The organism is Starkeya nomas, assembly GCF_902703545.1.
GTDB classification, from domain to species: domain Bacteria; phylum Pseudomonadota; class Alphaproteobacteria; order Rhizobiales; family Xanthobacteraceae; genus Ancylobacter; species Ancylobacter moscoviensis.
Genome location: NZ_CACSAS010000001.1, coordinates 3,654,110 through 3,710,257 on the forward strand (window position 1 = coordinate 3,654,110; position 56,148 = coordinate 3,710,257).

The window sequence follows — 56,148 nt, forward strand, 5'->3', positions numbered from 1 at the left end:
GGCACGCTGATCGACAGCGAGCCCCTGCACCACCGCGCGCTCGTCGCCGCCTGCCGGGCGCTGGGCTCGGACATCTCCGACCTGCCCGACCAGGCGTTTCGCGGCATCCATATGGGCGATGTATGGAAGCAGATCGCGCCGCGCCTGCCGGCGGATGTGGCGCAGGCCGAGTGGCTGGCGCGCATCAACGACCACTATGTGGCCCATCGCGACAGCCTGATCGCGCTTCCCGGCGCCGTGGCCACCATCCGCGCGCTGGCGAGGCTCGGCGTGCCGCAGGTCTGCGTCTCCAATTCCAGCCGCAGCGTGGTGGACGCCAATATCGACGCCCTCGGCATCGCCGACGCCCTCGCCTTCTCGCTCAGCCTCGACGACGTGACGAACGGCAAGCCCGATCCCGAGCCTTACCGGTGCGCCTGCGCGCGGCTCGGGCTGCCCCCGCAGGAGGTCGCGGCGATCGAGGACAGCCGCTCGGGCGCGCTGTCGGCGCGGGCGGCGAGTCTCTACGTCGTCGGCTACACGCCGAGCGGCGGCGGCTTCGACAGCGTCGATCTGGAGATCGACCGGCTGGAGAACATCCTGCCGCTCTTCTCCTGAGGCGCGCTCAACTCGCCCCTTGAGCTTCCCGCCTATTTCGGCCGCCGGCGCGTCGCCAGCACGTTGCGGATCGAAAAGCTGGAATGGATGCGCAGCACTCCCGGCAGCGTCGACAGGATGTCGGTGTGGATACGCTCGAACTCGGCGGCGTTCTCCACCTCGACCCGCAGCAGGTAATCCGCGCCGCCGGTCATCAGGTAGCACTCCTGAATCTCCGGATGCCGGCGCACCGCCGCCTCGAAGCGCGTGAGATAATCCTCGGTCTGGCGCTCCAGCGTGATGTTGATGATCACCGCCATCGCCGCGTCGCGCGCGGAATGATCGACCAGCGCCGTGTAGCCCCGGATGACGCCGCTGTGCTCCATCAGCCTGATGCGACGCAGGCAGGTCGAGGCGGAAAGCCCCACCTCCTCGGCGATCTTCGCCGTCGGCATGCGCGCGTCGAGGCGCAGCAGCCGCAGGATGTTGCGATCGATGGCGTCGAGCGCGCTCACGGGAGCCTCTGACGGATTCAACGAAAAGATCGTCGATCCTTGCATAGAAAAGTATTCATTGAAACAAACATGCACGCATCGACCGCCCTTTGCGCGATCCTTGCACTACAATCTCCCTCCGTTCGGCAAGGGGCGTCGGCTGGCGACGCCGGCCGGGATGTCGGCAGGACGGGGACGGGGATGTTCGGCGAGATTTCGGAACGGCAGGCGACCGACACGGCGCCGGGCATCCTGACCATCGATCTCGGCGCGCTCGTCGCCAATTACCGCGCCCTGCAGCAGCGCGCCGCGCCGGCCCGGGTCGCCGGCGTAGTCAAGGCCGACGCCTACGGTCTCGGCGCCCTTCGCGTGGCCCCGGCCCTCCATGCCGCCGGCTGCCGCGATTTCTTCGTCGTCCAGCTTTCCGAAGCGCTGGCGCTGAAGCCCGCCCTTGGCGCGGACGCCCGTGTTTATGTGCTCAGCGGCCTTCAGCCCGGCGCCGAGCGCGCCTGTGCTGAAGCCGGCATCGTCCCGGTGCTGAACAGCCTCGACCAGATCGACGATTGGTCGCGCCTCGCCCGCACGCAGGGCGCCGAACTTCCCGCGCTGCTGCAGTTCGATACCGGCATGTCGCGGTTCGGCCTGTCGCCGGAGGAGGCGGAAGCCCTCGCCGCCGATCCGGCGCGCCTCGCGGGCGTGCGCGTGCTTTACCTCATGAGCCATCTCGCCTGCGCCGACGAGCCCGGCCACGCGCAGAACGCCGACCAGCTCGCCGCCATGCAGCGCGTGGCGGCCGCCTTCCCCGGCGTCGCGCTGAGCTTCGCCAATTCCGGCGGCATCTTCCTCGGCAACGACTATCACGGCGCGCTCGCGCGTCCGGGCATCGCGCTGTATGGCGGCGCCCTGACTGGCGGAACCGCCAACCCGATGACGCCGGTGGTGCGCCTCGACGTGCGGGTGATCCAGACCCGTACCGTCCCCGCCGGCGCGCGAGTCGGCTATGGCGCCACCCATGTCACCGCCGGCGAGACGCGCCTCGCAACCATCGCGGCCGGCTATGCCGACGGCCTGCCCCGTTCGTTGAGCGATCGCGGCGCGGCCTATCTGGGCGACGTGCGCCTGCCCATCGCCGGGCGCGTCTCCATGGACAGCCTGACGCTCGATGTCACCGCCCTGCCGCCGGGCACGCTTCGGGGCGGCAGCCTCGTCGAGCTGATCGGCCCGCACCAGACGCTGGAGGCCCTCGCGGCCGATGCCGGCACCATCTCCTACGAAATCCTCACCGGCCTCGGGACGCGCTACCACCGCGTCTACCGCTGAGCCGCACCAAAGAACCAGCCAGAGGCCATCATGAAGATCGTCGTTCTCGGAGCCGGCGTCATCGGCGTCACCTCCGCCTATTACCTCGCCAAGGCGGGACACGAGGTGACGGTGCTGGACCGCCAGACCGGCCCGGCGCTGGAGACCAGCTTCGCCAATGCCGGCGAGGTCTCGCCCGGCTATGCCTCGCCCTGGGCCGCACCCGGCATCCCGGTGAAGGCGGTCAAATGGCTGTTCATGAAGCACGCCCCGCTGGTCATCCGTCCGATGGCGGACCTCGCGACCTGGCGCTGGATGCTGGCGATGCTCGGCAACTGCACCGCCGCCCGCTACGCACTGAACAAGGGCCGTATGGTGCGGATCGCCGAATACAGCCGCGATTGCCTGATGGCGCTGCGGGCGGAGACCGGCATTGCCTATGACGAGCGCATGCAGGGCACGCTGCAGGTGTTCCGCACCCAGAAACAGCTCGACGGCATCGGCAAGGACATCGAGGTGCTCAAGGCCGACGGCGTGCCCTTCGAGGTGCTCGACCGCGCCGGCTGCGTCGCCGCCGAGCCCGGTCTCGCTCCCGCGGCCTCGAAGATCGTCGGCGGCCTGCGCCTGCCGGACGACGAGACCGGCGACTGCTTCAAGTTCACCAACGCGCTGGCCAAGCTCTGCGAGGGGCTGGGCGTCACCTTCCGCTACGGCGTCGATATCCGCCGGCTGAAGGTCGCGGATGGCCGGCTGACCGGCGTCGAAACGGCGACCGGCGAGGTCGGCGCCGATCTCTACGTCCTCGCCCTCGGCAGCTACGCTCCCGCTCTGGTGCGGCCGCTCGGCCTCGACCTGCCGGTCTATCCGGTGAAGGGCTACTCGCTCACCGTGCCGATCGTCGACGCCGCCCGCGCCCCGGTCTCCACCGTCATGGACGAGACCTACAAGGTCGCCATCACCCGGCTGGGAGACCGCATCCGCATCGGTGGCATGGCGGAGATCGCCGGCTTCAACCTCGACCTGCCGCCGGCGCGGCGCGCGACGCTGGAGCACTCGGCCGAAGACCTGTTCGGTGGCGCCGGCGACCAGAGCCGGGCGACCTTCTGGTGCGGCCTGCGCCCGATGACACCGGATGGCACGCCGGTCATCGGCCCGACGCGCTACCCCAACCTGTTCCTCAATGCCGGCCACGGCACGCTGGGCTGGACCATGTCCTGCGGCTCGGGCCGCGTGCTCGCCGATCTGGTCAGCGGCCGCAAGCCCGACATCGAGGCGACCGACCTCTCGCTCGCCCGCTACGCCTAAAGTCGAAGCTCCATTTGCATGCAAGCGGCCCTCCGGCCGCTTGCCCCTCTTGATTGCAGCGCTCAACCTCTCCACAACGCTCGCGCGATGACTCGGCCCGCCCTGCGGCGCCGGCCTCTCAGGTGGAACGAGGGCGCTGTCGTGACCCAAGGACTCATCCCCGGCAGCGGCGACGTGCTGCTGGTGGTCGACATCCAGAACGATTTCTGCCCTGGCGGCCGGCTCGCCGTGCCCCGGGGAGACGAGGTCGTGCCGGTGATCAACCGGCTCGCCGCCCGCTTCGCGCATGTCGTGCTCACGCAGGACTGGCACCCGCCGGGCCACCTCTCCTTCGCGTCCTCCCATCCCGACGCCCGGCCGTTCGAGACCATCGACGTCGAGTACGGCGCGCAGATCCTCTGGCCGGACCATTGCGTGCAGGGCACGCGCGGCGCCGCCTTCCGCGACGATCTCGACATCCCCCATGCCCAGCTCGTGCTGCGCAAGGGCTATCATCCCACCATCGATTCCTATTCCGCCTTCTACGAGAACGACCGGCGCACCCCCACCGGCCTCGCCAGCTACCTGCGCGAGCGCGGCATGCGCCGCGTCTTCCTCGCCGGCCTCGCCTTCGATTTCTGCGTCCGCTATTCGGCCGAGGATGCCCGGCGGGTGGGTTTTGAGACCGTGGTGATCGAGGATGCCTGCCGCAGCATCGACGTCGACGGCTCGGCGCAGGCCGCGCGCGCCCGCTTCGACGAGCTCGGCATCGCCTGCCTGCCGGCCGCCGCGATTGGCGATCCTCGCCACCGCCCATAGCCGACGATCGCGGAACAACCTCCGCCGACCATCCGTTGCCAGTCCGCACGGCGGATTGCGGGAGCGGAAGATCGGTGTGGGGGATCCGGCCGAGGATTGACTTGCCTCATGGCCGGCCTTTGGCGATCGTCCTCCAGCTCTACGGAAGAGCCTCCCGGATCAGGAGACGGAGCATGCAGGCGAAATCGACGCAGGACGACGGCAACGACGATTCCCCGCTCACCATCTCTCCGGAGAAGGTCTGCTTCATCATCGTCAAGGCGAAGGAGTTCGACGCCAAGGACGAGGTGACCGAACCCGATCCGGCCTCCAACCCGTCCGATGACGACGACATCGAGGTGCTGGAGGATCACGGCGACGATCCCGTCGTCGAGGAGTTGACCGGCTTCATCAACGCGCTGAGCGAGGACGAGCAGATCGACCTCGTCGCCCTCGCCTGGCTCGGCCGCGACGATTACGACGCGAGCGACTGGGACAGCGTGCGCGAGGAGGCGACACAGGCCCACAACGCCCGCACCGCAAGCTATCTCCTCGGCATGCCGCTGCTCGGCGATTTCCTCGAGGAGGGGCTGTCGTTGCTCGGCTATTCCTGCGGGGAGTTCGAGGAAGGCCGGCTGTGACGCCCCTTCCGTCGACCGACTCCCGAGCGGCCTGATGGCGCACGTCCTCATCGCCGGCAGCATCAATGTCGATCGCCTCTGGCGGCTCGCCGGCCCGCTTGCCGCCGGCGGACGCGTCACTCATGGCGGCACGGAGCTGCGCATCGGTGGCGGAGGCTTCGGCACCGGCGCCACGCTGCTGGCGCTGGGACATCACGTGACCCTCGTCACCACGCTCTCAACCGACGATGCCGGCCGCGCCTGCCTCGAAGCGTTGTCGCGGCTCCGTTTCGACGTACGGCATGTGCGCCTCACCGAGGCGCCGACCGTCCCGCTGGAGATCTTCATCGACCCTTCCGGCGAACGGACCATCCTCGCGCCGGCAACCACCGAGGCCCGCCGCCTCACCGCGCTGCCACCGGCGACGGTGGACATGGCCTATGTGAACGTCCGCCGGGCGGAGCCGGGCCTGCTGGCGGAGCTGGCGGGGCGCACGCGCGTCGTCGCACAGGTGCCGCTGGAGGCCGGCGAGCACCGGCCGGCCGAGATACTGGTCGCCTCCGCCTCCGACCACGCCTTCCCTTCAGGCGAGGGCGCTTTGCGGCAGGCGCGCCAGATCGGCAGCCCGGCCCTGTCGGCGCTGGTGCTGACGGACGGCGCCCGGCCCGTCGAGGTCTGCGACGACGCCGGGCGCTCGGGCGTGCCGGTCGCGCCTCTCACTCGCCCCATGGATACCACCGGCGCGGGCGATGTCTTTGCCGCCGGCCTCATCGACGGCCTGCTGCGCGGCGCGCCGGCGGTGGCGGCCGTGCGACGCGGCAACGAGATCGCCGCACGATTCCTCGCCGACCGGCGCGCCTTCTGGCATGATCCCGTGCTGAGCCTGTCGCCGGTACTGCGAGCGGAGCCGCGCTGACCTGCATCAACGCTCGCGAGCGCGAAGCCCGGCACGATACCGGGACGCCGCCCGAGGGGTGCCCCGACAGCTCAGCCGAGACCTATTGCGGAGGTCCACCATGCCTTATGCGACCAATGCCGACCTGCCACCGCCGGTCCGCGCGCATCTGCCTGCCCACGCTCAGGACATCTATCGCGAAGCCTTCAACCACGCCTTCGGCACGCGTGCGGGCGAACCCGACCGCGAGGAGCGCGCCCACCGCATCGCCTGGGCCGCGGTGAAGCGCTCCTACGTCAAGGACGGCGAACGCTGGGTGCCGCTCTGATGCCCCGCCCCCCATCATCATCGCCGGTCGATCCGCGCTTCTTCGCCGGGCTGCGCGCGGCCCAGCTCTCGGCCATGGACCAGTGGCGCGGCATGCAGGCGCGCACGCTCGACCTGTTCGGCTTCGGCACGCATGAATGCGCGTTCGAGGTGGTGGCCTCCGGTCCGCACTGGCGGCTGCGGCATTATCCCGGCGAGACGGCCGGCCCCGCCCTGTTCATGGTGCCGGCGCCGATCAAGCGTCCCTACATCTGGGACCTGACGCCGACCGTCAGCACGGTGCGCTTCTGCCTCGACCGGAAGTTCGGGGTCCATCTGCTGGAATGGCTTCCGCCGGCAGATGGCGACGGCAGCGCCGGCATCGAAGCCTATGTTCGGGCCATTGCAACCGCGCGCGAGGCGATCGCGACCCGCATGGGCGCCGCCCCCTTCCTGCTCGGCCATTCGCTCGGCGGCACGCTCGCCGCCCTCGCCTGCGCGGCACATCCAGGCCTCGCGCGCGGCCTCGTGCTGCTCGGCGCGCCGCTGAGCTTCGAGCCGGGTTCCAGCCCGTTCCGCGACATGGTGGTCGCGCAGGAGCGCCGCCCCCCGAGCGACGACGCCATAGCGGGCTCGCAGCTCTCCCAGTCCTGCGCCCTGCTCTCACCCGGCACCTTCCTCTGGGCGCGCTGGATGGACGGAGCCCTCTGTCTCGGCGATCCGGCCGCGCTCGACATCCACATCCATGTCGAGCGCTGGGCGCTGGACGAGGTGGCCCTGCCCGGCCGGCTGGTCCATGAACTCGTCGAAGAACTGTACCGGGAGGACCGTTTCCGCCGGGGCGCATTCACCCTCGGCGGGCGCACGCTCGGGCCGGCAGACCTCGCGCTCCCCGTTCTCGCCGTGGTCAACGAGGCGGACGAGATCGGCCCACGCGCCAGCGTCGAACCGTTCTTCGCCCGCATGGGCGACGCCGACACGCAGGTGCTCACCCATCCCGCGGAAGTCGGCGTCGGGCTGCAGCATCTGGCCGTGCTCGCGGGCCGGCAGGCGCATGCCGAGCTATGGCCGCGCATCGCCGACTGGATCGTCGCCCGCGCCTGAACCGGTTTACGCCTCCGGCGGCAAGGCCGCGTCGAGTTCCTCGAGCCAGACCTGCGCCCCCGCATCGGACGGCGCCCGCCAGTCGCCGCGCGGCGACAGGGAGCCGCCGGCGGTGATCTTCGGGCCGTTGGGCAGCGCCGAGCGCTTGAACTGGTTGGCGAAGAAGCGCGTCAGGAACACCCGCAGCCAGTGGCGGATTTCGGCGCGGGAATAGGCCCGCCGATCCTCCGGCGGGATGTTCGTCGGCCAGCGCCCGCGCTCCACATCGCCCCAGGCCCGCTCGGCGAGGAAGGCGATGCGCGAGGGGCGGAAGCCGTAGCGCGTCAGGTAGAACAGGTTGAAGTCCTGCAGCGCATAGGGGCCGACCACCTGCTGCGTCGACTGGATCGCCGCCCCGGCCTCCGCCGGCACCAGCTCGGGCGAGATCTCGGTGGCCAGCACCGCGTCGAGCACCCCCGCCGTTTCCGGCGAGACGTCCCCGGAGGCGGCGACGAAGCGGATCAGGTGCTGGATCAGCGTCTTCGGCACCGAGGCGTTCACATTGTAATGGGACATGTGATCGCCGACGCCATAGGTGCACCAGCCGAGCCCCAGCTCGGAGAGGTCGCCGGTGCCCACCACCAGCCCGCCGGCCCGGTTGGCGAGCCGGAACAGGTAGTCCGTGCGCAGGCCCGCCTGCACGTTCTCGAAGGTCACGTCGTAGACCGGCTCGCCCCGGGCGAAGGGATGGCCGAGATCCGCCAGCATCTGCCGCGCCGCCGGCCGGATGTCGATCTCGCTCCCGGTCACGCCGAGCGCGGCGATCAGCGCCTGCGCATTCGCGCGCGTGGCGTCGGAGGTGGCGAAGCCGGGCAGCGTGTAGGCCAGCACATCCGAACGCGGCCGGCCGAGGCGATCCATCGCCCGCGTCGCGACGATCAGCGCCTGGGTGGAATCGAGCCCGCCGGAAACGCCGATCACCGCGTGCCGGACGCCCGTCGCCGCAAGCCGCTGCGCCAGCCCCTGAACCTGGATGTTGTAGGCCTCGTAGCACTCCTCGGCGAGGCGCGAGGCGTCCGCCGGCACATAGGGGAAGCGCTCGATCACCCGCTCCAGCGGAACCGCCGCCGCCGGCCGGTCGAGGACGAAATCGACGGTGCGGAAACCACCCGTTCCCTCTTCCCGCACGCAGTCGCCGAACGTGTTGGTGCGCATGCGCTCCTGACGCAAGCGTTCGAGGTCGATATCGGCGGCGACGAGGGTCGGCCCGGCCGGGAAGCGTTCGCTCTCGCCGAGCGCGTCGCCATTCTCGAAGATCGCTGCCTGACCGTCCCAGGCGAGGTCGGTCGTCGATTCCCCCGGCCCCGCGGCGGAGTATGCATAGGCGGCTATGCATCGCGCCGAATGGCTGGCGCAGAGCAGACGGCGGTGACGCGCCTTGCCGATGGTGATGTTGCTCGCCGAGAGATTGAGCAGCAGTTCCGCCCCCGCCAGCGCCGCCCGCGTGGAGGGCGGCAGCGGCACCCAGATGTCCTCGCAGACCTCCACATGGAAGGTGAAGGGCACGCTGCCCCGCGAGCGGAAGAGCAGGTCGGTCCCGAACGGCACCTCCTGCCCGGCGACCCTGATCGTCCCGCCGCGCTGGCCGAGTCCGGGGACGAAGTGCCGCCGCTCGTAGAATTCGCGGTAATTGGGCAGGTAGCTCTTCGGCACCGCTCCCAGCAGCGCGCCGCGATGGATGACGAGGGCGGTGTTGAAGAGCTGTCCCTCACGGCGCAGCGGCGCGCCGACGACGAGCACCGGATAGAGATCGCGCGAGGCCGCGACGAGATCGCCCACCGCCGTCTCCACCCGGTCGAGCAGCGCGTCCTGCAGCAGCAGGTCGTCGATGGCGTAGGAGGACAGCCCCAGCTCCGGGAACAGCATCACCCCGACATCGCGCGCATGCCCCTGCGCCGCCAGCTCCAGATGCGCGCGGGCGGCGAAGGCCGGATCGGCGACGCGTCCGCTCGGCACGCAGGAGGCGACGCGCAGGAAGCCATGGCTGTACAGGCAGTTGAAATCGGCCATCCCATCCCCGCGACCGCAAGGGCCGCCGACATCATCGCCGATCGCCCGAACGGCGCCGATCTTTACCCGCCCCGCCGCCGACGGCCAGATGAAAACCACCGCGCCCCGCGCCGCCACTCAGGCGGGCGACGGCGGACGGACGGGAAAGCGCGCCAGCGTCGCGATCACCTCCTCGTCGCCGAGCTGGCCGAAATCCCGATAGAAATGCCCGAGCGCGCCGAAACGCTCCGGCATCTCCAGGCAGACGAGATCGTCGACCTCCGGCCGCAGCTCGGCCACCGCCTCGGGCGGGGCGACCGGAACGGCCAGCACCAGCTGCGCCGGCTCGCGCCGGCGGATCGCCCGCAGCGCGGCTTTCACCGTCGCGCCGGTGGCGATGCCGTCATCGACGACGATCACCACCCGCCCGGCGATTTCCGCCCGCTCGCGGGCCCCGAGATAACGAGCCCGGCGGCGCTCGATCTCCGCCAGTTCCCGACGGCAGACGCGCTGGAACTCCGCCTCGCCCACGCCCTCATGCGCGATGATCTCCTCGTTGCGCACGATCACCGGCTCGGCGCCGTCGACCACCGCACCGATGGCGAGCTCCGGCTGCCAGGGCAGGCCGATCTTGCGCACGAGAACGAGGTCGAGCGGCGCCGCCAGCGCCCGCGCCACCTCCGCCGCCACCGGCACGCCGCCACGCGGCAGGGCGAGCACCACCGGGCGCTTCGTCCGGTAGGGCAGAAGCGCAGCCGCCAGCCGGCGCCCGGCATCGCTTCGGTCGGCGAACACCATCGCGGCCTCCCGCGCCGGGCGTCAGCGATAGACGAGGACCGGCACCGTCGAATGCGTCAGCACCTTCTGCGTCACGCTGCCCAGCACCAGCGCCGCGACGCCGCGCCGGCCGTGCGAAGCCATGGCGATCAGGTCGCAGTCGCGGGCATCGGCGGTCTCGACGATGGCGCGCCAGGGGTCGTCGCTCTCCACCTGCACCGCGTCGCAGGGCACGCCGAACTGCCGGGCGATCTGCTCGGCGGCGGAGAGGAACTCGCCCGCCGTCGCATGCGCCTGCCGTTCATAGTCGGCCCGGGTGGCTTCGATCTGCGACGAGGACCAGGTGAGGAGGCGGAATGGCTCCACCGCCGTGAACACCGTCACCTTGGCGCCGGCGTCGCGCGCCAGAGCCATGGCCGATTGCACGGCGGTGTTCGACAGCGGCGAGCCGTCGGTGGGGATGAGGATATGGGCGAACATGGTGCGTCTCCTTGCATGGACGCCACGGGGACGAGCGCCCCCGCGGCCTGGGCCATCATGCCCAACCGCCCATAGGCTCCCGGATCAGGTGATCGTTCACCGCCCGCACGCCCGGCGTCGTCTCGGCGACGACGCGCAGCGCCCGCCTCTCGGCATCCGCATTGGCGATGCCCCAGAGGTTCACCACGCCGTCATCCACGGTGACGTTCAGGCGCCACGTATTGGCCCAGGGCTGCTCGCGCAGCCGGGTCATCACCTGCTCGCGGATGGCGCTGTCGGAAAGCGGGATCTCCAGTCCCATGCTCCGGCGCGCCACCGCCTGAATGAGGTTGGAGCGGCTGACGATGCCGACCAGCTTGCCGCCTTCGACGATGGGGATGCGCTTGATGCGGTGCTCCTCCATCAGGGAGGCGATCTCGTCGAGCGGCGTGTCGGGCTTGGCCGTCACCACCGGCCGGCGCATCACATCGGCGGCGGTGCGCCCATGCGCCTTCACATATTCCGCGGCGAGCGTGCTGTCGTCGAGCAGCGCCTCCAGCCACCAGGAGCGACGCCGCTCGGTCCCCGCCTCGGCGCGGCGCAGCAGGTCGCCCTCGCTGACGATGCCCACCACCTCTCCGCCATCGTCCACGATCGGTACGGCGCTGATACGGTTGTCGAGCAGTTGCCGCGCCACGTGCACCACGAGGTCGGTGGATTTCGCCGTGATCACCGGCGACGTCATCACGTCACGTGCCTTCATGTTAACCTCCCGATTTTATTGTCTTCATTGTTTCATGATCCGACATCGACAGGATTGATGCGGATCAACCGGCAGACTACAGCTATCGACGTCTTGATGGTTCCTGAGGGACGACTTTGAATCCCGACCTCGCGAACCGTTCCCATCCGGTCCGCAAGCCTGAAATACGCCACGACAACCCGCGCGGGCGACAACACCCCGACATGATACGCTAGGGAACGGCATCGTTGCCTCCGGCAACTTCCTCCCGGCGGGTCCGCCTGTGCTCTATCAAGTGCGAAGACGCCGTTTCGTTCACATCGTGCGTCCATATCTTACCGGAAGGATCCGCCGCCGGCGCTCCGGGTGAAACCCTCACCAGGGACACACCCCGTCACCACCCTCCGAACCCTTGCGACGGACAGGTGACAGCCGGCCGGGGCCGGGTTATTCACCCGCCTGTGACGGACAGGAAAAGCGCTTGACAAAGGCGCGGCTTCACGCGAGCCTAAGAAACGAGCGGCGGGCAAGGATGCCCAATGTCGCGGCAATTTCGGTGAACATTTCCAACGACGGTGCCGATCGGCATTGCGGGTTGGTGGCAACGACGCCCACGGTCGAAAGGCCGGCGGGCGTTTTTTGTTTTGGTCGGAGCGCAGGGTGTCGAAGCACTACCGCATAGGGGTCATGTTCTCGACCACCGGACCCTACAGCGTCGTCGCCCGTTCCATGCTGAACGGGGCGCTGCTGGCGGTTGCCGAACAGGTCGCGCCCGGCATCTCCGTCGAACCCGTCGTGGTCAATCCGGGCGGCGACCTCGCCAGCTACGCCGCGCTCAGCCGCGACCTGCTGCAGTCGGGCGTGCGGCACGTGGTCGGCTGCTACACCTCCTCCAGCCGCAAGGAGGTCATCCCCTGCTTCGAGAAGCACGACGCGCTGCTCTGGTACCCCTCGCACTATGAGGGTTTCGAGAGTTCCAACAACGTCATCTACACCGGCGCCTCGCCGAACCAGCACGTCCTGCCGCTCGTCGACCACATGCTGGCCCATGTCGGGTCGAGCGCCTTCTGCATCGGCTCCAATTACATCTGGGCCTGGGAGAACACCCGCATCTTCCGTGAGGCGATGACCGCGCGCGGGGCACGGGTGCTGGCCGAACGCTACGTGCCGGTCGGCGACACCGAGATCGACCAGGTCGTCGAGGCAATCCTCGAAGCCCGGCCGAGCTTCGTCTTCAACAACCTCATCGGCACCAGCAACTACGCCTTCTTCCGCGCCTTCCGCGCTGCCTGCAATGCCCGCGGCATCGACCAGCCGCGCGTCATCCCGGTGGCGAGCTGCACGCTGTCCGAACCGGAGCTGGAAGAGATCGGCACGGATGCGGTCGACGGGCACCTGAGCTGCAGCGTCTATTTCTCCTCCCTCGCCTCGCCGACCAACGAGGCTTTCACCCGTGCCTATCGCGCGGCCTTCCCCGAGGGCCCCTCCACCTCCGCCGACGCGGAAGCCTCCTACATCGCGATGAAGCTGCTCGTCCTCGCGCTCGCCGAGGCCGGCACGGACGACGTCGAGGCGGTGAAGGAAGCCGCCACGCGCCAGCATCTCCTCGCCCCGCAGGGCGAGGTGCACATCGACCCGCAGACGCTGCACGCCCATCTGACGCCGCGAATCGGGATTTCAAACGCTGCCTCGCGCTTCGAGCTGATCGTCGAGGCGCCCGGCCCGGTCCGTCCGGACCCCTATCTCGTCCAGTCGTCGCCGCGCTATGCGGTCGCTGCCCGCAACTCTTCACTGAGAGTGGTAAAGTGATGGCTCCTCGACTGCTCCAGAACTTCAACGGCGGCCGGGCCTATATCGTCACGTCCAATCTCACGGCCGTCGAAGCGCTGCACACCACCCTCGGCAAGCTGGGCGTGAGCGCGACCTTTCCCGCGCTCGTCGACGGGCGCGCCGACATCGATCTCGGCGCCCTGCAGGCGGAGCGCGACATCCTGTTCGTCGACGGCGATCTCGACAATCCCGTCGCCCTCGACATCGATGCCGGCTCCCGCCAGCCGCCGGTGCCGGTGATCGGCCTCGTCGGCGTCGAGGCGCCGAGCCGGCTCAAGCACCTCGTCAACCTCGGCGCGACGGCCTTTCTGCGCAAGCCCGTGCAGGGTGCCGCCGTCTACACCGCGCTGTTCCTCGGCATCAACCAGTTCCTGTTGCGCGGCGACCTCCGGTCGCGGCTCGACGACATGGATCGCCGCCGGCGTGGCCGCCGCGCGGTGGTGAAGGCCATCATCGCCCGCATGAAGGACACGGGCGTCGATGACGACGAAGCCTATGAGTGGCTCCGTCGCGAAAGCATGCGCTCGCGGCTGACTCTCGAAGACTACTGCGAGGCTTTCATGAAGACGAGGGCGGAAGCCCTCGACCCACCGATGCGACCGCTCCTCGCGGAGCGCAGCTCGGAAAGACGATAACCTTTCACAGGAGAAGAAAATGACTGGGAAGACCATGCGGGGGCTGCGTGCCGCGGCCCTCACGGGGACGCTTTTGCTCGGCGCCGCCCACAGCTTCACCCCTGCTCTCGCCGCCGACCCGATCAAGCTCGGCGTGCTCGAAGACCAGTCCGGCGACTTCGCCGCCGTGACCAACGGCAAGGTGAACGCCATCCAGCTCGCCGCCGACGAGATCAACAAGGCCGGCGGCATCGCCGGCCGCCCGCTGGAACTCGTGATCTACGACACCCAGTCCGACAACACGCGCTATCAGGAGTTCATGCGCCGCGTGCTCCAGCGCGACAAGGTGGATGCCGTGTTCGCCGGCTTCTCCTCGGCCTCGCGCGAGGCCTACCGGCCGATCGTGAACCAGTTCAACGGCCTGGCCTTCTACAACAACCAGTATGAAGGCGGCGTCTGCGACGCCAACATGATCGTCACCGGCGCGGTGCCCGAGCAGCAGTTCTCCACCCTCATCCCGTGGATGATGGAGAAGTACGGCAAGAAGGTCTACACGCTCGCCGCCGACTACAATTTCGGCCAGATCTCGGCCGAGTGGGTGCGCAACATCGTCAAGGAGAACGGCGGCGAGATGGTCGGCGAGGATTTCATCCCGCTCGGCGTGTCGCAGTTCTCGCAGAACATCCAGAACATCCAGAAGGCCAAGCCCGACTTCGTGGTGACGCTGCTCGTCGGCACGGCGCAGGCCTCCTATTACGAGCAGGCCGCCGCCGCCAATGTCGGCCTGCCGATGGCCTCCTCGGTGAATGTCGGCCAAGGCTACGAGCACAAGCGCTTCAAGCCGCCATCCCTCAAGGACATGTACGTCACCACCAACTACATCGAAGAGATCGACTCGCCGGAATCGAAGGCGTTCGTCGCCAAGTTCAAGGCCAAGTACCCGAACGAGCCCTACATCAACCAGGAGATGGAGAACTCCTACCTCGCCGTCTACCTCTACAAGCAGATGGTGGAGCGGGCCGGGACGACCGACCGCGAGGCGCTGCGCAAGGAGATCGCCAAGGGCGACGTGTGCATGGACGCCCCCGAGGGCAAGGTCTGCATCGACCCGAAGAGCCAGCACATGTCCCACACCATCTATCTCGCGAAGGTGAGCGAGGACCACTCCATCTCCTTCCCGAAGGTGTGGCAGGACATCAAGCCCTACTGGCTGGGCGAGGCCGGCTGCGACCTGACCAAGAGCGACCCGAGCGCGCAGTACACGCCCTCGAACCCGCCGCCGAAGCCCTGAGCCGGCAGCCGGAACAACCCGCCGGTCGGAAAGCCTGACCGGCGGTCTCCGGTGCGGCGATCGGTCCGCCGATCGCGCTTCGACCGCTTCACGGGCTGCCGCCGACGCGGCCGTCCCGTGCGTTGCCCCGGCCGACCCCCTCAGTGCCGGGGCAACCTTTTCCTTCCAGCATAGGGCCGCTCGCCGATGGATGTCGGAACTCTCGCCTTCTCCGCCCTCTACCAGTTCGGCGACGCCTTCGCCTTCCTGGTGCTGTCCGCCTGCGGGCTCGCCGTCATCTTCGGGATGATGGGCGTGATCAACCTCGCCCACGGCGAATTCATCATGTGCGGTGCCTATGTCACCGTCTCCGCCGTCCATGCCGGCATTCCGCTGCCGGTCGCCGTCGTCATCGGCGCGCTGGTCTCGGCGGCGGTGGGCGCGCTGGTGGAGATCCTCGTCATCCGGCATCTGTACGACCGGCCCCTCGACACCATCGTCGCCACCTGGGGCCTCAGCCTCATCGGCACGCAGGGCACGCTGATCCTGCTCGGCTCGACCATGGCCGGCGTCGGCACCCCCTTCGGCAGCTTCCAGGTCGGCGACTATTCCTATTCCGTCTACCGCCTCGTCCTGTTCGGCATGGCCGTGCTCGTGCTGGCGGCGCTCTACGCCCTGTTCAACTGGACGCGCTTCGGCGTCATGGCCCGCGCCACCATCCAGGTGCCGCATATGGCGGCCGCGCTCGGCGTCGACACCCGCCTCGTCTACAGCCTGACCTTCGCCCTCGGCGCGGGTCTGGCGGGCCTCGCCGGCGGCCTCTACGCCCCGACCATGACGCTGGTGCCGACCATGGGTACCACCTTCATCATGGAAGCCTTCGTGACGGTGGTCGTCGGCGGCGCCGACGTGTTCCTGGGAACCGCCCCGGCGGCGGCGCTGCTCGCCGTGGTCAAGGCGACCATGACCTCCTGGTACGGCCAGCTCGCCGGACAGATCGGCCTGCTCATCGCCGTCATCATCGTCATCCGCGTCCTGCCGCGCGGCATCTCCGGCTTCCTCCTGCGCGAGCGCGCCTGACAGGACACGAGAAGGACACCAATGAACGCGCTCTCCCGCTTCTTCCGCCGCCTGGAAGGCCCGCAGACGCTGGGCCGCGGCCCGGCCTTCTGGGTCGGTTTCCTCGTCGTGCTGGCCGGCGCCTGCGCCTACCCGCTGTTCTCGGACGGCTACACGGTCGGCAACACCGTCTACTTCTTCACCTGGATCTTCATGGCGCTCGGCCTGTGCCTCATCTGGGGCTATGGCGGCTCGCTCAGCTTCGGGCAGACGGCCTTCTTCGGCATCGCCGGCTACAGCTACGGCATCCTCACCATCAATTTCGGCGCCGCTTACGGCTTCACCCTGGTGGCTCTGGTCTTCGCGGTGGCGATCGCGGCGCTGTTCGCGGCGCTGCTCGGCTACTTCCTGTTCTTCGGCCGCATCTCCGGCGTGTTCCTCGGCATCGTCACCCTGTCGGTGACGCTGGTGCTGGAGCGCTTCATGGCCCAGACCGCCGGCCCGGAATGGCGCATCGGCGCCGCCCGCCTCAACGGCTTCAACGGCATGAGCAACATGCCGCCGCTCACCCTTCCCTGGCCCGGCGGCGACATCGTGCTGTTCCCGGACGTCCAGCTCTACTATGTCGTGCTCGGGCTGCTGGTCGTGGTCTATCTCGGCCTGCGCATCCTGGTGAACTCGTCCTTCGGCAACATCCTCGTCGCCATCCGCGAGAATCCCGAGCGTGCCGAGATGCTCGGCTACGACATCCGCAAGTACCAGCTCGGCACCTTCGTCATCGGCGCGGCGCTGGCCGGCCTGTCGGGCGTGCTCTACACGAGCTGGGGCCAGTACATCACGCCCTCCAGCATGGGCATGACCGCCGCGGCGCTGCCCATCGTGTGGGTGGCGGTCGGCGGCCGCTCGGACCTCACGACGACGCTGATCGGCACCGTCACCGTGCTCGCCGTGTTCCAGGCGCTGACCATCCACGGCAGCCAGTACGCGCTGGTGGTCATGGGCGCGATGCTGGTGGTCACCGTGCTGCTCGCCCCGAGCGGCCTCATCTTCGCGCTCGCCAGGCTCGTCGCCCGCCCCTTCGCCAAGCGCCAGCCGGGAGACGCCTGATGCCGCTCCTCGAAACCCGTGCCCTCAACAAGCGCTTCGGCGGCCTGCACGTCACCAACAATGTCGATCTGGTGCTGGAAACCGGCGAGGTGCACTGCCTCATCGGCCCGAACGGCGCCGGCAAGTCGACCCTGTTCCGCCTGATCCTCGGCGAGCACCTGCCGAGCAGCGGCTCGATCCTGTTCGGCGGCGAGGACATCACCGCGTTCAAGTCCTTCCAGCGCATCCGCCGGGGCATGAGCGTGAAGTTCCAGGTGCCGGGCATCTTCAAGGCGCTGAGCGTGCGGCAGAACCTCGAAATCGCGATGCAGCACCATTACGAGCCGGCCACGCTGGCGGAGGAGATCGACCGGCTGCTTGCCTTCCTGAACCTCTCCGGCGATGCGCGGCGCCTCGCCGGCAATCTCAGCCACGGCCAGAAGCAGTGGCTGGAGATCGGCATGGCGATCAGCCTCAAGCCGCGCCTCCTGCTGCTCGACGAGCCGACCGCCGGCATGTCGCCGGAAGAGACCCATGCCACCGGCGAGATGATCAAGCGCCTGAACGCCGACGGCATGACGGTGCTCGCCGTCGAGCACGACATGGCCTTCGTGCGGCAGGTCGCCGACAAGGTGACGGTGCTGCATCTGGGCAAGGTGTTCGCCCAGGGCTCGATCGACGACATCGTCGCCGACGAGGAAGTCGCCGCGATCTATCTCGGGCAGACGACGGCCCATGCCACCGCCCATCAGCAGCCGGGGGGCCTCCATGCGTAAGGAAATCATGCTCTCCACCCTCGGCCTGCGGGCCGGCTACGGCGGCAAGCCTGTCCTGCAGGGCCTCGACCTCGAGGTCCGCGAGGGCGAGATCGTCGCGGTGATCGGGCGCAACGGCGTCGGCAAGTCCACGTTGATGAAAAGCCTCATCGGCCTCGTCCCGGCCATGGACGGCTCCATCGTCTACCGCGACAAGCCGGTCGAGCACATCTCCCCCCATCGCCGGGCCCGGCTCGGCATCGGTTACGTGCCGCAGGGCCGCGACGTCTTCCCGCGCCTCACCGTCGGCGAGAACATCGCCGTCGGCGGCATGCGGGCGGGCGGCGTCACCGAGGCGGACCGCCGGCGGGTGCTGGGCTATTTCCCGATCCTGGAGGAGCGCTGGTCGCAGCGCGCCGGCACCATGTCGGGCGGCCAGCAGCAGCAGCTCGCCATCGGCCGCGTGCTGGTCGCCAATCCGTCGCTGATCCTGCTCGACGAACCCTCCGAGGGCATCCAGCCCAACATCGTGCAGGACATCGCCCGCATCATGGTGCAGCTCAACAAGGACACCGGCGTCACCATCGTCCTCGTCGAGCAGAACATCGACATGATCCGGGCGATGGCCCAGCGCTGCTACGTCATGGACAAGGGCCGCATCGTCGCCGAGCTCGAACGCGAACAGCTCGCCGACGGCGAAGCGATGCGGCGCCACCTCGCCGTCTGATCGAGACAGCCTGTTTCGGGATAGCCAGCTTCAAGGAGAACATCATGTCCTGGCTCGAGAACTCCATCATGGCTCGCAAAGGCCTCGCCAAGGGCCAGGCGGGCGCCTCCCACACCATCACTGAGGCGGAGCAGGGCACGTACCACTACGTCTACGGCCCCTATGTCGATCCCGTGCTGAAGGTGGATCCCGGCGCGGTGGTGGCTGCCGAGACGCACGACGCCTTCGAGGGCAAGATCCAGCACGAGACGGACAACCCGCTCGAGATCCTGAACTTCCCCTATCTCAACCCGCAGAACGGCCCGATCTTCGTCAACGGCGCCGAGAAGGGCGACACGCTCGCCGTCTACATCAAGTCCATCGTCCCCCGCGGCCCGCAGCCGCGCGGCACCACGCTGATCATGCCGGAGTTCGGCGGTCTCGTGCCGACCAAGGACACGGCGATGCTCAACGCGCCGCTGCCGATCAAGGTGAAGAAGCTGCACGTCGACGCCGAGACCGGCACGAAGTGGAGCGACAAGCTGACCCTTCCCTATGTGCCGTTCATCGGCACCATCGGCACCTCGCCGGAGATCGAGGCGATCACCTCGCTGCAGCCCGACTATTACGGCGGCAACATGGACCTGCCGGACGTCGGCGTCGGCGCCGTCATCTACCTGCCGGTGAACACCAAGGGCGGCCTGCTCTATCTCGGCGACTGCCACGCCACCCAGGGCGATGGCGAGCTGTGCGGCGTGGCGCTGGAGCACCCCACGGTCACGACGATCCAGATCGATCTCATCAAGGGCTGGAGCGTCCACACGCCCCGCCTCGAGACCAAGGACTTCATCATGTCCATCGGCTCGACCCGCCCGATGGAGGACGCCACCCGCATGGCCTATCGCGACCTCATCCGCTGGATGGCGGCCGATTACGGCTTCGATGAAGTGGAGGCCTACATGCTGCTGACCCAGTGCGGGCGCGTGCGCCTCGGCAACATGGTGGACCCCAAATACACGATGGGCGCCTCGATCCTGAAGTCCTATCTGGGCTGACCCCAAGGCCCCAGCCCCTCTCCCCGCCGGGGAGAGGGGCACCCGCCGGGCCTCGCCCCGCAGACCGCCTGACACCCCATTCCCGGCGCGACCGCCTGACCGTGCGGGCGCCGAACGCCCCCTTCCGTCCGGAGAGAGCCGATGACGAAGCCGCTCAAGGTCGCCACCGTCCAGTTCGAGCCCACCATGTTCGAGAAGGAGCGCAACATCGCGCGCCTGATCGAGATGGTCACCGAGGCCGCGGAGGCCGGCGCGAAGCTCATCGTGACGCCGGAGATGGGCACCACCGGCTATTGCTGGGTCGACCGCGCCGAGGTCGCGCCCTTCGTCGAGCCGATCCCCGGCCCCACCACCGACCGCTTCGCCGACGTGGCGCGCGCGCATGATTGCTACATCGTCGTCGGCATGCCCGAGGTCGATCCCACGACCAACCTCTATTACAATGTCGGCGTGCTGGTCGGCCCCGAGGGCGTCGTCGGCACTCACCGCAAGACGCACCCCTACATCGCCGAGCCGAAATGGTCGGCGCCGGGCGATCTCGGCCATCAGGTGTTCGAGACGCCCATCGGCCGCATCGCCATGCTGGTGTGCATGGACATCCACTTCGTCGAAACCGCCCGCCTTGTCGGGCTGGCCGGCGCCGACATCATCTGCCACATCTCCAACTGGCTGGCCGAGCGCACCCCGGCCCCCTACTGGATCACCCGTGCCGTCGAGAACAGCTGCTACCTCATCGAGGCCAACCGCTGGGGGCTGGAGCGCACCGTGCAGTTCTCCGGCGGCAGCTGCGTCATCGGGCCGGACGGCGCCATCGAGGCGGTGATCGACGCGGGCGACGGCGTCGCCTATGCCGAGCTCGACCTCGAACGCGCCCGCGCCCGCCGCGTGCTCGGCGAGAAGGTGTTCGAGCAGCGCCGGCCGGAGCTCTACATGGAGCTGCCGACCAACACCTATCTGTGGAACCCGCTCGACTTCTTCACCCTTTACGGCCACCGCCCGCTGCCGCCGGGCCGCCGCTCGCGCATCGCCGTCGCGCAGTTCGCGCCGGGCGGCGACGTGGAGGCGAACCTCGCCCGCATCGAGGAACTCGCGGTGAAGGCCGCGCGCGAGGAGGGCGCGGAGCTCGTCGTGTTCCCCGAGCGCGCCGTCACCGGCCTCGACGCGCCGGGCGCGGTGCCGCTCGACGGCCCCGCCGTGGCGAAGCTCGTCGCCATCGCCGCCCGGCACGACCTCCACATCGCCGCCGGCCTCGCCGAGGATGACGCAGGCACGCTCTACAACAGCGCGGTGCTGGTCGGCCCACAGGGCGTCATCGGCCGCTACCGCAAGACCCACCTCGATGCGACCGATCACAACTGGGCGCAACCGGGCGACGAATGGGGTGTTTTCGACACCAAATTCGGCAGGATCGGCCTGCTGATCGGCCATGACGCCGCTTTTCCCGAATCCGGCCGCGTGCTCGCGCTGCGCGGCTGCGACCTGATTCTCGCCCCCGCCGCGCTGCGCAGCCGGCTAACAAATTCGCATGCGGGCAGCGCGGTGGCGCAGAACTACCCGATTCCGACCGGCGCCGATCCGCATCACTGGCACCTGATGCGCGCCCGTGCCGGCGAGAACAACGTGCACCTCGCCTTCGCCAACGTGCTCGATCCGGCAGCCGGCTATAGCGGCAAGAGCGGTGTCTTCGGGCCGGACACCTTCGAGTTCCCCCGCCGCGAGGCCATTCTCGGCGAGGGCGAAGGCGTCATCGCCTGCGACATCGACACCTCGAACCTCGACAGCCGCTACCCGACCAACGTGGTGCGGCGCAAGGATCTGGTGACGATGCGCCTGCCGCATCACTACCAGCCGCTGATCCGCTGACATCCTCCGGCGTTCCGTTCGCCCGGCCGCCCCGGTAGTATCCCCGGGTGATTTGCGTGGCCGGGCGGCGGATGTCCGGCAGGGGGATACGGATGAGAATTGCGGGAATGGGGCTGGCCGCCGCGCTGGGCATGCTGCCCCCGGCGGCCTTCGCCGCCGATCCCCCGTCTTCCCTGTCCCGTACCGCCGCCCGGCAGTGCCAGGCGGAAGGCCCGGGCTTCTACTACGTCCCCGGCACCGATACCTGCCTGCGCATCGGCGGCTATCTCTGGACCGAGAGCTATTACAACAGCTACACGGACTACCCGCGCCAGAACGACCGGACCTACTGGGTTTCGACCTTCGGCCTGCAGGTCGACGCACGCACCGCCACCGATTACGGCCCGCTGCGCTCGCATATGGAGGCGCGCATGATCTGGCGCTCCGCCGATCCCTGGTCGGACGGGCCGGCGGGCGCCGACTTCCAGCCGTGGGACATGCACATCGACTTCGCCGGCTTCACCTTCGGCTACCTCCAGTCCTTCTTCGACTTCTACGCCAATGCCGATGTGCTCGGCACCGACCCCGCCACCATCGGCGACGAGACGCAGATCGGCCTCGTCGGCTACACATGGAAGCTCGGCAACGGCTTCGCGGCGCAGGTCTCGCTGGAGGATTCTTCCGCGCGCGACGCCGGCCTGCTGCCCGCCAGCCCCGCATCCGCCGACCCGGAGGAAGCATACGGCGCGACGGCGCGCCTGCCGGAGATCGTGGCCACCTTCGGCCAGAGCGGCGATTGGGGCTCCTTCCTGCTATCCGGCGCGCTGCACCAGATCGGCGCGGCGAGCACGCAGGCCGGCCTCGGCCGCACGACGGACGACTGGGGTTATGCCGTGCAGGGCGGCGTGATGTTCAACCTGCCTGTCATCGCCAAAGGCGACACGCTCTATCTCCAGGCCGCCTACGCGGACGGCGCGGTGTCCTATCTCGGCCTCATCGATGCAAGCGGCGACTTCTCGGCGCCGGACGCCTTCGTCCGCGCCGACGGCGGCCTGTCGAAAGTGCGCGGCTGGAGCGCCGTCACCCAGTATCTGCACAACTGGAACGACCGGTGGAACTCCGCATTCTTCGGCGGCATGGGCCGCTTCGACATCGACGATCCCGTGGCCCGCACCGCCTATGGCGCCAGCGGGGTGACCAACGTCAATGTCGGCGCCAACCTGACCTGGACGCCAGTCGCTCCCCTCGCCGTCACCCTGCAATATGATTACAACCTCTATCGGGCGGACGACTATCGCCCGACCGGCAACGGCTTGCCCGTCGCCTCGCAGGAGGCGCATGAGGTGCTGCTGATGGTTGCCGCCACCTTCTGAGAGCGCCCGAGCCGAGTAAGGCGTTGTCTTCCGCGCGGCCCTGCGCGATCCGCCCCCGGATTCTCTCGCCCCCCCGCGCCGTCACTACTTGCGGCAGATCAATGCGCGCGAGCACAACCTGTCATTTGCTTGATGCGACCTTGCCTGACCCTGTCGTGCGGACATGGGTCATGTCGATCCCAACTCCGACAGGAGGATGCGATGCAGGAAAAGGAACTCCACCGGCGTCTCATCGAGGCGATCGAGCATGACGGCGAACGCGCCGACGTCGATATCCGCCTCTCGCCGGAAAAGCGCATCATCATGCTCACCGGCCGGGTCCGCTCGCGCTGCACGCAGATCGGGATCGAGCAGACGATCAGCCGCCTCGCCGGCGGTTTCACCGTCGTCAACCAGCTCAAGGTTGACCCTCACTTCAGCCGCCCCGTCTTCGTGCTGCATTAAAGCAGCAGCGGAAAGCGCGGGGTGCCGGTTGAGACCGGGTCCGGTATTCAGCTATATTTTCTTTGATATAACTGAGCGCCGGCGCGAAGGGGCTGCCGCATGAGCCTGATCCTCGCCTTGCAAGGTGGGCCGCGCGCCGTCATCCAGGCCGCGCTCGCGGCCTTCGCCGCCCGACGCCGCGTAGAAGGCTGTCGGATCGCCGGACTTGTGGAAGTCACCGACGCAACCGACGGCCCCAGATGTGCCGGCCATGCGCTGCAGGATCTGCGCAGCGGCCGGGGCTACCCGATCGCCCAGGACCTCGGGCGTCGTTCGGATTCCTGCCACCTCGACGGCGCCGGCGTGGCCACCGCCTGTCAGGCCGTGACCAATGCGCTGGCCGATGGCTGCGACGTTCTGGTGCTCGCCAAGTTCGGCAAACTGGAATCGACGCGCAGCGGCCTCGTCGACGCCTTCGGACGTGCCATCGAGCGTGGCATCCCCATCCTCACCGCCGTCGCGCCGATCTACACGGCCGGCTGGGTCCGGTTCGCCGGCGATCTCGCGACGTTCGCCCGGCCGGATGCGGCTGAAATCGAGGATTGGTGGCAAACCGTGAGACCGGATTTGACCTCGCCGCCTTCAGAAGGCTTGCTGGCGGGCACACTCCACGGGCCGCGACCGCCGCGCCCCGTCAACGCCACACGGGACCATGGCCTCGCTGTCGATCCGCATTGACCTCGATCCGGACGGCCGCGTCGGGCCCGGCAAGATCGCCCTGCTGGAAGCCATCGCCCGCACCGGCTCGATCTCGGCCGCGGGCCGGGCGATGGACATGTCCTACAAGCGGGCCTGGGATCTGGTGGACGAACTCGGCCGCATCTTCGATCAGCCGGTCGTCACCTCGCAGGCCGGCGGCAGGCATGGCGGCGGCGCGCGGCTGACGCCCTTCGGCGAGGAGCTGATCGCCCGCTACCGCGAGATCGAGCAGCTCGCCGCCGCTGCCGTCCGGCCGCATCTGGACGCGCTGCAGGCAAACACGCCCAGGGGATCGCTGGCCGCCCGGGAAGGCCTCCCGGTCCGCACCGGCTGAAACGGCGACAGATCGGACTTGCACCCGCAGCTATATTCGTCGCTATATATGTTTGAATATAGCGATGAGGCGACCATGCGGATGAGCGGAAGATACCGGCCCGAACGGCGGCGCTCCGTCGTCGCGATCCGCCATGTCGCCTTCGAGGATCTGGGCACGCTCGCCCGCACGCTCGACGCGCGCGGATGGGACATCGCCTATTGCGAAGCCAGCACCGACCAGCTTTCCCACCGCTCCATCCGCGACGCCGATCTCGTCATCGTGCTCGGCGGCCCGATCGGCGTCGCGGACATGACGACCTACCGCTTCCTCTCCAGCGAGATGCACCTGATCGAGCGCCGCCTCGCGCGCGGCAAGCCGGTGCTGGGGATCTGCCTCGGCGCCCAGCTCATGGCCGCGGCGCTCGGCGGACGCGTCTTCGCCGGGCATGTGAAGGAGATCGGCTGGGGCGAGGTCTCGCTCACGCCGGACGGTCTTCGTTCGCCGCTGGCCCCGCTCGACCGGCCGGGCGCGAAGGTGCTGCACTGGCACGGCGACAGCTTCGACCTGCCGCCCGGTGCGCGCCGCCTCGCCTTCAATGCGCAATATGCGAACCAGGCCTTCTCCCATGGCACGACCGGGCTGGCGCTGCAGTTTCACATCGAGGCCGACGCCCGTGGCCTCGAGGAATGGTATGTCGGCCACGCGGTGGAACTGAACGCCGCCGGCATCGATCTCAAGCGCCTGCGCCGGGACGGGCGGGCCGAGGCCGAACGGGCCCGCCAGCTCGCGGACGACATCTTCGAGGGATGGTTGGCCGAACTCTTCCCCGAAGAACAGCCAGCCGTCGCCGGCATCGGGGAAGGCCGGTCGAGCGGAATCGTGCCCCGGATGGCGGGCGCCATTCTCTCCTGAAGAAGCCGCAGAGCCTCTCCCCGGCATCGATTCCGGGCACGCGCCTCGCGCGGGCGGCACGTCGATTGCATCGATTACGAGGCCGGCTAAGTGTCGCCTGTTCACGGCGGCCTCACGCCCCCATGCCGTCCTTCCTCGAGGTCCTCCCCGTGTCTTCCCTTCCACCCGCCGCATATACACGCCTCGGCATGCTCACGCCCTCGTCGAACACGGCGCTCGAGCCGCTCACGGCGCGCATGCTTGCCCGCACTCCCGGTATCTCCGCTCACTTCTCCCGCTTCCGCGTCACCGAGATCGCGCTGTCGGAAGGTGCGCTGAACCAGTTCGATTTTTCCGCCATCCTGCCGGCCGCCGAGCTGCTGGCCGATGCCCGCATCGATGTCATCGGCTGGAACGGCACCTCCGCCGCCTGGCTCGGCTTCGAGCGCGACGAGGCCCTGTGCGCCGCCATCACGGAACGCACCGGCATCCCCGCCTGCACCGCCGTGCTCGCCTTCCGGGAGCTGTTCGAGACGCACGGCTTCCGCCGCATCGGCCTCGTCACGCCCTATCTGGCGGACGTGCAGCAGCGCATCCGCGCCAATTGGCAGGCGGCCGGCTTCGATTGCGCGACCGAGCGCCATCTCGGCCTGAAGGACAATTTCTCCTTCGCGGAGGTCGGTGAGGAAACGGTCAGCGCGATGGCGCGGCAGGTGGCCGAGGAGGGCTGCGAGGCCGTGGCGATCGTCTGCACCAATGTGAAGGGCGCGGCCATCGCCCCGGTGCTGGAACGCGAACTGGGCGTTCCCGTGCTCGATTCCATCGCGGTGACGCTATGGAAGTGCCTTGCCCTCGCGGGACGCGACCCGTCGGCGCTGCGTCCTTGGGGCGGGCCGTTCGCCCTCTGAGCGATGCGGATGAGGCCGGCGCGGGACCACGCCCGCGCCGGCTCTTCGAAGGTTAAATCCTGGCCGAATTCGCGTAGAAGGGGGTCGGTTCGGCCTCGGGCAGATAGCCCTCGTAGAACTTCTTCACATGGGGGAACACGGCGAGGCCGAGTTCCCGACGGGCAACTTCGTCGGCGCTGCGCGGCGTGGCGAGCGTATCGGCGATCTCCGCCAGCACCGCGTCGCGATCAACCTTGGTGAAGCGCCCGTCCTCGTAGACGACCTCGCCATTGATGAAGACCGCGTCGACCGCCCCGGTCTTGGCGCGCTGCACCAGCGCGTCGAGCATCGGGATATCAGGATCCTGGAAGGGATAGGTCGCCTTGGTCCAGCTGATCAGCGCCGCGTCGAAGAATCGCCCCTCGTCGAGCCGGCCGATGGAGGCGCCGAAGGCGGTGGTCATGGCGCCCGCCTCGGTCGCCATCTTCACCACCTGCGGGCAGGTCGGCACGTCCGCGTCCTCCATGCCCGGCACGCGATGTACGCGCAGCGCGAGGCGCAGTTCGGAGAGCATGTCGCGGTCGTCGTTGATGCCCGCCTCGTCGAGCCCCATGCCGACATTGATGCCCTTCGCCTCCCACCTGTTGAGCGGGGCAAGGCCCGAGCGCAGGCGGAAGTTGGAGGAGCAGTTGTGGCAGATGCAGGTGCCGGTGTCGGCGACGATGTCGATATCCTCCTCGTTCAGCCACACGCCGTGGCCGAGCGTCATGTGCGGGCCGAGCACCCCGAGATCGTGGAGATGGCGCAGCGCCGTCTTGCCGGTGCGGCGGCGGGCATATTCCTTCTGGTAGATCGTCTCCAGCAGATGCATGTGCATCGGCACGCCGGCCGCCTTCGCCTTGGCGTCGAGCGCCTGAAGCCCCTCATCCGTGCACCAGTGCAGGTTCGCCGGCGCCAGCTGGATGCGGGTGAGGCTCTGGCCGGCGTTCTCGGCCGTGAGCTGGTCGAACAGCTTGAGGAAATCGTCGAAGGGCATGGCCTGCGCCTTCAGGTGCCGGGCGAGCTTATCGCCGAGTTCCGCCGGCAGCCGGGCGCAGAAATCCTCGTCGGCCTCGTAGACGAGGCGGTTCTGCTCGCGCACCGCGTAGCAGTAGGAGGCGCGCATGCCGAGCGCGCGATAGGCGCCCAGCACCTTGCTCGCCGCGCCGTGGATCGCCTCATAGCCGCCCGGCATCCAGCCATGGATGTGCTGCACCGTGGTGATGCCGGAAGCGATCATCTCGAAGGCCGAGTAGAGCGTGTCGAGCGTCAGGTCGAGCCGCCGCGCCGGCAGGCGGCTGGCGAACCACAGTTCCAGCGCATGGTCGGGCGAGCCGAGCTGGAGGGGCGTCATGCCGACATGGTGATGGCTGTTGACGAAGCCCGGCAGCATGGCATGGTCGGGGTACTTGCGGGTCTCGGCCGTCGGGGCGAGCTTCTGCATCTCCTCCAGCGCGCCCGTCGCGACGATCACGCCGTCACGCGACAGCACCGCGCCGTCCTCGATGACGATCGGCGTAGAGCGATCCTTGATGCCGGTGACGACCCAGCGGGCCTGGACGATCAGTTCAGCCATGATGCTTCCTTGGACTGTAAGGGCAGGCGCAGGCGCCGTGCCGTGGCATTGGTCTGCCGGGCGCGGGCGATGCGCTCCGGGTCGATGGAAAGAAGGAGCGGCCGGGCGTCGCCTTGCGGCAGGCCGGCGATGAAATCCCCGTCCGGGCCGAAGGCGAGGGTCTCGCCGTCATGGTTCACCGGGCGGCCGGAAACCGTCTCGGTGCCGTAGCGCGCGGCGGCAAGCGCATAGACGGCGTTGGCGCGGGCGCTCGCCTGAAGCTCGGCGGCGAAAAGCCCCTCCGGGTCGCCCGGCGCCGGCCCTCCCACGAGAACCGCCACCAGATCCGCGCCCGAGGCGGCCGCGGCGCGCCAGCATTCGGGAAAGCGGCGGTCGTAGCAGACGAGCGTCGCCACCCGCAGCGCGCCGATCGCTACCGAGCCGATCGCTACCGAGCCGATCTCCGGCGGACCGGGCGCGAAGTGATCCGCCTCGCCGAAACGCTCGTCCGTGCCCGCGGGCGGCAGGTGGACCTTGACGGCGGCCCGTTCGATCCGGCCGTCCGCATGGGCAAGCAGCGCCGCGTTGCAGGGCAGCCCCTCGTCATGGCGGAGCGCCAGCCCGAACAGCACGGCGATGCCGTGCGTCGTCGCGACATCGCGCATCCGCGAGACCGTGGGTCCGCCCTCGGCCTCCGCCAGATCGGCCCATGCCTCCGGTGCTTCGCCGGCTACATAGGGATGGGCGAACAGCTCGGGCAGAACGGCAAGCATCGCGCCGGCACGGGCGGCGGCGGCGATGCCGGCCTCCGCCTCCCGCCATTGCGGCGCGGGATCGCGGCCGGCCGGCCCGATGGGCACGGCAGCGACGGTGAGCACGCGGTTCATGGCAGGCTACACCGCTTCCTGTTCGGCGAAGGCGCGGTCCACCTCGTCCGCGAGCAGCTCGGCGAACATGTCGCGATAGGCGTGGTAGCGCGGATCGCGGCTTTCCCGCGGGCGCGGCAGGTCGATCGGCACGATGGTCTTCACCCGGCCGGGACGGGCGGTGAACACCACCACGCGGTCGGCCAGCGAGATCGCCTCGTCGATCGAATGGGTGACGAGCAGGATCGAGGCCCCGCTGTCGCGCCAGATCTGCAGCAGGAAGTCCTGCATGCGCGCCCGCGTCTGCACGTCGAGCGCCGCGAAGGGCTCGTCCATCATCAGCACCTTCGGCCGCATGGCCAGCGCCCGGGCGCAGGCGGCGCGCTGGCGCATGCCGCCGGAGAGCTCGTCGGGCTTCTTGTCGAGCATGTCGCCCAGGCCGACGCGCTTGAGCATCTCCACCGCGATCTCCCGCCGGCGGACCGGCTGGACATGCTGGACGGAAAGCCCGAAGGCGACGTTGTCGGCGATGGTCAGCCACGGAAAGAGCGAGGCTTCCTGAAAGATGAGGCCCCGTTCGGCGGAAGGCTCGGTGACGGGCTCGCCGTCGCAGGCGATGCGTCCGCCGGAGACCTCTTCCAGTCCCGCGATCATGTAGAGCAGGGTGGACTTGCCGCAGCCCGAAGGGCCGAGCAGGACGATGAACTCGCCCGGTGCGACGTCGAAGGTGAGGTCGCTCAGGGCCTGCACGGGCGCGCGGCCTTCCGGCGTCCAGCGCTTGGAGACCGACTGGATCGAAACGGCGGGGCGGGTCATCGCGCGCCTCCCTGGTTCGGGGCGATCCACCAGAGCATCCGGCGCTGGACCTGGCGCAGCGCGAAGTCCGAGAGGAAGCCGAGCAGGCCGATGATCGCCATGGTGAAGAAGACCAGCTTGGCGTTGAAGGTCGAGCGCGCCATGGAGGTGATCTGGCCGAGGCCCGTGCCGACGCCGACCGTCTCGGCGATCAGCACCACCATCCAGGCCGCGAACAGGTTCAGCCGCAGCGTCATGAACAGGCTCGGCAGGATCGCCGGGAGGATGACCTTCCAGAAGGTCTGGCGCTGGCTCGCCCCCATGATGCGGGCGACATGGATGTAGTTCTTCGGCACGCTTTCGATCTGCGCGCCGGTCGAGAGCACGATGGCGAAGAACACCGTGATGAAGACGAGGAAGATTGCCGGCACGTCGCCGATGCCGAAGACGAAGATCGCCACCGGCAGCCAGGCCACCGGCGAGATCGGCGCCAGCAGCAGGATGGTCGGCAGCAGCAGGTTGCGCAGGAACTTCACGTAGTGGATCGTCGCGCCCACCGCGACGCCGCAGGCGAAGCCGAGCGCCAGACCGACGACCACCCGCATCGTCGTCCAGGCCATGGTGATGAGCAGCGCCCCCACCCCGCCTCCCGTCGCCACCGAGCCGACGCGGTTGGAACGGTCGAAGAACTGCAGCGTGCCGGGAATGTCGGCGAGGAAGAGATGCGGGGGCGGCAGCAGCAGCGGATCGGCATAGCCGAGCGCCCACAGCCCCTCCCAGATGCCGGCGAACAGGCCGACCGAGACCACGCCCCAGACGAGGGTGGAAAGGCGCCGGCGCCAGGCCGGCGACAGCGAGAATCCGGGCGGATCGAGCGGCGCTCCCCCGCGGGCGGGCGCGGCCTCGCCGAGGCCGGTGCGGCCGGCATCTGCGCTCATCGTCATGGCGTCCTTCCGAGGTTGCAGGCAGACGGCCGCCCGGCCGCGCACGGCACGGTCGGGCGGCGGCGATGCGTCAGACGGACTTGAGCTTCAGCCCGTCATAGAGCGCCTTGTTCTCGGCGATCACGGCCTCCATCAGGCTCCAGTCGAAGGCGCCCTGGTTGGGCAGCTTCTTGACGTAGCCGAGCTCCTTCATGGAATTGCCGCGGTCGATGATGAACTGCGTCTGGCTGCGCTGGTCGACGACGATCGGCTGCTTGCTGGACGCGTCGATGGCCGCCTCCATGCTGGTCTTGTAGTACTTGCCGACCGTGTCCTTGAGCGCGGCGCTCTTGTCCGCCTCCGCCTGCGACTGGGCGACGAACAGCGCCTTGATGACCGCCTTCACCGCCGCCGGGTTGCTCTCGAGCAGCGGCGTGCGCACGGCCAGCACGCAGTCCGAATAGCCCTTGCCGTAGACGTCCGTGCCGTTGGAGAGGACCGTCGCCCCCTTGCGGCCGAGCACGCATTGCGAGGCGTAGGGCTCGATGTGGCAGATCGCGTCGATGGCGCCCGCCATGAAGGCCTGGGCCAGCTCCGGGGAGGTGTCGAGATACTTGATCTCGACGTCCTTGAAGGAAAGCCCGGCCTTCTTCAGGTAATCATAGGGAAGAACTTCCAGCGTATCGGCCTGGAAGGTACCGAAGGTCTTGCCCTTCAGATCCGCCGCGGAATTGATTCCTTCCTTGGCGACGATGATGCAGCCCTCGACGCCGCCGCCGGCGACGATCTTCACCGGCGCGCCGGCATCGTAGAGCGTCAGGAAGTTCGAATAGGGGATCATCGACATATCGACGAGCCCGGCGCCGAACATGGTGGTGATCTCGGTGTTGGACGGGGTGACCACGAATTCCAGGTCGACGCCGTCCGCCTTGGTCAGCTCCCGCTCCTTGGCGAGGAAGATGCCCATGTTGCAGAAGCCGGAGCCGTGCGTCGCCTTGATGGTGGTGTTGGCGGCACGGGCCGCGGTCGGCGCCAGAAGGCCGGCGAGCGACGCCGGCAGCGCGATGGTCGCCGCGGCGCCGGCCACGGACGATTTCAGGAAGCTGCGGCGCGAGAAATTACGAAAGAAGGTGCCGTCACGATCACACATGATCCCCTCCGGATCTTGAGAACCGATACGACCCCATCCTGCCGGCCCGATCGTTGTCGAACCGCCGGATCAGCCGTCACGGCCTGGTGCCGCAACAGCGGGATCCGCGGACGGGATCACGATGATGGGCACGCCAACCCGAAAGAGCATTTTCGCCCTGCGCTACACCAACGGTGCGGCGAAAACAGCCGCAACTATACTCGGCAAATACGGCCTAGAAAGCGCAAATAAACGTCACGAACTCTGCCGTTTGACTAAAAAATATGCCGATGACCACCGGCCTACTTGATCTGCACCGTCACCCAACGCGACCGACGGCACGACCGGAAATGCCGCCCCCCCATTCTTCCGACAGCGCCCCGGCAAGACAAATCCCGAAGCGCCCCGACACGAGCACCCTCTTTCAAAACCTTCCAGCGGTTCGCGGGAGGGAAGTAAAAGCCGCCCCCGAAGGCCACGCAACAATTTTTTGTATGTTGAATACAATTTACTCTAATAGGCTATGATAAAGGCATAATGTGATTATAATTGCAGCGCCTGAGCCGCTATCCGCAGCCGGCGGGCATGGTAGGATCGAGCGGTGACGGAACAGTCGGACATCCCGAGAAAAAGAGGGCGCCCGCGCAAGCCCCGGCCCGCGGACGCCGCCGGCACGGAACGCCTTCCGCGCGCCGGCCTGCACGAGCGCGCCGCGCGTCAATTGCGCAGCATGATCGTCACCGGCAAGCTTCCAGGCGGCGCCCCGATAGTAGAAGCCGAGCTTTGCGAGGTTCTCGGCATTTCCCGCACGCCGCTGCGCGAGGCGGTCAAGATGCTCGCCGCGCAGGGACTGGTGGAACTGCGCCCCAACCGCAGCGCCCGCGTCGCGCCCATGGATGCGAGCCACGTCACCGATCTGTTCGAAGCACTGGGCAATGTCGAGCGGATCGCCGCCGAATACGCCGCCCTCCGGCTGACGGCGACGGAGCTCTCATCCCTGCGGCAGATGCAGGAGACCATGGAGCGCTACTACGGCGAGGGCGACCTCGCCGCCTATTTCGCGGTCAACCAGGCCATTCACAGCGCCATCCTCGCCGGCGCCCGCAACGCCACGCTGGTGGAGATGCACCGCTGGCTGTTCGCCCGCGCCGAGCGCGCGCGCTATTTCGCGCTGGGCCGGCACGCGCGCTGGGTGGAATCCATCCAGGAGCACAGGGACATCCTCGCCGCGCTGGAAGCGCGCGAACCGGAAACCGCCGGGCGGCTTCTCGCCGCCCATGTCATGCATACGGGAACGGGTGTTCTGGCGCTGCTCGCCGCAAGCGCCGTCGCCGGCGACGCCGCCTGAGGGGGCCATCTTGCGCATTCTGGTGCTCAATCCCAATACCACCGAGGCGGTGACGCAGATGCTGCTCGCCGCCGCACGTCCCGCTGTCGCGGACGGCACGGAGCTGGTCGGGCTGACGGCCCCGCGCGGCGTGCCCTACATCGCCTCGCGGGCGGAAGCGCAGCTCGGCGGCGCGATCACGCTGGAAATGCTGGCCGATCATCACCGGGACTATGATGCCGCGATCCTCGCCGCCTTCGGCGATCCCGGCCTGCTGCCGGCGCGCGAGCTGTTCGACCTGCCGGTAATCGGCATGGCCGAGGCGGCGATGCTGACCGCCTGCACCCTCGGCCAGAAATTCGGCATCGTCACCTTCACCACGACGATGGCCAACTGGTATCTCGACACGGTGGACACCTATCGGCTCGGCGCGCGCTGCGCCGGCATCCGGGCCCGCAGCCTCGCCTTCTCGGCTATCGAGAATGTGCAGGCCGAGAAGGAACAGGCCATCGCGGAGCTGGCCCGCGAGGCCGTCGAGCTGGATGGCGCGGATGTCGTCATCCTCGGCGGCGCGCCGCTGGCGGGGCTGGCGCCGCGCCTGCGCGCGCAGGTTCCCGTGCCGCTGGTCGATCCGATCGTCGCCGCGGTGAAGATGGCGGAGGCGCTGGTGACGCTGGCCCCGCGCAAGGCCGCCGCCGGCACCTTCAGCCGGCCGCCGGCCAAGGCCACCAGCGGCCTCAGCCCGGCGCTCGCGGCCCGCATCGAGCATCTCGACACGCTCGCCACCGCCGCGCAGTGACCGCAGCACAGTGACCTGCAAGGCCGCATCGGAACTCCATCTCACACGACGGTGACGATGTGGGCGGGAATGGCGACCTCCTCGCAATCCGTCGCCGTGCCGTCCTGCCAGGACTGGACGAGGAAGAGCCCGGTGCGATGCAGGCCGATGATCGGGCTGTGCCAGACGCCCCGGCCGTAGATGACGCCACTGCCCGGCGGGCAGTGGAACGCCTGCAGCGTCGCCATGTCCGGCCGCTCGTCCAAACCTGAAAGGGCGGCGAGAAAGGCGAAGGCCGCCTCTCCCAGAGGGATGATGGCCTGCCGGGAACAGGGATGGCGCTCCAGCAGGCGGACCGCGCGCGGCAGGCGCTGCGGTTCGGCCTCGAAGACCGAGACGATCAGCCGGCTGCCCCGCCGCTCGTCCGAGCCGAAATCGGCGACGTCATGCCGCCGTGCCGTGCCCGCATTGACCGGCCTCGGCGCGGCGTCACCGAGGCGGACGACATCGCCGTAAGGGCGGAAAAGCGGCGTGGAAACCGGCAATGGCGGGACTTCCGGGGCGCCCTCCCCCTTCGCTCGGATCATTGCGGTTCTCAAGCTCCAGCCGGCATCGCCCCATTCAGCGGGCGGGGCGCGGCGGCTCCCGCCGGCAGGGCGTAGGGCGAACGCTCGCGCCTGAGGAAGCCGCCATCGCCGGGCGCGCCGAGAATCCTGCCTTCTTCCGCCACCACCTTGCCGCGCAGCAGCGTCATCACCGGCCAGCCGGTCACGGCCAGCCCCTCATAGGGCGTGTAGTCGGCGCCGTGATGCAGCAGGCTCTGGCGGATCGTCTCGCGCCGGTTCGGGTCCCACAGCACCAGATCGGCGTCGAAGCCGGGCGCCACCGAGCCCTTGCGCGGATAGAGCCCGTACATCCTCGCATGGTTCGTGGATGTCAGCGCCACGAACTGGTTGAGCGTGATGCGCCCTTCGACGACCCCCTTGGAGAACAGGATGGGCAGCCGCGTCTCCACGCCGGGGATCCCGTTCGGCACCCAGCGGAAGGAGGTCCGCCCCTTCGGGTTCAGCTTGCCCGTCTCGCTCGCGTAGCGGAACGGGCAATGGTCGGAGGAGAAGGTCTGGAACACCCCGGTGCGAATGCCTTCCCAGATCGCCTCCCAGTCCGCCGGGCCCCGTGGCGGCGGCGAGCAGACATATTTTCCGCCGCTCTCATCCATGTTGAGGCCCTTCATGTCCTCCTCGGTGAGCGCCACATATTGCGGGCAGGTTTCGCCATAGACGCGCAGGCCCTTGTGCTGTGCCCAGCGGATCTGCTCCATCGGCTCGCGGCCGGAGACGTGCACGATCATGATCGGCACGTCGGTCAGCTCCGCATGGCTGATGGCCCGGTGCGTCGCCTCGCGCTCCACCGATTGCGGCCGCGACGCGCCGTGAAAGAAAGGCGCCGTCCTGCCGGCGCGCTCCAGCTTCTCGGTCATGAAGCGGATGGCGTCGTAGCCTTCGCAGTGAACCATGACGAGCGCGCCGCAGCCGCGCGCGCAGTCGAACACCTCGAGCAGCTCGCGGTCGTTCAGCACCAGGTCGTCATAGGTCATGAAGACCTTGAAGGAGGTGTAGCCATCCTCCACCAGCGCCGGCAGCTCCTGCCCCAGCACGCTGGCGGTGGGGTCGGAGATGATGAGATGGAAGCCATAGTCGCAATAGGCCCGCCCCTCGGCCTCGCGATGATAGTCCATCACGCTCTGGCGCAGGCTCGCACCGCGCGGCTGCAGGGCGAAAGGGATGACGGTGGTGTTGCCCCCGGCGATGGCCGAGCGCGTCCCGCTCTCGAACCCGTCGGCCATCACGGCCTCGCCGGACGGCTGGGCGAGATGGACATGGCTGTCGATGCCGCCCGGCATGACCAGCAGACCGGAAGCGTCGATCTGCCTGCTTCCGCCGGTCAGCGTCTGCGCCACCGCCACGATGCGCCCGTCGCGGATGCCGACATCGGCGCGCACCGTGTCGGCAGCGGTGACGACAGTGCCGCCGCGGATGACCGTATCGAATTCGCTCATGGGGGAACCTCGCATCCGGGCAGAGGAAGCGGGGAAGGAGTGCCGGCCACGCGCCATCTGGTGTTGCGGCAGGATCGTCCGCCCCCGCCGGCCCCGCAACTCCAAATTCTGGCCGCCACGCCCATGAAATAGGCAGTCCCGCCAATCGCTTGGCGAAACCGGGCGAGGGCCCGGCTCAGTCGGCGATCAGGCCCTCGGCCGGGTCGACCATGGCGCCGGGGTTCATCACGCCATGCGGATCGAACAGGCCCTTGATGCCGCGCAGCACCCGGTAGCGGCCGGGATCGGCATAGTGCTGGAGCAGGCCGCGCTTCAGGCGGCCGACCCCGTGCTCGGCGCTGAAGGTGCCGCCCATGCCGATGGCGATGTCGTAGAGCGCCGGCGCCAGTTCGCGGCCGATCCGGTCGGTGAAGGCGAGCCGGTCCTCGCCCGGCGGAACGAGCACGTTGTAGTGCAAATTGCCGTCGCCGACATGGCCGTAGACCGACAGCTCGAGCGCCGGGTCATAGGCGGCGACCGCCGCGCCGCCGGCGGCGAGGAAGTCCACCGTGCGGCCAAGCGGCACCGAGATGTCGTGCTTCACCGAACCGCCGAAGTGCTTCTCGCCCTCGGGAATGGTCTCGCGGATGCGCCACATATCGGCGCGCTGCGCTTCGGTCTGGGCGATGATGACGTCCTCCGCCCAGCCCGCCTCCACCACCTCGCCCATCACGCCTTCCAGCAGTTCCTCGATCGGCAGGTGCTGCGAGGAGGAGGAGAGCTCGACGAGGATGACGCCGCCGCTGCCGCTCTTCAGCCGGCCGTCGGCGCCGGAGACCAGCGCCAGCGAGCGCGCCGTGATGAACTCGAAGGAAGAGACGAGATCGCTGCTCTCGCGCCGCACCAGCGCCAGCATCTCGGGCAGCGGCGCCCCGGCCGTCAGCTCCACCCAGGCGGTGGCCCGCCGGTGCGGGACGGGAATGAGCTTGAGCACGGCCCCGGTGACGACCCCGAGCGTGCCTTCCGCGCCGATGAAGTTCTGCCGGATGTCGTAACCGGTGTTGTTCTTGCGCAGCTTCTTCATGTCGGAAACCAGCGTGCCGTCCGCCAGCACGACCTCCAGCCCGAGGACGAGGTCGCGCGTCATCCCGTAGCGCAGCACCGAGAGCCCGCCGGCATTGGTGCCGATGACGCCGCCGATCCGGCAGGAGCCCTCCGAACCGAGGCTGAGCGGCAGATACAGGCCCGCGGCCGCCGCCGCTTCCTGCGCACGCTGGAGGATGACGCCGGAATCGACCGAGATGGCGGCATCGAGCGGATCGACCGCGCGCACCTTGTCCAGCCGCTCGAGGCTCAGCACGAACTGCCCGCCGGAGGCGTCCGGCGTGGCGCCCGCGCAGTAGCTGGTGTTGCCGGCCTGCGGCACGATGCCGACCCGGTATTCGGCGGCAAGGCGCATGATCGCCTGCACCTGCGCGACGGAGGACGGCCGCAGCACCGCCGGCGCCTTGCCCCGCACCAGATCGCGATGGTCGACGAGATAGGGCGCCAGCCGCTCCGGATCGGTCAGCACGCCCGCCTCGCCGAGCGTTTCACGCAGGCGCTGCAGCATCGCGGTGTCAGGCATGTCACGTTTCTCCTTGGCCCGACACGCGCTTTATCACGCCCGGACGCCCCCTCACATCTCCTCGGCGGAAAACACGCCGAGGCGCCGGAGCAGCGCCTTCTCCACCTCCAGCACGATCATCAGCAGCACGCCGACGCCGACGATCATCACGCCGTCGAGGAAGGCGACGGGGCGGGTGTCGAAGATCTCCTGCATCATCGGCAGGTAGGTGAAGGCGAACTGCCCCGCGACCACCGCCGCCAGCGCCAGCAGCACCGCCGGGGTGCCCAGCGCGCCCCGCCAGGTGATGGAGCTCATGTGCAGGAAGCGCACGTTGAACAGGTAGAAGATCTCCATCACCACGATGGTGTTGACCACGATGGTGCGCGCCATCTCCACCCCCTGCCCGCGCGCCATGGACAGCGCGAACATGGCGAAGGCCGCCAGCATGAACAGCACGGAGACGAAGATCACGCGCCACAGCATGAAGCGCGACAGCAGCGCCGCCCCGGCCGCGCGCGGCGGGCGGTCCATGATGCCCGGCTCGGTCGGCTCGAAAGCCAGCGCGAGGCCGAGGGTGACGGTGAGGATGAGGTTGATCCAGAGGATCTGGGCCGGCGACATCGGCATGATGCTACCGACGATGATGGCGGCGATGACGGCCAGCACCTCGCCGCCATTGGTCGGCAGCGTCCAGGCGATCATCTTGCGGATGTTGTCGTAGACGGTGCGCCCCTCCTTCACCGCCGCGACGATGGAGGCGAAATTGTCGTCGAGCAGCACCACCTCGGCGGCCTGCTTGGCCGCCTCCGTGCCCTTGCGGCCCATGGCGATGCCGACATCGGCCTGCTTGAGCGAGGGCGCGTCGTTCACCCCGTCGCCGGTCATCGCCACCACCGCGCCGGTGGACTGCAGCGCCCGCACGATGCGGAGCTTGTTCTCCGGGCTGGTGCGGGCGAACACCGAGGTGCGGGCGGCGATGCCGACGAGGTCCTCGTCGGAGGCCGCGTCGACCTCGGCGCCGGTAACGACGACCGGCTCCTCGGCAAGGCCGAGCTGGCGGGCAATGGCGCCAGCGGTGGCGCCGTGGTCGCCGGTGATCATCTTCACGCCGATGCCGGCGGTGCGGCACTCGGCGATGGCCGCCACCGCCTCGGGGCGCGGCGGATCGATGAAGCCGACGAGGCCGAGAAAGACGAAACCTTGCCGCACATCGTCGAAGCCGAGCCGAGCCGGCGCCTCCGCGAGCCGCTTCATGGCGAAGCCGAGCACCCGCTCGCCCTCGGCGGCCGCCTGCGCGATGGCGTCGTTCCAGCCCTCGCCGGGGGCCGGGCAAAGGGCGAGCACCTCCTCCGGCGCGCCCTTCACGAAGATGACCGCTTCTCCCTGCGGCCCCTGATGCAGGCTCGCCATGAAGCGATAGGCCGCGTCGAAGGGGATCTCGTCCCGCCGCGCCCAGGCGCCGCGCTCCAGCGCCGGGCTCAGCCCCGCCTTGACCGCGAGCGACACCAGCGCCCCTTCCATCGGGTCGCCCTCGACCCGCCACACGCCGGCTTCGTTGTGGAGGTGCGCGTCGTTGCACAGCAGCCCGCAGCGCAGCAGGTCCTGCGCCGCTTCGGACGGTGCGCCGGGCCGCGGCCAGCTCAGCTCGCCCTCGGGCGAGTATCCGGTGCCCGACACCTCGATCGCGGCCGGGCCGGCGGGCATGGGAACGATCAGCCGGCGGGCCGTCATCTCGTTGCGGGTCAGCGTGCCGGTCTTGTCCGAGCAGATGACCGAGGTCGCGCCGAGCGTTTCCACCGCCGGCAGCCGGCGGATGACGGCGTTGCGCCGCGCCATGCGCCGCACGCCGATGGCCAGCGTGATGGTGATGACCGCCGGCAGTCCTTCCGGCACCACGCCGACGGCCAGCGCCACCACGGCCATCAAGGCGTCGGTCCAGCCATAGTCGCGCGCCGCCACGGCGAACAGGAACAGCACGAGCGCGCCGATGATCGCCGTCCAGGTGAAGCGGCGGGCGAAGGCGTCGACCTGGCGCAGCAACGGGGTGGCCAGCGGCTCCACTTCGGCGATGAGCCGGCCGATGCGGCCGATCTGGGTGTGCGGTCCGGTGGAAACGACGATCCCCGCCCCCTGCCCGGCCGCCACCGTGGTGCCCGAGAACGCCATGGAATGACGGTCGCCGAGCGCCGCCTCCGCCGGGGCGGGCTCCTCGCGCTTGGCCGCCGCCACCGACTCGCCGGTGAGAATGGCCTCGTCGATCAACATGCCGCGCGCGCGGATGAGCCGCGTATCCGCCGGCACGCGGTCGCCGGCCTCCAGCAGCACGATGTCCCCCGGCACCAGATCGCGTGCCTCCACGCTGATGCGCCGGCTGTCGCGCAGCACATTGGCGTGCGGCGAGATCATGTTGCGTATGGCGCGCAGCGCCTGTTCGGCCTTGCCTTCCTGCACGAAGCCGACAAGGGCGTTGATGAGCACGACGGCGATGATCACGCCCGCATCGACGCCATGGCCGAGGATGAGGGCGGCGGTCGCGCCGGCCAGCAGGAAATAAATCAGCGCGCTGTTGAACTGCGCGAGGAAGCGCAGGAGCGGATGCCGGCCGGGCGTCTCGGGCAACGCATTGGGTCCGTGCCGCTCCAGGCGGAGCTGCGCCTCGCCGGCGCTCAGGCCGGTGGCGGTGACACCGAGCCGGCCAGCCACCTCCTCGTGAGGGAGGGCGTGCCAGTCGGAACGGGCGGCGGGATCGGCGGGGTCGGTGACGGTGGCGGGCGGAACGTTTTGCGAAACGGCATCGACGGTCATCGGTCCGGGGCGCTCGTCTGACGTTGCGTGAGGCTCCAACCTAAAGGCGCGATGCTCTCCCGCCTACCGGACTTTTCCCTATTCCGCTCCGCAGGTTGCGGCGCCTCCACTGACAGGCGCGCGGCTCCCTCAGCGCGGCGCGCGCTTGGCGAGGATACGCTGGAGCGTGCGGCGATGCATGGACAGGCGGCGGGCGGTTTCCGACACGTTGCGCCCGCACAGCTCGTAGACGCGCTGGATATGCTCCCAGCGTACCCGGTCGGCCGACATCGGGTTTTCCGGAAGCTGGGGCTTGTAGTCGCCCTGCGCGTTCAGGGCGGCGCAGATGTCGTCGGCATCGGCGGGCTTCGCCAGATAATCGACCGCCCCCATCTTCACCGCGTTCACCGCCGTGGCGATATTGCCGTAGCCGGTGAGGATGATGCCGCGCGCCTCGGGGCGGCGGCGCTTCAGCGCCGAGATGACATCGAGGCCGTTGCCGTCGCCGAGCCGCATGTCGACCACCGCGAAGGCGGGCGCGCTGCCCTCCACGCTGGCGAGCCCGTCGGCAACCGTCTCCGCCGTGGTCACGGTGAAACCACGTGTTTCCATGGCGCGGGCGAGGCGCTGCAGGAAAGGCCGGTCGTCATCGACGATCAGGAGCGTGCGGTCCTGCGGGTCCGAGGTGATATCGAGCATTTCGAGCCTTCCCAGATGCCGGTCGCCGGTCGATCGCGGCCAGTGCCACTCCCGGACGACGCGCCCGCTTATTCGACTTTTCGGCAAGTTTATACGCGTGAGGCCGCGAGAGCAAAATTGTCACAGGGCGGCGTCATCACGCCTTCGTGGTGTCCTCTTCCACGACGTCGCGCTCGCCGGAAATGTCGATCAGCCGCCGCAGCCAGCGCACGCTCACCGACGCCCCGTGAGCGGGCGGCGGGCGGTTGACGAAGGCCAGCTCGGCGCCGGACCGTTCCAGCAGCGTCTTGGCGATGAACACGCCCAGGCCGAGCCCCTGCTGCCCTTCCTCGCTCTCCGGTTCGACATCGCGCCGCCAGCGATGGCGGCCGCGGCTCGTCACATAGGGAGCGCCGATACTGTCGATCAGCTCGGGCGGGAAGCCGGGGCCGTCATCCGTGATGGTGATGGTCACGTCCTCGCCGGTCCAGTTGGCGACGATGTTCACCCGGCTCTCGGCGAAATCGACCGCGTTCTCGACGATGTTGCCGAGGCCGTAGAGCAGGCCGGGATTGCGGGCGATGATCGGTTCGTCGCTTCCTTCCGCCGCCCGCGCCGGCAGCGTCACCGCGATGGTGATGCCGAAGTTCCGGTGCGGGGCGACGACATCCTCCAGGATGTGCGAGATCGGCATGCGGTCGAAAGGCGCGTCGCCGGCGCCGAGGCTGGTGAGCGTGCGCAGGATGGCCCGGCAGCGCTCGGCCTGTTCGCTCACCAGACGGACGTCGTCGCTCACCGGATTGTCGGGCGGCAGCGAGCGCGCGAGTTCCTTCGCCACCACGGTGATGGTGGCAAGGGGCGTGCCGAGCTCATGGGCCGCCGCGGCGGCGAGGCCGTCCAGCGCCGAGAGGTGCTGCTCGCGCGCCAGCACCAGCTCGGTGGCGGCCAGCGCCTCGGAAAGTTCGCGCGTTTCTTCCGCCACCCGCCAGGCATGCACGCCCATGAAGGCGATGGCGATGGCCAGCGCCAGCCAGTTGGCGACGAGATAGAGCGGCGGCAGCAGCGGCGCGGTGCCGACGAGGTGCCCGCTGCCGGCCCACGGCAGCGGCATCTGCCACAGCCCCACCAGCGCGGCACAGACCGCCGCGAGCACGCCGAGCAGCACGGTGGTGCGCGGCGACAGCGCGGTCGCCGAGATCAGCACGGGCGCAAGGAAGAGCAGCGCGAAGGGGTTGGCGAGTCCGCCGGTGAGGAACAGAAGCGCGGCGAGCTGGAGAATGTCATAGGCCAGCAGCCATGCCGCCTCGGCGTCCGACAGCCGCCGCGCACCGGGATTGCGCAGGCGCAGGGCGAGATTCAGCCAGGCGGAGAGCGCCACCACGGCAAGGCAGGCGCCGATGGGCAGCGAGAAGCCGAGCACCCATTCCACGAAGACGATGGCGAGGGTCTGGCCGGAAATAGCAAGCCAGCGCAAGCGGATCAGCGTGTCGAGCCGCAGCCCGAAAAAGCGTTCGCCGATCGGATGGTCGAGCGAGAGCGACATGGATTTGCCCCGTCCGCGACGCCCTGCCGGCGCCCGAGCGACCTCTATAGCCGCAGATGCCGCCAGAGGGCGAGAGCGGCGGCTTCGTTGACGTTGCCGTCAAAGAGCCTATTTATGTTGCAACGCACAAGAAAGCCGTCCCGAGAAAATCGACCGGAGACGGGCCCTGCGAAGGAGGCATGCCATGGCGATCGGCGTATTCGGAGATGTCCCGGACGCGGCGGAAGCGGCACAGACGCCGGCGGCGACGATCGAGACGACGTCGGCGTTGTCCAAGCCGCTCTACTGGATGTTCGAGATGGGCCACGCCGCCCTCGACCCGTTGCGGGTCATGGCGGATGCGGGGCGGCTCTACTATCGCAACCCGGCCAACCCGCTCGCCCATACCGGCTTCGGCAAGTCGATGTCGGCGGCGTGCGAGCTGTTCGAGCGCGCGACGCGGCGCTACGGCAAGCCGGACTGGGGCATCACCGAGACGGTCGTCGGCGCTACCCATGTGCCGGTCGAGGTCGAGACCGTGTGGGAGCGCCCCTTCTGTCGGCTACTGCACTTCAAGCGCGACTTTCCCCAGCAACCGCGCCGCCCGCAGCCCCGCATGCTGATCGTCGCGCCACTCTCTGGCCACTACGCGACGCTACTGCGCGGCACCGTCCAGACGCTGCTGCCAACCCATGACATCTACATCACCGACTGGGAGGACGCGCGCGACGTGCCGTCCGCCGCCGGCCGCTTCGATCTCGACGATTACATCGACTACGTGATCGAGATGTTCCGCCATCTGGGCGGCGGCGTGCATGCGCTTGCGGTGTGTCAGCCGGCCGTGCCCGTGCTCGCTGCCGTGGCGCGCATGGAGGCCATGGAAGACCCGAACGTGCCGGCCTCCATGGTGCTGATGGGCGGCCCCATCGACACCCGCGAAAGCCCCACGGCGGTGAACCATTTCGCCAAGGATCGCGGCATCGACTGGTTCCGCCGCAACGTCATCACTACCGTTCCATGGCCCCACCCCGGCGTGATGCGGCAGGTCTATCCCGGCTTCCTGCAACTGCATGGCTTCGTGTCGATGAACCTTGAGCGTCATCTCCAGGCGCATGCCGAGATGTTCGGCCACCTGGTGAAAGGCGACGGCGACTCCGCCGCCAAGCACCGCGAATTCTACGACGAGTATCTCTCCGTCATGGATTTGCCGGCGGAGTACTACCTTCAGACGTTGCAGTCGGTGTTCATCGACCATGCCCTGCCGCGCGGCACGCTGACCCATCGCGGCGAGAGGGTCGATCTCTCGAAGATCCGCAACGTGGCGCTGCTCACCGTCGAGGGCGAGAACGACGACATTTCCGGCGTCGGGCAGACGCAGGCCGCCCAGCGACTCTGCACGAACCTGCCCGACGACATGAGGGTGCACTACCTCCAGCCCACCGTCGGCCATTACGGCGTGTTCAACGGCTCGCGGTTCCGCGCCGAGATCGCCCCGCGCATCGCCGACTTCGTGCTCACGCACAACTGGCCGAGGAGAGGCCACAATCGGCAGGGTTGAGACAGCCGTCGGGACGCACGGCGAGAATAGACGCCCGATTTGCGGCGGCGTGATCTGATGGCCGTGCTAGGTCTGGGCCATGCTGTTCGACCTGCCCGATCCTGCCACGCTCTACCGCGCCCTTCTCGACCGTGACGAAGGGTATGACGGGCGGGCCTATGTGTGCGTGGCCACCACCGGCATTTTCTGCCGGATGACCTGTCCGGCGCGCAAGCCGCGCCCCGAGAACTGCACCTTCGTCTCGACGATCGGCGAGTGCATCGAGGCCGGCTTCCGCCCCTGCAAGCGCTGCCATCCGCTGCAGCCCGCCGCCTCCGCCGATCCGATGATCGGCACCCTGCTCGATGCCCTCGACGCGCGGCCGGAGCGACGCTGGAGCGAGGAGCATCTGGAGCGGATGGGCTTCGATCTGTCGACGGTCCGCCGTGCCTTCAAACGGCAGTTCGGCATGACCTTCCTTGAAATGGCGCGACACCGGCGCCTGCGCGAGGGATTCGAGACCCTGGCAGAGGGCGGCAGGGTGATCGAGGCCCAGCAGCAGGCCGGCTTTGAATCCCCCAGCGCCTTCCGCGCCGCCTTCGCCCGGCTGGTGGAGTGCGCGCCGGCCGAGATTTCCGGCCACGGAACGCTGCTGACCGACTGGATCCGCACGCCGCTCGGCGACATGATCGCGATCTCCAGCGCCTCGCATCTGCATCTTCTGGAGTTCGTCGAGCGCAAGGCACTCTCCACCGAGATTGGCCGGCTGCGCCAGCGCGCCAAGGGCGACCTCGGCATAGGAACCTATGCGCCGACGGAGCAGATCCGCGCCGAGCTGGATGCCTTCTTCGCCGGAACCTCCGCCGAGTTCCGTACCGCTCTCGCGCTCGACGGAAGCGCCTTCACCAGGGCGGTCTGGGCCGAGCTGCGACGGATCCCTCCCGGCGTGACGGTGAGCTACTCCGAGATCGCGCGCCGGATCGGGCAGCCCGCGGCCATCCGCGCCGTCGCGCGGGCCAATGGCGCAAACCAGCTGGCGCTCATCATACCCTGCCACCGCGTGATCGGGGCCGACGGCTCGCTGACCGGCTATGGCGGCGGGCTGTGGCGCAAGCAGCGGCTGCTGGAGATCGAACAGCAGTTCCGGCGCACATCCGCCGCCTGAGAAGGGGCGCGGCCCGCACCTCAATGCGCGCGGGCGAACATCTCGTTGAAGGAATAGCCGGAGCCGCGCACGGTGCGGATCGGATCGGGCTGGCGCGGGCGGTTCAGCGCCTTGCGCAGGCGCCCGACATGCACGTCCACCGTGCGCTCGTCGATATAGACGTCCTGCCCCCAGACGCCGTCGAGCAATTGCTCGCGCGAGTAGACCCGTCCCGGCGACTGCATGAGGAATTCCAGCAGACGGAACTCGGTCGGACCGAGATGCAGCTCGCGTCCTGCCCTGTGGACACGTTTCGTCTCGCGGTCGAGCTCGATGTCGCCGGCGCGCAGCAACGTCGAGATGTGCTCGGGCTTGGCCCGCCGCAGCAGGGCGCGCACGCGCGCCACCAGCTCGGGCACCGAGAAGGGCTTCACCACATAATCGTCCGCGCCGGTGGCGAGGCCGCGCACGCGCTCGGTCTCCTCGCCGCGGGCGGTGAGCATGAGGATGGGCATGCGCTCGGTCTCCGAGCGCGCGCGCAGGCGCCGGCACAGTTCGATGCCGGAGAGGCCCGGCAGCATCCAGTCGAGGATCAGGAGATCCGGCACACTCTCGCGCAGCCGGGTCTCCGCCTCGTCGCCACGGCCGACGCTCTCCACCGAGTAGCCCTCGGATTCGAGGTTGTAGCGCAGGAGGAGGGTGAGGGGCTCCTCATCCTCCACGATCAGAATATTGGTCGGCATGGTCGCGTTCCCGATCGTTCGCAGGGCGCCGATGGCCTCAGGCCGGGAACGCCACGCTGGTCAGGCTGCTGGTGTCCTGCTTCGGGCGTTCCTCGGTAAGGAGCTGACCGGTGGCGAGGTAGTGCACGGTCTCGGCGATGTTGGTCGCGTGGTCGCCGATCCGCTCGATGTTCTTGGCGCAGAACAGCAGGTGCGTGCACAGCGAGATGTTGCGCGGGTCTTCCATCATGTAGGTGAGAAGTTCGCGGAACAGCGAGGTGTAGAGGATGTCGACCTCGCCGTCGCGCTGCCAGACTTCCAGCGCCTTCGCGTCGTCGCGGCTGGCATAGGAATCCAGCACCACCTTGAGCTGCTCGAGCACAATGTTGGACATGTGCTCGACGCCGCGCACCAGCTTCTGCGGATGGAACTCGCCGGTGAGCGCCAGGACGCGCTTGGCGGTGTTCTTGGCGAGATCGCCGATCCGCTCCAGATCGTTGGCGATGCGCATGGCGGCGACGATCTCGCGCAGGTCGCTGGCCAGCGGCTGGCGACGGGCGATGGTGAGAACCGCCTTCTCCTCGATCTCCCGCTGCAACAGGTCGACCGGGCCATCGAGCACGATCACCTTCTGGGCGAGTTCGGTGTCACGCTTGACCAGCGCTTCCACGGAATCGGCGACCAGGCGCTCGGCCTGTCCGCCCATCTCGACCACGCTGCGGCCGATTTCCTTGAGGTCGGTGTCGAACGACGAGACGATATGTTCGGTCATGGGATCAGCCTCTCTCGTCGCCGGCTCAGCCGAAGCGGCCGGTGATGTAGTCGCGGGTCCGGGCCTCGCGCGGATTGGTGAAGATCTCGTTGGACGGGCCGACCTCGATCAGCTCGCCGAGATAGAAGAACGAGGTGATGTCGGCGCAGCGCGCCGCCTGCTGCATGTTGTGCGTCACGATGACGATGGTGAATTCCTGCTTCAGCTCGTCGATCAGGTCCTCGATCTTCGAGGTCGAGATCGGGTCGAGCGCCGAGGTCGGCTCGTCGAGCAGGATCACTTCCGGGCGCACTGCGATGGTGCGGGCGATGCACAGGCGCTGCTGCTGGCCACCGGACATGCCGAGCGCCGAGGTGTGGAGACGGTCCTTGGTCTCCTCCCAGATCGCCGCCTTGCGCAGGCACCATTCGACGCGCTCGTCCATCGCCGCCTTGCCGAGGCTCTCGTGCAGCTTCACGCCGAAGGCGATGTTGTCGTAGATCGACATCGGGAACGGCGTCGGCTTCTGGAACACCATGCCGATGCGCGAGCGCACCACGGTGGAATCCAGCTGCTTGCCGAGCAGATCGGCGCCGTCGAGCAGGATCTTTCCTTCCGCGCGCTGCCCCGGATAGAGCTGGTACATGCGGTTGAAGATGCGCAGCAGTGTGGATTTGCCGCAGCCCGAGGGACCGATCATCGCGGTGACGCGCTTCTCGGGAATGTCGAAGTTGATGTTCTTCAGCGCGTGGTTGTCGCCGTAGTAGAAATTCAGCTTCTCGACCTTGAGCTTGGGCTCCGCCGACGGCGCGGTGGCGCGGTTCACGGCGGAGGCGATGTCGATCGACGTTTCAGGTGCGAAGTTCATGGTCCGTCTCACTTCATCTTCGCCAGGACGAGGCGGGAAAGGATGTTCAGGGTCAGAACCCCGACGGTGATGATGAGGGCGCCCGCCCAGGCAAGAGCGACCCAGTCCTCGAACGGGCTGGCGGCGTACTGGTAGATGGCGATCGGCAGGCTCGCCATCGGCGCGTTGAGGCTGATCGACCAGCCATTGTTGCCGAGCGAGGTGAAGAGCAGCGGCGCCGTCTCGCCGGCGGCGCGGGCGAGCGCCAGCAGGATGCCGGTGACGATGCCGGCGCGGGCCGCGCGCCAGGTCACGAAGGTGACGACCTTCCACTGCGGCGCGCCGAGCGCGAAGGCCGCCTCGCGCAGGCCGATCGGAACGAGGTTCAGCATGTCCTCGGTGGTGCGCACCACCACCGGGATGACGAGGATGGCCAGCGCGATCGAACCCGCCCAGCCCGAGAAGCCGCCGAAGGGGACGACGAGGAGCTGGTAGACGAACAGGCCGATGAGGATGGACGGCGCGGAAAGCAGCACGTCATTGACGAAGCGCACCGCATTGCCGACATGCGTGCCGCGTCCGTTCTCGGAGAGGAAGGTGCCGCACATCAGGCCGATGGGCGTGCCGATGACGAGCGCCACGCCGATCTGGATCAGCGAGCCGACGATGGCGTTGAGAAGACCGCCCCCCGCGCCGGGCGGCGCGGTGATCTTGGTGAAGACGTGCGGGCCGAGCGCGGGAAGGCCGCGCGAGAGCAGCGTCCAGAGGATCCAGGCGAGAAACACCAGCGAGAGCGCGGCAAAGCCGGTGGAGATGGCCTTGACGGCGTAGTCGGTGGCGCGGCGACGGGCGAGCGATGCCATTTTTCAAAAACCTCCGCTCAGCCCTTGAGCCGGGACCGGACGAGCAGACGCGACAGCGCCAGCACGATGAAGGAAATCACGAACAGGATGAAGCCGAGCTGCAGCAGCGCCTGGAGCTTCAACGAGCCGATCGAGGCCTCGGGGAACTCGTTGGCGATGGTCGAGGCGATGGTGGCGCCCGGCGCGAAGAGCGAGGCCGACATGCGCGTGGCGTTGCCGATGACGAAGGTCACGGCCATGGTCTCGCCCAGCGCGCGGCCGAGGCCCAGCATGATGGCGCCGACCATGGCGGTACGCCCGTAGGGAACCGAGACGTTGCGGTAGACCTCATAGGTGGTCGCGCCGACGCCGTAAGCGGATTCCTTCAGCATGGGCGGCACCGATTCCAGCACCTCGACGAACATCGCGGTGATGAAGGGCAGGATCATCAGCGCGAGGATCAGGCCGGCGGTGAGCATGCCGGCGCCCAGCGGCGGGCCCTGGAACAGCGCGCCGATCAGCGGGATCGGCCCAAGCCATTCGATCAGCGGCGGCTGCACATAGGTGGCGATCAGCGGCACGACGATGAAGAAGCCCCACATGCCGTAGATGATGGAGGGAACGGCGGCGAGGAGCTGGATCGCGACGCCGACCGGGCGGCGGAAGGGGCCGGGCGCGATCTCGGTCAGGAAGAAGGCGATGCCGAAGGACAGCGGCAGCGCCACGATCACGGCGATGATGGCGCTGAACAGGGTGCCGAACACCATGACGCCGGCGCCAAAGCGCTCGGTGACCGGGTTCCAGGCGGTGGACCAGAGGAAGCTGATGCCAAACTCGCGCAGGGCCGGCAGGCCGCCCTCGAAGAGCATGGCGATGATCAGGCCGAGCAGCAGCAGCACGAAGATGCCGCAGCCCCACAGGAGCCCGACGAAAATGGGATCGCTGACGCGGCCGGTCGGCTTGTGAGCGGTTGCGAGGCTCCGTGCCGCCTGCGTTCCGCTGAGAGTGGCGTCCATCTAAAGGGTCCTTCAGGCAGCTCCCGGGCCGCGCAAGCGGCCGCCGGGGCGGCAGGGCACATATGGGATCGCGGGCGTCGCTGGCGCGGGCGCCAGACTACTCGTCGGACGTTCGGACGAGAAGGGGCGGCCGTGTCGGCAGCCGCCCCTCCCTTTTTCCGTCGGCGATCAGTTGGTCCAGACGGCCTTGCCGTCGGCCTTCACTTCGCTCGCCCAGGCCTTGCGGACTTCCTCGACGACCGAGTCCGGCAGCGCGATGTAGTGCAGCTTCTCGGCGATGGCGTCGCCTTCCGCGCCGAAGGCCCAGTCGAAGAACTTGATGGCCTCGGCCGACTGAGCGGCATTGGTCGGGTTCTTCGGCAGCAGGATGTAGGTCGCGGAGGTGATCGGCCAGGCGCCTTCACCGGGGGTGTTGATCATCGAGGCGGCGAAGTTCTTCGCGCCCTTCCAGTCGGCGGCGGCGGCGGCCTCGACGAAAGCCTTGGTCTCGGGCTTCACGACCTTGCCGGCCTTGTTCACGAGGTCGGTGGTGGCGAGCTTGTTGGCCGCGGCGTAGATGAATTCGACGTAGCCGATGGCGCCCTTGGTGTTCTTCACGGTGCCGGCAATGCCTTCATTGCCCTTGGCGCCCGCGCCGGTCGGCCACTGCACCGAGGTGGCGGCGCCGACATTGGACTTCCAGTCCTCGCTCGTGGCGGCGAGGTAGGAGGTGAACACGAAGGAGGTGCCGGAGCTGTCCGAACGGTAGACCGGGACGATGGCGAGGTCGGGCAGCTTCTTGCCCTTGTTCAGCGCCTCGATCTTCGCGTCGTTCCACTTGGTGATCTTGCCCTGGTAGATGTCGGCGAGCACCGCGCCGTTGAGCACCAGACCTTCGATGCCGTCGAGGTTGACGATGGCGACCACCGAACCGATCACGGTCGGGAACTGCAGCAGCGTGGCGGCCTCGAGCTTGTCGTCCTTCATCGGCGCGTCGGAGGCGCCGAAATCGACCGTGCGGTTGACGATCTGGTTCTGACCGCCACCGGAACCGATGGACTGATAGTTCAGGCCGGTACCGGTCTTCTCCTTATAAGCGGCAGCCCAGGCCTGATAGACCGGGGCCGGGAAGGAGGCGCCAGCGCCATTGATGTCGGCGGCGAAGGCGGCGCCCGAAAAGACGGCGCCGAACGACAGCGCCGCAGCGCCGAGAATACGGGTGAATTTCAAGGGTCTTCTCCTTAGGTCGGGAGACCGGCTGCATCGCGGAAGACGCACCCGGATGCGCGATTGGCCGGCGGGCGAAGGGTTCACACGGGACTCTTAACGCCCGGGCACCAAGGTTCTATGACCCGGCAATGACGCCTTGATGACAGATCAAGCTATTGATCTGTCATCTGTTTTTGACCTGCCGCCGAGGCGGCGGAAAGTCTTACCGAGAATGTCGAACCTTCGCCCGGCACACTCTCGATGCCGAGCTTACCACGATGGCGGGCCACGATGTGCTTGACGATGGCAAGACCGAGACCCGTGCCACCCTGCTCGCGCGAATGGGCGGTGTCGACGCGATAGAAGCGTTCCGTCAGACGCGGCACATGCTCGGGGGCAATGCCCGGGCCGTAGTCCCGCACGGAGACGACGACATCCGGCCCCTCGCGCACGATGCCGACCTCCACCCGTCCGCCCGCGCCGCCATATTTCAGCGCATTCTCCACCAGATTCTCGAAGACGCGGATCAACTCGTCCCGGTCGCCGCGCACATTGACCGGGGCCGGCGGATGATCGAAGGCGACCTCGACATCGCGTTCACGCCCAATGGGGCCGAGCGCGTCGCGCACATGACTGATGACGGAGACGAGATCGACCTCCGTCTCCGGCCGCAAATGGGCGTTGAGCTCGATCCGCGACAATGAGAGCAGGTCGTCGATCAGGCGCGACATGCGCCGCGCCTGCTCTCCCATGATCTTCAGGAAGCGCTCGCGGGCATTGGCATCGTTGCGCGCCGGGCCCTGCAAGGTCTCGATGAAGCCGGAGAGCGAGGCAAGCGGAGTGCGCAGTTCGTGGCTGGCATTGGCGATGAAGTCCACCCGCATCTGCTCGACGCGCCGCTGCGGCGTCAGGTCGATGAAGCCGAGCAGCACCGCCTCGGTAGGGGCGCCGTCGCGCAGCAGCCCCGGCCGGATCGGCACGATGTCGGCGCGCAGCAGGCGGTCGATCGGCACGCGTTCGGCGAACTCGATCCGGCGGGCGACGCCGTCGGCGGTAGCCGCGCGGATCGCCTCCAACACCTCCGGCACGCGCACGGCGAAGGAGACCGGATCGCCCACCCGCACGCTGGCCAGCAGCCCGACCGCAGCGGCATTGGCGGCAACGACCGTACCGCGCGCGTCGAGCAGCAGGGCAGCCTCCGGCAAGGCGCGCACGAGCGCGGGCAGCCGCTCGTCGGCGCGCGGGGGCGCCTTCGGCTCGCCGGCAAAGCGCGCAAGGGCGGCGGCGACGGGACGCCTGCGCGCCGGAAGTACCGCGGCGCCGGCAATGAGCGCGCCGATCACGAAGGCCGTGCCCGGCTCGATCGCGTCGGCCCACGCCGCGCCCCCAAGGCCCAACGCGGCGGCGCCGAGAATCCAGCGCGCGCCGACGAGGCGCTCGCGCAACGTATCCTCCGCCAGACGGCTTGCATCACCCAGGGCCATGGCCAACGTTTCCTGCCGAACGTTTCCCGCGAAGCGTTTCATTGGATATGCTGCCTCCGCGCCGCATGCAAAAGGCCCGGAAATGGGTTCCGGGCTTGGGCACGCGAATCGAGGAAAGGCGGCACGTCTTTCCTTATGTTACAGTTGAGAGGCTTCCATATGACGAAGAAGCCGGCCAAGGCGGCAACGAAATCCCAAGCGAAGGCGGTCGCGAAGGCCGTCGCGAAATCAGCCGCCAAACCGGACACCACGTCCGGCGCGAAATCGGAAAAGAAATCCCGTTCCGCAAAGGTGGACAGAGCCGGGCAGGCCGCCGTCAAGCCTGCGCCCGGCAAACCCATCTCGGCAAAGGCCGGCCGCACCGAGGAACAGCTGGCGAAGGCCATCGCCTCCTTCGCCGTGGATGCTCCGGAGCTTTCCCCTCTCATTGCCGCCCGCGCCTATCGCAGCGGTGGCTATCCCTATAGCGACCGGCCCAAGCGCAAGGTCTACGAGAAGGAACTGCACGGACTGCAGATCGAGCTGCTCAAGCTGCAGGAATGGGTGAAATCGACCCACGAGCGGGTGGCAATCGTGTTCGAAGGGCGCGATGCCGCCGGCAAGGGCGGCACGATCCTCCGCTTCACCCAGCATCTCAATCCGCGTTTCGTACGCATCGTGGCGCTCGACAAGCCGAGCAGCGTCGAAGCCGGGCAGTGGTACTTCCAACGTTATGTGGCGCACCTGCCGCCGCGTGGCGAGATCGCGATCTTCGACCGGTCCTGGTACAACCGGGCCGTCATCGAGCCGGTGATGGGCTTCTGCACGCCACAGGAAACCGCGCATTTCCTGGAGCAGGTGCCCACCTTCGAGAAGATGCTGATCGACGACGGCATCCGGCTGTTCAAGATCTGGCTCGACATCGGCCGCGAAATGCAGCTCAAGCGCCTGTACGAGCGCCACATCGACCCGCTCAAGCGCTGGAAGCTGTCACCGGTCGACCTGGCCGCGCCGGCCCGCTGGGATGCCATTTCGGCCGCGCGCGACGCGATGATCGGCGCCACGCACGCGCCCGTCCCCTGGTCCGTCGTCCGCGCCAACGACAAAATGAGGGCGCGACTCGGTGTCATACGTCAAATACTCGCCCAAATTCCGTATGAGGGCAGAGACGACAGGCTGGTCGGCGTTCCCGATCCGGCCATCGTGCTCGACGGGCGTGAGTTCCTCGAACGACCGGCCGCCTGAACGCGGAGGCCTGGGCGCGATGCGGATCGCGGTTCCGGCCTGATAAGGTGGGCAAGAAGAATGCGCAGCTTGAACGTGGCCGCGTGGATGCTCGGCGTCGGGATGTCGATTGATATCGGCGCTGCCGGTGCGGAGCCTCTGCCGCTGCCGGCTACGGACTACCGGGCGAAGGCGAAGGCGCCGCAGGGCGTGGAAATGCAGGTGGCCCACCACGGCCGGCGCCTGCGCCTCGACATTTCCAACGCCAACGTACCCGGCCTCATGACCAGCCTGGTCAATCTCGACACCAGCAGCATGCTGGTGATGGTCAACCTGCCCGGCATGGAGGGCGTTGCCATCGAGATGGCGCTGCCATCCGGCCACCCCTTCTCCAGCGAGGCCCGCAACGGCACGCGGACCGGCACCGACCAGGTCGCCGGCGAGACGTGCGATCTCTGGCGTATCGAAAGCAAGGCGCTGAAGGCTCCGGTGGACAGCTGCATCACCGCCGACGGCATTGTGTTGCGGAACGAGACGACCATGGAGGGCAAGAAGGTCGTGCTCTTCGAAGTCACCGAACTGGAGCGCGTGCCGCAGGATCCCGGTCGTTTCGAGCTGCCCAAGGGCGTGCGCACCACAAAGCTGCCGCCCGGGATGAAGAGCCTGCTGCCCAGCCTCGGACGCTAGCCTCCGTTAGCCGGCAGCGCGGCGGCGCTCGGTATCCTCAGCAGGCACGTCGGCCTCCGCCGGCTCCGGCTCGATCACCGGAAGGGCCGCGAGCGGCTCGGGAGAGATGCCCTTCCGGGCGGCAAGGCGGCGGCGGCTGAGCAGGAGTTCCCGCGCGCCCATGATGATCAGCGCCAGCGCAAAGGGCGTCACGTAATAGAGCAGACGCAGGAGCAGCAGGGCACCCAGCAGCGGTTCGGTCTCGAACTGCGGCAACGCCACGAGCATGGCGGCATCGAACACGCCGAGCCCGCCCGGCGCGTGGCTGGCGAAGCCGAGCAGCGTCGCGGAGATGAACACCACGCCGAGCGCGATCGGGTCGATGAACGGCGCCTGCGGCATCAGCACGTACATCGCCGCCGCGCAGAAGGACAGGTCGATGATGCCGATGACGATCTGCAGCAGCGTCAGCTTCGAGCCCGGCAGCGTGACGGTCCAGTGCCCCTCACCGACCCCGATCCGGCGCGGCTTGATGCCCACCCACACGACATAGGCCGCGAGACTGGCCAGCAGCGCGAGGCCGATCAGCCGGTTCACCCAGGGCGGCAGCTGGTCGACCGCGCTCGCCGCCCAAGGCTCGACCGAGATGCCGAGGCCCAGAATGGCGATGTTGCCGAGCCAGAAGGTGAGCCCGGTGATGAAGCAGAGCTTGGCGACATCAACCGCGCCCAGGCCGTGCGCCGAATAGATGCGGTAGCGCACCGTGCCGCCAGTGAAGGCGGAGAAGCCGATATTGTGGCCGATCGAATAGGAAGTGAACGAGGCCAGCGCCGCCACCCGATAGGGCACATGCGGCTTGCCGATGGTTCGCAGCGCGAACCAGTCATAGAAAGTGAGAGTGAAATAGGCCCCGGCGACGAACAGCGCGGCAAGCGCGATGCGCCACGGGTCCGTATCGGTCAGCGCATCCAGAACCTCGGCGGGCCGGATGTTGCGCAGCATCTCGTAGAGGACGGTGACCGCGACGCCGATGATGACGAGGCTGGCGATGAGACCGAGCGTGTGCCAGCCGATGCGCTCGCGCAGCCAGCCGGGAAGCAGCTTCAGTCCACTCATCGCACACCCGTCCTCCTGTCGCACCCGTCCGTGCAGCCCTAGCAGACCCGAACGGCTTTCGGAACACATTCCGGCCATGATCGGCGCATTGCCGCACCTCGCTCGTGCGGCACCGGCATGCGGACGGCGACGCCCGGCTTGTTCCGCCAGATAGAGGCGAGGGCAAGGCCGTTCCAGCCCGCTCGCGCGGGCGTGATGAGCCTGGTGTCTACAGCCTTACCGGATAGCCGATCTCGATGGTGCGTGGACGCGGCAGGCCGAAGCGGTCGACCGAGCGTTCGGCGTTGCGCGCGAGGAAGGCGAAGACATGGGCGAGCACGTCGCGCACGCCGCGTATGTCGTCGGGTGGCATCACGCGCTCATGGCCGATCACGTAGACCGCCTCGTCGGGATCGACACCCTGGGCGTAGAGCGCCGGCCCGAGCACCGCGGGCACGTCGATCTGCTGCATGTAGCCGAAGCGCACGTCGACGCGGATATGGGTGGCATCGAGCGGCAGCACGCGCACCCGCTCGTCCACCGCCACGCGCGGACGCGAGGCGATCCACACCGAGACGATCACGGCCTTGTCGAACTGGATGTTCAGGAGTTCGGACAGGCGGCCCAGGGCCACCGGCGTGACGGCACCGCCGCGCGACAGGAAGATCGCGGTGCGCGGGCTGATGGCGCAGTTCGGCGGGCGGCCTCGGGCGACGAAATCCTCCAGCGGCTCGGTGAAGCGGCGCTGCTGGATGCCCAGCCCCTCGAGCCCGCGCCGCCACGACACCATCACCACCAGCACCATGCTGGCGATGGCCACCGGCAGCCAGCCGCCGTCATGCAGCTTGGTGAGATTGGCGGTGGCGAAGGAGAGGTCGATGACCGCGAGGCCGCCGGCAAGCCCGATCAGCGCCGGCAACGGCCAGTTCCAGCTGCGCCGCACATAGGCGACGAACAGGATGGTGGTCGCCACCATCGCCATCGCCACGGCGATACCGTAGGCCGAGGCAAGGCGGTCGGAGGAGCCGAAGGAAACCACGATCGCCGCGCAGGCGACCATCATGATCCAGTTCAACCGGCCGACATAGATATGCTGCTCGTTGCGCTCGCTGGTGTAGCGGATGCGCATCGGCGGCAGGTAGCCGAGCTCGATGGCCTGCTTGGCCAGCGAGAACACGCCTGTGATGATGGCCTGCGAGGCGATGACCGTGGCGCAGGTGGCGAGGATCAGCAGCGGCACCTCGAAGGCGTCCGGCGACAGGTCGTAGAACGGATTGCGCACCGATTCCCGGTGGACCAGCACATTCGCGCCCTGGCCGTAATAGTTCAGCAGCAGCGCCGGCATGGCCACGAAGAGCCAGG

At 68.5% G+C, this 56,148-nt stretch carries 54 protein-coding genes (2 of these 54 only partly in view); 29 read left to right on the top strand and 25 right to left on the bottom strand.

Annotation, left to right across the window (positions count from 1 at the left end):
• Nucleotides 1–597, top strand: the 3' portion of a protein-coding gene (locus STARVERO_RS17375; protein ID WP_159600346.1) for an HAD family hydrolase. 42 nt of this gene lie to the left of the window's left edge; only the last 597 of its 639 coding nucleotides appear in the window; the start codon falls outside the window, past its left edge; the stop codon is at nt 595–597.
• A gap of 32 nt (nt 598–629) precedes the next feature.
• Here the strand turns inward: STARVERO_RS17375 and STARVERO_RS17380 are convergent, their stop codons facing one another.
• Nucleotides 630–1,091: an Lrp/AsnC family transcriptional regulator gene (locus STARVERO_RS17380; protein WP_144341605.1), complete on the bottom strand. Its 462-nt coding sequence runs from the start codon at nt 1,089–1,091 to the stop codon at nt 630–632.
• A gap of 180 nt (nt 1,092–1,271) precedes the next feature.
• Between STARVERO_RS17380 and alr the strand changes: the two genes are divergently transcribed.
• The 7 genes from alr to STARVERO_RS17415 all read left to right on the top strand — a co-directional run bounded on the left by alr (nt 1,272) and on the right by STARVERO_RS17415 (nt 7,376).
• On the top strand, nt 1,272–2,390 hold the full coding sequence (gene alr, locus STARVERO_RS17385) for an alanine racemase (protein WP_159600348.1): 1,119 nt from the start codon (nt 1,272–1,274) through the stop codon (nt 2,388–2,390).
• Nucleotides 2,391–2,420: 30 nt separating this feature from the next.
• Nucleotides 2,421–3,674, top strand: coding sequence for a D-amino acid dehydrogenase (locus STARVERO_RS17390; RefSeq protein ID WP_159600350.1), 1,254 nt, complete (start codon nt 2,421–2,423; stop codon nt 3,672–3,674).
• Between the two features lie 141 nt (nt 3,675–3,815).
• Nucleotides 3,816–4,472, top strand: coding sequence for a bifunctional nicotinamidase/pyrazinamidase (gene pncA, locus STARVERO_RS17395; RefSeq protein WP_244616804.1), 657 nt, complete (start codon nt 3,816–3,818; stop codon nt 4,470–4,472).
• Between the two features lie 173 nt (nt 4,473–4,645).
• A complete protein-coding gene (locus tag STARVERO_RS17400; RefSeq protein ID WP_159600354.1) occupies nt 4,646–5,092 on the top strand; it encodes a DUF3775 domain-containing protein in 447 nt (148 codons plus the stop codon).
• A 34-nt stretch (nt 5,093–5,126) separates the two neighbouring features.
• Nucleotides 5,127–5,987, top strand: a complete 861-nt coding sequence (locus tag STARVERO_RS17405) for a PfkB family carbohydrate kinase (RefSeq protein ID WP_159600356.1) — start codon at nt 5,127–5,129, stop codon at nt 5,985–5,987.
• 100 nt (nt 5,988–6,087) lie between these two features.
• Entirely contained in the window at nt 6,088–6,294 is a 207-nt protein-coding gene (locus STARVERO_RS17410; protein WP_159600358.1) for a ChaB family protein, read from the top strand.
• Nucleotides 6,294–7,376, top strand: coding sequence for a serine aminopeptidase domain-containing protein (locus tag STARVERO_RS17415; protein WP_159600360.1), 1,083 nt, complete (start codon nt 6,294–6,296; stop codon nt 7,374–7,376). Before STARVERO_RS17410 ends, STARVERO_RS17415 begins: the two co-directional genes overlap by 1 nt.
• A gap of 6 nt (nt 7,377–7,382) precedes the next feature.
• On the opposite strand, the gene STARVERO_RS17420 is transcribed toward STARVERO_RS17415, so the two are convergent.
• From STARVERO_RS17420 to STARVERO_RS17435, 4 genes are all read right to left on the bottom strand, one after another.
• Entirely contained in the window at nt 7,383–9,425 is a 2,043-nt protein-coding gene (locus STARVERO_RS17420; RefSeq protein WP_159600362.1) for an NAD(+) synthase, read from the bottom strand.
• A gap of 117 nt (nt 9,426–9,542) precedes the next feature.
• Entirely contained in the window at nt 9,543–10,202 is a 660-nt protein-coding gene (locus tag STARVERO_RS17425) for a phosphoribosyltransferase (RefSeq protein WP_159600364.1), read from the bottom strand.
• Between the two features lie 21 nt (nt 10,203–10,223).
• Nucleotides 10,224–10,661, bottom strand: a complete 438-nt coding sequence (locus STARVERO_RS17430) for a universal stress protein (RefSeq protein WP_159600366.1) — start codon at nt 10,659–10,661, stop codon at nt 10,224–10,226.
• A 55-nt stretch (nt 10,662–10,716) separates the two neighbouring features.
• Nucleotides 10,717–11,403, bottom strand: coding sequence for a CBS domain-containing protein (locus tag STARVERO_RS17435; protein ID WP_159600368.1), 687 nt, complete (start codon nt 11,401–11,403; stop codon nt 10,717–10,719).
• A gap of 639 nt (nt 11,404–12,042) precedes the next feature.
• On the opposite strand from STARVERO_RS17435, the gene STARVERO_RS17440 reads away from it, so the two are divergent.
• The 15 genes from STARVERO_RS17440 (at nt 12,043) to STARVERO_RS17510 (ending at nt 26,269) form a co-directional block, all read left to right on the top strand.
• Nucleotides 12,043–13,191, top strand: coding sequence for a transporter substrate-binding domain-containing protein (locus STARVERO_RS17440; protein WP_272482962.1), 1,149 nt, complete (start codon nt 12,043–12,045; stop codon nt 13,189–13,191).
• Entirely contained in the window at nt 13,191–13,847 is a 657-nt protein-coding gene (locus STARVERO_RS17445) for an ANTAR domain-containing response regulator (protein WP_144341593.1), read from the top strand. The genes STARVERO_RS17440 and STARVERO_RS17445 overlap by 1 nt, the downstream gene beginning before the upstream one ends.
• A gap of 19 nt (nt 13,848–13,866) precedes the next feature.
• Nucleotides 13,867–15,117 carry an urea ABC transporter substrate-binding protein gene (locus STARVERO_RS17450; RefSeq protein ID WP_144341592.1) on the top strand — a complete coding sequence of 417 codons (1,251 nt, stop codon included), beginning with the start codon at nt 13,867–13,869 and terminating at the stop codon, nt 15,115–15,117.
• A 186-nt stretch (nt 15,118–15,303) separates the two neighbouring features.
• Nucleotides 15,304–16,176 carry an ABC transporter permease subunit gene (locus STARVERO_RS17455; RefSeq protein ID WP_144341591.1) on the top strand — a complete coding sequence of 291 codons (873 nt, stop codon included), beginning with the start codon at nt 15,304–15,306 and terminating at the stop codon, nt 16,174–16,176.
• 21 nt (nt 16,177–16,197) lie between these two features.
• Nucleotides 16,198–17,262 (top strand): branched-chain amino acid ABC transporter permease, encoded by a 1,065-nt coding sequence (locus tag STARVERO_RS17460; RefSeq protein WP_144341590.1) that lies wholly within the window; start codon nt 16,198–16,200, stop codon nt 17,260–17,262.
• The gene (locus tag STARVERO_RS17465; RefSeq protein WP_144341589.1) at nt 17,262–18,017 is read left to right on the top strand and encodes an ABC transporter ATP-binding protein; all 756 of its coding nucleotides are present in this window, start codon (nt 17,262–17,264) and stop codon (nt 18,015–18,017) included. The genes STARVERO_RS17460 and STARVERO_RS17465 overlap by 1 nt, the downstream gene beginning before the upstream one ends.
• Complete coding sequence (locus STARVERO_RS17470; RefSeq protein WP_144341588.1) at nt 18,010–18,723, top strand: ABC transporter ATP-binding protein; 714 nt, start codon at nt 18,010–18,012, stop codon at nt 18,721–18,723. Before STARVERO_RS17465 ends, STARVERO_RS17470 begins: the two co-directional genes overlap by 8 nt.
• A gap of 44 nt (nt 18,724–18,767) precedes the next feature.
• Complete coding sequence (locus STARVERO_RS17475) at nt 18,768–19,757, top strand: acetamidase/formamidase family protein (RefSeq protein ID WP_159600370.1); 990 nt, start codon at nt 18,768–18,770, stop codon at nt 19,755–19,757.
• A gap of 141 nt (nt 19,758–19,898) precedes the next feature.
• Nucleotides 19,899–21,620, top strand: coding sequence for a nitrilase-related carbon-nitrogen hydrolase (locus tag STARVERO_RS17480; protein WP_159600372.1), 1,722 nt, complete (start codon nt 19,899–19,901; stop codon nt 21,618–21,620).
• A 107-nt stretch (nt 21,621–21,727) separates the two neighbouring features.
• Entirely contained in the window at nt 21,728–22,972 is a 1,245-nt protein-coding gene (locus STARVERO_RS17485) for a porin (protein WP_244616805.1), read from the top strand.
• Between the two features lie 201 nt (nt 22,973–23,173).
• Entirely contained in the window at nt 23,174–23,416 is a 243-nt protein-coding gene (locus STARVERO_RS17490) for a BON domain-containing protein (RefSeq protein ID WP_159600376.1), read from the top strand.
• Between the two features lie 99 nt (nt 23,417–23,515).
• Nucleotides 23,516–24,133: a DUF2478 domain-containing protein gene (locus tag STARVERO_RS17495; protein WP_159600378.1), complete on the top strand. Its 618-nt coding sequence runs from the start codon at nt 23,516–23,518 to the stop codon at nt 24,131–24,133.
• Nucleotides 24,108–24,488 (top strand): winged helix-turn-helix domain-containing protein, encoded by a 381-nt coding sequence (locus tag STARVERO_RS17500; RefSeq protein ID WP_159600380.1) that lies wholly within the window; start codon nt 24,108–24,110, stop codon nt 24,486–24,488. Before STARVERO_RS17495 ends, STARVERO_RS17500 begins: the two co-directional genes overlap by 26 nt.
• A gap of 81 nt (nt 24,489–24,569) precedes the next feature.
• Complete coding sequence (locus STARVERO_RS17505; protein WP_159600382.1) at nt 24,570–25,382, top strand: glutamine amidotransferase; 813 nt, start codon at nt 24,570–24,572, stop codon at nt 25,380–25,382.
• 188 nt (nt 25,383–25,570) lie between these two features.
• Complete coding sequence (locus tag STARVERO_RS17510) at nt 25,571–26,269, top strand: maleate cis-trans isomerase family protein (protein WP_244616806.1); 699 nt, start codon at nt 25,571–25,573, stop codon at nt 26,267–26,269.
• A gap of 52 nt (nt 26,270–26,321) precedes the next feature.
• On the opposite strand, the gene STARVERO_RS17515 is transcribed toward STARVERO_RS17510, so the two are convergent.
• The 5 genes from STARVERO_RS17515 to STARVERO_RS17535 form a co-directional block, all read right to left on the bottom strand.
• Nucleotides 26,322–27,863, bottom strand: coding sequence for an amidohydrolase family protein (locus tag STARVERO_RS17515; protein WP_159600386.1), 1,542 nt, complete (start codon nt 27,861–27,863; stop codon nt 26,322–26,324).
• Nucleotides 27,851–28,729: a carbon-nitrogen hydrolase family protein gene (locus STARVERO_RS17520; RefSeq protein ID WP_159600388.1), complete on the bottom strand. Its 879-nt coding sequence runs from the start codon at nt 28,727–28,729 to the stop codon at nt 27,851–27,853. The genes STARVERO_RS17515 and STARVERO_RS17520 overlap by 13 nt, the downstream gene beginning before the upstream one ends.
• 6 nt (nt 28,730–28,735) lie before the next feature.
• Entirely contained in the window at nt 28,736–29,524 is a 789-nt protein-coding gene (locus STARVERO_RS17525) for an ABC transporter ATP-binding protein (RefSeq protein ID WP_013169042.1), read from the bottom strand.
• Entirely contained in the window at nt 29,521–30,447 is a 927-nt protein-coding gene (locus tag STARVERO_RS17530) for an ABC transporter permease (protein ID WP_144341577.1), read from the bottom strand. Before STARVERO_RS17530 ends, STARVERO_RS17525 begins: the two co-directional genes overlap by 4 nt.
• Before the next feature lie 70 nt (nt 30,448–30,517).
• Complete coding sequence (locus STARVERO_RS17535; RefSeq protein ID WP_159600390.1) at nt 30,518–31,576, bottom strand: ABC transporter substrate-binding protein; 1,059 nt, start codon at nt 31,574–31,576, stop codon at nt 30,518–30,520.
• 580 nt (nt 31,577–32,156) lie between these two features.
• Between STARVERO_RS17535 and STARVERO_RS17540 the strand changes: the two genes are divergently transcribed.
• Entirely contained in the window at nt 32,157–32,903 is a 747-nt protein-coding gene (locus STARVERO_RS17540; RefSeq protein ID WP_144341575.1) for a GntR family transcriptional regulator, read from the top strand.
• Between the two features lie 10 nt (nt 32,904–32,913).
• Nucleotides 32,914–33,681 carry an aspartate/glutamate racemase family protein gene (locus STARVERO_RS17545; RefSeq protein ID WP_144341574.1) on the top strand — a complete coding sequence of 256 codons (768 nt, stop codon included), beginning with the start codon at nt 32,914–32,916 and terminating at the stop codon, nt 33,679–33,681.
• Nucleotides 33,682–33,722: 41 nt separating this feature from the next.
• Here the strand turns inward: STARVERO_RS17545 and STARVERO_RS17550 are convergent, their stop codons facing one another.
• The 6 genes from STARVERO_RS17550 to STARVERO_RS17575 form a co-directional block, all read right to left on the bottom strand.
• Entirely contained in the window at nt 33,723–34,247 is a 525-nt protein-coding gene (locus STARVERO_RS17550; protein ID WP_144341573.1) for an ureidoglycolate lyase, read from the bottom strand.
• Nucleotides 34,248–34,255: 8 nt separating this feature from the next.
• A complete protein-coding gene (hydA, locus tag STARVERO_RS17555) occupies nt 34,256–35,719 on the bottom strand; it encodes a dihydropyrimidinase (protein ID WP_144341572.1) in 1,464 nt (487 codons plus the stop codon).
• Nucleotides 35,720–35,894: 175 nt separating this feature from the next.
• Nucleotides 35,895–37,325, bottom strand: a complete 1,431-nt coding sequence (locus tag STARVERO_RS17560; protein ID WP_159600392.1) for an FAD-binding oxidoreductase — start codon at nt 37,323–37,325, stop codon at nt 35,895–35,897.
• 51 nt (nt 37,326–37,376) lie between these two features.
• Nucleotides 37,377–40,112: an HAD-IC family P-type ATPase gene (locus STARVERO_RS17565; protein ID WP_159600394.1), complete on the bottom strand. Its 2,736-nt coding sequence runs from the start codon at nt 40,110–40,112 to the stop codon at nt 37,377–37,379.
• Between the two features lie 129 nt (nt 40,113–40,241).
• Nucleotides 40,242–40,790, bottom strand: a complete 549-nt coding sequence (locus STARVERO_RS17570; protein WP_144341569.1) for an ActR/PrrA/RegA family redox response regulator transcription factor — start codon at nt 40,788–40,790, stop codon at nt 40,242–40,244.
• A 136-nt stretch (nt 40,791–40,926) separates the two neighbouring features.
• Nucleotides 40,927–42,312 carry an ActS/PrrB/RegB family redox-sensitive histidine kinase gene (locus STARVERO_RS17575; RefSeq protein WP_159600396.1) on the bottom strand — a complete coding sequence of 462 codons (1,386 nt, stop codon included), beginning with the start codon at nt 42,310–42,312 and terminating at the stop codon, nt 40,927–40,929.
• 184 nt (nt 42,313–42,496) lie between these two features.
• Between STARVERO_RS17575 and STARVERO_RS17580 the strand changes: the two genes are divergently transcribed.
• Nucleotides 42,497–43,849: a polyhydroxyalkanoate depolymerase gene (locus tag STARVERO_RS17580; RefSeq protein WP_144341567.1), complete on the top strand. Its 1,353-nt coding sequence runs from the start codon at nt 42,497–42,499 to the stop codon at nt 43,847–43,849.
• A 79-nt stretch (nt 43,850–43,928) separates the two neighbouring features.
• Nucleotides 43,929–44,993, top strand: a complete 1,065-nt coding sequence (locus STARVERO_RS17585) for a bifunctional transcriptional activator/DNA repair enzyme AdaA (protein WP_159600398.1) — start codon at nt 43,929–43,931, stop codon at nt 44,991–44,993.
• Between the two features lie 20 nt (nt 44,994–45,013).
• Here the strand turns inward: STARVERO_RS17585 and phoB are convergent, their stop codons facing one another.
• The 7 genes from phoB to STARVERO_RS17620 form a co-directional block, all read right to left on the bottom strand.
• Nucleotides 45,014–45,715: a phosphate regulon transcriptional regulator PhoB gene (gene phoB, locus STARVERO_RS17590; RefSeq protein ID WP_144341565.1), complete on the bottom strand. Its 702-nt coding sequence runs from the start codon at nt 45,713–45,715 to the stop codon at nt 45,014–45,016.
• Between the two features lie 37 nt (nt 45,716–45,752).
• Complete coding sequence (phoU, locus tag STARVERO_RS17595) at nt 45,753–46,466, bottom strand: phosphate signaling complex protein PhoU (protein WP_144341564.1); 714 nt, start codon at nt 46,464–46,466, stop codon at nt 45,753–45,755.
• 25 nt (nt 46,467–46,491) lie between these two features.
• Complete coding sequence (gene pstB, locus STARVERO_RS17600) at nt 46,492–47,313, bottom strand: phosphate ABC transporter ATP-binding protein PstB (protein ID WP_144341563.1); 822 nt, start codon at nt 47,311–47,313, stop codon at nt 46,492–46,494.
• Between the two features lie 8 nt (nt 47,314–47,321).
• The gene (gene pstA, locus STARVERO_RS17605; protein ID WP_144341562.1) at nt 47,322–48,155 is read right to left on the bottom strand and encodes a phosphate ABC transporter permease PstA; all 834 of its coding nucleotides are present in this window, start codon (nt 48,153–48,155) and stop codon (nt 47,322–47,324) included.
• Nucleotides 48,156–48,172: 17 nt separating this feature from the next.
• Entirely contained in the window at nt 48,173–49,150 is a 978-nt protein-coding gene (gene pstC / locus STARVERO_RS17610) for a phosphate ABC transporter permease subunit PstC (RefSeq protein ID WP_144341561.1), read from the bottom strand.
• 168 nt (nt 49,151–49,318) lie between these two features.
• Nucleotides 49,319–50,359 carry a phosphate ABC transporter substrate-binding protein PstS gene (pstS, locus tag STARVERO_RS17615; RefSeq protein WP_159600400.1) on the bottom strand — a complete coding sequence of 347 codons (1,041 nt, stop codon included), beginning with the start codon at nt 50,357–50,359 and terminating at the stop codon, nt 49,319–49,321.
• A gap of 152 nt (nt 50,360–50,511) precedes the next feature.
• The gene (locus STARVERO_RS17620; RefSeq protein WP_159600402.1) at nt 50,512–51,822 is read right to left on the bottom strand and encodes an ATP-binding protein; all 1,311 of its coding nucleotides are present in this window, start codon (nt 51,820–51,822) and stop codon (nt 50,512–50,514) included.
• Nucleotides 51,823–51,981: 159 nt separating this feature from the next.
• On the opposite strand from STARVERO_RS17620, the gene ppk2 reads away from it, so the two are divergent.
• Entirely contained in the window at nt 51,982–53,046 is a 1,065-nt protein-coding gene (gene ppk2, locus STARVERO_RS17625) for a polyphosphate kinase 2 (RefSeq protein ID WP_200837853.1), read from the top strand.
• 60 nt (nt 53,047–53,106) lie between these two features.
• The gene (locus tag STARVERO_RS17630; RefSeq protein ID WP_159600404.1) at nt 53,107–53,712 is read left to right on the top strand and encodes a hypothetical protein; all 606 of its coding nucleotides are present in this window, start codon (nt 53,107–53,109) and stop codon (nt 53,710–53,712) included.
• Nucleotides 53,713–53,718: 6 nt separating this feature from the next.
• On the opposite strand, the gene STARVERO_RS17635 is transcribed toward STARVERO_RS17630, so the two are convergent.
• Both STARVERO_RS17635 and STARVERO_RS17640 read right to left on the bottom strand, forming a co-directional pair.
• A complete protein-coding gene (locus STARVERO_RS17635; RefSeq protein ID WP_159600406.1) occupies nt 53,719–54,807 on the bottom strand; it encodes a putative bifunctional lysylphosphatidylglycerol flippase/synthetase in 1,089 nt (362 codons plus the stop codon).
• Nucleotides 54,808–55,015: 208 nt separating this feature from the next.
• A protein-coding gene (locus tag STARVERO_RS17640) for a potassium transporter Kup (protein ID WP_186291819.1) crosses the window boundary here: on the bottom strand, nt 55,016–56,148 show its 3' portion. Its footprint extends 751 nt past the window's final position; 1,133 of the gene's 1,884 nt are visible here — the last part of the coding sequence; its start codon lies beyond the right edge, outside the window — the gene reads right to left on this strand; the stop codon is at nt 55,016–55,018.

What these genes read in the sequence shown, in the direction of transcription:
- STARVERO_RS17585 (WP_159600398.1), top strand. Translation starts at nt 43,929, where the DNA reads ATGCTGTTCGACCTGCCCGATCCTGCCACGCTCTACCGCGCCCTTCTC.
- STARVERO_RS17580 (WP_144341567.1), top strand. Translation starts at nt 42,497, where the DNA reads ATGGCGATCGGCGTATTCGGAGATGTCCCGGACGCGGCGGAAGCGGCA.
- STARVERO_RS17575 (WP_159600396.1), bottom strand. Translation starts at nt 42,312, where the DNA reads ATGTCGCTCTCGCTCGACCATCCGATCGGCGAACGCTTTTTCGGGCTG.
- STARVERO_RS17520 (WP_159600388.1), bottom strand. Translation starts at nt 28,729, where the DNA reads ATGAACCGCGTGCTCACCGTCGCTGCCGTGCCCATCGGGCCGGCCGGC.
- STARVERO_RS17410 (WP_159600358.1), top strand. Translation starts at nt 6,088, where the DNA reads ATGCCTTATGCGACCAATGCCGACCTGCCACCGCCGGTCCGCGCGCAT.
- STARVERO_RS17470 (WP_144341588.1), top strand. Translation starts at nt 18,010, where the DNA reads ATGCGTAAGGAAATCATGCTCTCCACCCTCGGCCTGCGGGCCGGCTAC.
- STARVERO_RS17435 (WP_159600368.1), bottom strand. Translation starts at nt 11,403, where the DNA reads ATGAAGGCACGTGACGTGATGACGTCGCCGGTGATCACGGCGAAATCC.
- STARVERO_RS17485 (WP_244616805.1), top strand. Translation starts at nt 21,728, where the DNA reads ATGGGGCTGGCCGCCGCGCTGGGCATGCTGCCCCCGGCGGCCTTCGCC.
- hydA (WP_144341572.1), bottom strand. Translation starts at nt 35,719, where the DNA reads ATGAGCGAATTCGATACGGTCATCCGCGGCGGCACTGTCGTCACCGCT.
- STARVERO_RS17415 (WP_159600360.1), top strand. Translation starts at nt 6,294, where the DNA reads ATGCCCCGCCCCCCATCATCATCGCCGGTCGATCCGCGCTTCTTCGCC.
- STARVERO_RS17430 (WP_159600366.1), bottom strand. Translation starts at nt 10,661, where the DNA reads ATGTTCGCCCATATCCTCATCCCCACCGACGGCTCGCCGCTGTCGAAC.
- phoB (WP_144341565.1), bottom strand. Translation starts at nt 45,715, where the DNA reads ATGCCGACCAATATTCTGATCGTGGAGGATGAGGAGCCCCTCACCCTC.
- pstC (WP_144341561.1), bottom strand. Translation starts at nt 49,150, where the DNA reads ATGGACGCCACTCTCAGCGGAACGCAGGCGGCACGGAGCCTCGCAACC.
- STARVERO_RS17560 (WP_159600392.1), bottom strand. Translation starts at nt 37,325, where the DNA reads ATGCCTGACACCGCGATGCTGCAGCGCCTGCGTGAAACGCTCGGCGAG.
- STARVERO_RS17490 (WP_159600376.1), top strand. Translation starts at nt 23,174, where the DNA reads ATGCAGGAAAAGGAACTCCACCGGCGTCTCATCGAGGCGATCGAGCAT.
- STARVERO_RS17550 (WP_144341573.1), bottom strand. Translation starts at nt 34,247, where the DNA reads ATGATCCGAGCGAAGGGGGAGGGCGCCCCGGAAGTCCCGCCATTGCCG.
- STARVERO_RS17390 (WP_159600350.1), top strand. Translation starts at nt 2,421, where the DNA reads ATGAAGATCGTCGTTCTCGGAGCCGGCGTCATCGGCGTCACCTCCGCC.
- STARVERO_RS17455 (WP_144341591.1), top strand. Translation starts at nt 15,304, where the DNA reads ATGGATGTCGGAACTCTCGCCTTCTCCGCCCTCTACCAGTTCGGCGAC.
- STARVERO_RS17525 (WP_013169042.1), bottom strand. Translation starts at nt 29,524, where the DNA reads ATGACCCGCCCCGCCGTTTCGATCCAGTCGGTCTCCAAGCGCTGGACG.
- STARVERO_RS17515 (WP_159600386.1), bottom strand. Translation starts at nt 27,863, where the DNA reads ATGGCTGAACTGATCGTCCAGGCCCGCTGGGTCGTCACCGGCATCAAG.
- pstA (WP_144341562.1), bottom strand. Translation starts at nt 48,155, where the DNA reads ATGGCATCGCTCGCCCGTCGCCGCGCCACCGACTACGCCGTCAAGGCC.
- STARVERO_RS17450 (WP_144341592.1), top strand. Translation starts at nt 13,867, where the DNA reads ATGACTGGGAAGACCATGCGGGGGCTGCGTGCCGCGGCCCTCACGGGG.
- STARVERO_RS17570 (WP_144341569.1), bottom strand. Translation starts at nt 40,790, where the DNA reads ATGCTCGATATCACCTCGGACCCGCAGGACCGCACGCTCCTGATCGTC.
- STARVERO_RS17445 (WP_144341593.1), top strand. Translation starts at nt 13,191, where the DNA reads ATGGCTCCTCGACTGCTCCAGAACTTCAACGGCGGCCGGGCCTATATC.
- STARVERO_RS17505 (WP_159600382.1), top strand. Translation starts at nt 24,570, where the DNA reads ATGAGCGGAAGATACCGGCCCGAACGGCGGCGCTCCGTCGTCGCGATC.
- STARVERO_RS17495 (WP_159600378.1), top strand. Translation starts at nt 23,516, where the DNA reads ATGAGCCTGATCCTCGCCTTGCAAGGTGGGCCGCGCGCCGTCATCCAG.
- STARVERO_RS17620 (WP_159600402.1), bottom strand. Translation starts at nt 51,822, where the DNA reads ATGGCCCTGGGTGATGCAAGCCGTCTGGCGGAGGATACGTTGCGCGAG.
- STARVERO_RS17460 (WP_144341590.1), top strand. Translation starts at nt 16,198, where the DNA reads ATGAACGCGCTCTCCCGCTTCTTCCGCCGCCTGGAAGGCCCGCAGACG.
- phoU (WP_144341564.1), bottom strand. Translation starts at nt 46,466, where the DNA reads ATGACCGAACATATCGTCTCGTCGTTCGACACCGACCTCAAGGAAATC.
- STARVERO_RS17500 (WP_159600380.1), top strand. Translation starts at nt 24,108, where the DNA reads ATGGCCTCGCTGTCGATCCGCATTGACCTCGATCCGGACGGCCGCGTC.
- pstB (WP_144341563.1), bottom strand. Translation starts at nt 47,313, where the DNA reads ATGAACTTCGCACCTGAAACGTCGATCGACATCGCCTCCGCCGTGAAC.
- STARVERO_RS17475 (WP_159600370.1), top strand. Translation starts at nt 18,768, where the DNA reads ATGTCCTGGCTCGAGAACTCCATCATGGCTCGCAAAGGCCTCGCCAAG.
- STARVERO_RS17480 (WP_159600372.1), top strand. Translation starts at nt 19,899, where the DNA reads ATGACGAAGCCGCTCAAGGTCGCCACCGTCCAGTTCGAGCCCACCATG.
- STARVERO_RS17425 (WP_159600364.1), bottom strand. Translation starts at nt 10,202, where the DNA reads ATGGTGTTCGCCGACCGAAGCGATGCCGGGCGCCGGCTGGCGGCTGCG.
- STARVERO_RS17400 (WP_159600354.1), top strand. Translation starts at nt 4,646, where the DNA reads ATGCAGGCGAAATCGACGCAGGACGACGGCAACGACGATTCCCCGCTC.
- STARVERO_RS17405 (WP_159600356.1), top strand. Translation starts at nt 5,127, where the DNA reads ATGGCGCACGTCCTCATCGCCGGCAGCATCAATGTCGATCGCCTCTGG.
- ppk2 (WP_200837853.1), top strand. Translation starts at nt 51,982, where the DNA reads ATGACGAAGAAGCCGGCCAAGGCGGCAACGAAATCCCAAGCGAAGGCG.
- alr (WP_159600348.1), top strand. Translation starts at nt 1,272, where the DNA reads ATGTTCGGCGAGATTTCGGAACGGCAGGCGACCGACACGGCGCCGGGC.
- STARVERO_RS17535 (WP_159600390.1), bottom strand. Translation starts at nt 31,576, where the DNA reads ATGTGTGATCGTGACGGCACCTTCTTTCGTAATTTCTCGCGCCGCAGC.
- STARVERO_RS17465 (WP_144341589.1), top strand. Translation starts at nt 17,262, where the DNA reads ATGCCGCTCCTCGAAACCCGTGCCCTCAACAAGCGCTTCGGCGGCCTG.
- STARVERO_RS17530 (WP_144341577.1), bottom strand. Translation starts at nt 30,447, where the DNA reads ATGACGATGAGCGCAGATGCCGGCCGCACCGGCCTCGGCGAGGCCGCG.
- STARVERO_RS17565 (WP_159600394.1), bottom strand. Translation starts at nt 40,112, where the DNA reads ATGACCGTCGATGCCGTTTCGCAAAACGTTCCGCCCGCCACCGTCACC.
- STARVERO_RS17635 (WP_159600406.1), bottom strand. Translation starts at nt 54,807, where the DNA reads ATGAGTGGACTGAAGCTGCTTCCCGGCTGGCTGCGCGAGCGCATCGGC.
- STARVERO_RS17630 (WP_159600404.1), top strand. Translation starts at nt 53,107, where the DNA reads ATGCGCAGCTTGAACGTGGCCGCGTGGATGCTCGGCGTCGGGATGTCG.
- STARVERO_RS17420 (WP_159600362.1), bottom strand. Translation starts at nt 9,425, where the DNA reads ATGGCCGATTTCAACTGCCTGTACAGCCATGGCTTCCTGCGCGTCGCC.
- STARVERO_RS17510 (WP_244616806.1), top strand. Translation starts at nt 25,571, where the DNA reads ATGCTCACGCCCTCGTCGAACACGGCGCTCGAGCCGCTCACGGCGCGC.